The organism is Flavobacterium undicola (assembly GCF_009909155.2).
In the GTDB taxonomy this organism is placed as follows: Bacteria; Bacteroidota; Bacteroidia; order Flavobacteriales; family Flavobacteriaceae; genus Flavobacterium; species Flavobacterium undicola.
This window is the reverse complement of the sequence record NZ_JAAAPM020000020.1, coordinates 1-57,671: the sequence shown is the minus strand read 5'-3', so window position 1 is coordinate 57,671 and position 57,671 is coordinate 1. Positions and strand designations below refer to the sequence as shown.

The 57,671-nt window shown below is 32.9% G+C and carries 43 protein-coding genes (1 of these 43 running past the window's edge); 29 read left to right on the top strand and 14 right to left on the bottom strand.

The genetic code is table 11. The annotated features are described in order from the left end of the window. The 23 genes from GTZ96_RS12410 to GTZ96_RS12305 form a co-directional block, all read left to right on the top strand. Nucleotides 1-706: the 3' portion of a carbohydrate kinase family protein gene (locus GTZ96_RS12410; protein WP_161644236.1), read on the top strand. 191 nt of this gene lie to the left of the window's left edge; the window shows 706 of its 897 coding nt (coding positions 192-897); its start codon lies off the left edge, out of view; the stop codon is at nt 704-706. An 85-nt stretch (nt 707-791) separates the two neighbouring features. Continuing rightward, a complete protein-coding gene (locus tag GTZ96_RS12405; RefSeq protein ID WP_161644235.1) occupies nt 792-3,521 on the top strand; it encodes a hybrid sensor histidine kinase/response regulator transcription factor in 2,730 nt (909 codons plus the stop codon). Between the two features lie 184 nt (nt 3,522-3,705). After that, on the top strand, nt 3,706-6,240 hold the full coding sequence (locus GTZ96_RS12400) for a GH32 C-terminal domain-containing protein (RefSeq protein WP_161644234.1): 2,535 nt from the start codon (nt 3,706-3,708) through the stop codon (nt 6,238-6,240). 2 nt (nt 6,241-6,242) lie between these two features. After that, complete coding sequence (locus tag GTZ96_RS12395) at nt 6,243-7,781, top strand: glycoside hydrolase family 32 protein (RefSeq protein ID WP_161644233.1); 1,539 nt, start codon at nt 6,243-6,245, stop codon at nt 7,779-7,781. 301 nt (nt 7,782-8,082) lie between these two features. Continuing rightward, nucleotides 8,083-9,399, top strand: a complete 1,317-nt coding sequence (locus GTZ96_RS12390; protein WP_161644232.1) for a sugar porter family MFS transporter — start codon at nt 8,083-8,085, stop codon at nt 9,397-9,399. A gap of 36 nt (nt 9,400-9,435) precedes the next feature. Beyond that, the gene (locus GTZ96_RS12385; protein WP_161644231.1) at nt 9,436-12,534 is read left to right on the top strand and encodes a SusC/RagA family TonB-linked outer membrane protein; all 3,099 of its coding nucleotides are present in this window, start codon (nt 9,436-9,438) and stop codon (nt 12,532-12,534) included. A gap of 4 nt (nt 12,535-12,538) precedes the next feature. Then, nucleotides 12,539-14,239 carry a RagB/SusD family nutrient uptake outer membrane protein gene (locus GTZ96_RS12380; RefSeq protein WP_181033183.1) on the top strand — a complete coding sequence of 567 codons (1,701 nt, stop codon included), beginning with the start codon at nt 12,539-12,541 and terminating at the stop codon, nt 14,237-14,239. Nucleotides 14,240-14,294: 55 nt separating this feature from the next. Then, nucleotides 14,295-16,034, top strand: coding sequence for a DUF5018 domain-containing protein (locus tag GTZ96_RS12375; protein WP_161644229.1), 1,740 nt, complete (start codon nt 14,295-14,297; stop codon nt 16,032-16,034). A 10-nt stretch (nt 16,035-16,044) separates the two neighbouring features. Further along, nucleotides 16,045-17,148, top strand: coding sequence for a DUF4960 domain-containing protein (locus GTZ96_RS12370; RefSeq protein WP_161644228.1), 1,104 nt, complete (start codon nt 16,045-16,047; stop codon nt 17,146-17,148). A gap of 58 nt (nt 17,149-17,206) precedes the next feature. Continuing rightward, nucleotides 17,207-18,103: a carbohydrate kinase family protein gene (locus GTZ96_RS12365; protein WP_161644227.1), complete on the top strand. Its 897-nt coding sequence runs from the start codon at nt 17,207-17,209 to the stop codon at nt 18,101-18,103. Nucleotides 18,104-18,153: 50 nt separating this feature from the next. Next, on the top strand, nt 18,154-20,337 hold the full coding sequence (locus tag GTZ96_RS12360) for a GH32 C-terminal domain-containing protein (RefSeq protein ID WP_161644226.1): 2,184 nt from the start codon (nt 18,154-18,156) through the stop codon (nt 20,335-20,337). Between the two features lie 17 nt (nt 20,338-20,354). Continuing rightward, the gene (locus GTZ96_RS12355) at nt 20,355-21,827 is read left to right on the top strand and encodes a glycoside hydrolase family 32 protein (protein ID WP_161644225.1); all 1,473 of its coding nucleotides are present in this window, start codon (nt 20,355-20,357) and stop codon (nt 21,825-21,827) included. Between the two features lie 174 nt (nt 21,828-22,001). Continuing rightward, nucleotides 22,002-22,355: a carbohydrate kinase family protein gene (locus tag GTZ96_RS18335; protein WP_317168905.1), complete on the top strand. Its 354-nt coding sequence runs from the start codon at nt 22,002-22,004 to the stop codon at nt 22,353-22,355. After that, the gene (locus GTZ96_RS18330) at nt 22,342-22,725 is read left to right on the top strand and encodes a carbohydrate kinase family protein (protein ID WP_235972974.1); all 384 of its coding nucleotides are present in this window, start codon (nt 22,342-22,344) and stop codon (nt 22,723-22,725) included. Before GTZ96_RS18335 ends, GTZ96_RS18330 begins: the two co-directional genes overlap by 14 nt. A gap of 554 nt (nt 22,726-23,279) precedes the next feature. Next, nucleotides 23,280-26,006, top strand: coding sequence for a substrate-binding domain-containing protein (locus GTZ96_RS12345; RefSeq protein WP_161644224.1), 2,727 nt, complete (start codon nt 23,280-23,282; stop codon nt 26,004-26,006). Nucleotides 26,007-26,246: 240 nt separating this feature from the next. Beyond that, nucleotides 26,247-27,566, top strand: coding sequence for a sugar porter family MFS transporter (locus tag GTZ96_RS12340; RefSeq protein WP_161644223.1), 1,320 nt, complete (start codon nt 26,247-26,249; stop codon nt 27,564-27,566). A gap of 3 nt (nt 27,567-27,569) precedes the next feature. Beyond that, on the top strand, nt 27,570-27,713 hold the full coding sequence (locus GTZ96_RS12335) for a hypothetical protein (RefSeq protein ID WP_161644222.1): 144 nt from the start codon (nt 27,570-27,572) through the stop codon (nt 27,711-27,713). Between the two features lie 36 nt (nt 27,714-27,749). Next, nucleotides 27,750-30,854: a SusC/RagA family TonB-linked outer membrane protein gene (locus tag GTZ96_RS12330; protein ID WP_161644221.1), complete on the top strand. Its 3,105-nt coding sequence runs from the start codon at nt 27,750-27,752 to the stop codon at nt 30,852-30,854. Nucleotides 30,855-30,866: 12 nt separating this feature from the next. Continuing rightward, nucleotides 30,867-32,564, top strand: a complete 1,698-nt coding sequence (locus tag GTZ96_RS12325; RefSeq protein WP_161644220.1) for a RagB/SusD family nutrient uptake outer membrane protein — start codon at nt 30,867-30,869, stop codon at nt 32,562-32,564. Nucleotides 32,565-32,596: 32 nt separating this feature from the next. Further along, on the top strand, nt 32,597-33,991 hold the full coding sequence (locus tag GTZ96_RS12320; protein ID WP_161644219.1) for a DUF4960 domain-containing protein: 1,395 nt from the start codon (nt 32,597-32,599) through the stop codon (nt 33,989-33,991). A gap of 22 nt (nt 33,992-34,013) precedes the next feature. Continuing rightward, on the top strand, nt 34,014-35,564 hold the full coding sequence (locus GTZ96_RS12315) for a glycoside hydrolase family 32 protein (protein ID WP_161644218.1): 1,551 nt from the start codon (nt 34,014-34,016) through the stop codon (nt 35,562-35,564). Between the two features lie 121 nt (nt 35,565-35,685). Further along, nucleotides 35,686-36,582, top strand: a complete 897-nt coding sequence (locus GTZ96_RS12310; RefSeq protein ID WP_161644217.1) for a carbohydrate kinase family protein — start codon at nt 35,686-35,688, stop codon at nt 36,580-36,582. Nucleotides 36,583-36,807: 225 nt separating this feature from the next. Further along, nucleotides 36,808-38,244 carry a glycoside hydrolase family 32 protein gene (locus GTZ96_RS12305; protein WP_161644216.1) on the top strand — a complete coding sequence of 479 codons (1,437 nt, stop codon included), beginning with the start codon at nt 36,808-36,810 and terminating at the stop codon, nt 38,242-38,244. A gap of 258 nt (nt 38,245-38,502) precedes the next feature. Here the strand turns inward: GTZ96_RS12305 and rpe are convergent, their stop codons facing one another. Beyond that, nucleotides 38,503-39,165, bottom strand: a complete 663-nt coding sequence (gene rpe / locus GTZ96_RS12300; protein WP_161644215.1) for a ribulose-phosphate 3-epimerase — start codon at nt 39,163-39,165, stop codon at nt 38,503-38,505. A 157-nt stretch (nt 39,166-39,322) separates the two neighbouring features. After that, on the bottom strand, nt 39,323-40,186 hold the full coding sequence (locus GTZ96_RS12295) for a sigma-70 family RNA polymerase sigma factor (protein ID WP_007804760.1): 864 nt from the start codon (nt 40,184-40,186) through the stop codon (nt 39,323-39,325). A gap of 238 nt (nt 40,187-40,424) precedes the next feature. Here GTZ96_RS12295 and GTZ96_RS12290 point away from each other — a divergent pair, with 238 nt between their 5' ends. Beyond that, nucleotides 40,425-40,931, top strand: a complete 507-nt coding sequence (locus GTZ96_RS12290; RefSeq protein ID WP_161644214.1) for a hypothetical protein — start codon at nt 40,425-40,427, stop codon at nt 40,929-40,931. Between the two features lie 103 nt (nt 40,932-41,034). On the opposite strand, the gene GTZ96_RS12285 is transcribed toward GTZ96_RS12290, so the two are convergent. The 3 genes from GTZ96_RS12285 to GTZ96_RS12275 form a co-directional block, all read right to left on the bottom strand. Further along, nucleotides 41,035-43,170, bottom strand: a complete 2,136-nt coding sequence (locus tag GTZ96_RS12285) for a polyribonucleotide nucleotidyltransferase (protein WP_161644213.1) — start codon at nt 43,168-43,170, stop codon at nt 41,035-41,037. A 201-nt stretch (nt 43,171-43,371) separates the two neighbouring features. Next, nucleotides 43,372-43,641 carry a 30S ribosomal protein S15 gene (rpsO, locus tag GTZ96_RS12280; protein ID WP_161644212.1) on the bottom strand — a complete coding sequence of 90 codons (270 nt, stop codon included), beginning with the start codon at nt 43,639-43,641 and terminating at the stop codon, nt 43,372-43,374. Between the two features lie 110 nt (nt 43,642-43,751). Next, nucleotides 43,752-44,756, bottom strand: a complete 1,005-nt coding sequence (locus tag GTZ96_RS12275) for an energy transducer TonB (RefSeq protein WP_235972972.1) — start codon at nt 44,754-44,756, stop codon at nt 43,752-43,754. Nucleotides 44,757-44,877: 121 nt separating this feature from the next. Between GTZ96_RS12275 and xrtF the strand changes: the two genes are divergently transcribed. From xrtF to GTZ96_RS12250, 5 genes are all read left to right on the top strand, one after another. Further along, nucleotides 44,878-45,414: an exosortase family protein XrtF gene (gene xrtF, locus GTZ96_RS12270; protein ID WP_161644211.1), complete on the top strand. Its 537-nt coding sequence runs from the start codon at nt 44,878-44,880 to the stop codon at nt 45,412-45,414. Then, complete coding sequence (locus GTZ96_RS12265; RefSeq protein ID WP_161644210.1) at nt 45,404-45,835, top strand: exosortase F system-associated membrane protein; 432 nt, start codon at nt 45,404-45,406, stop codon at nt 45,833-45,835. Before xrtF ends, GTZ96_RS12265 begins: the two co-directional genes overlap by 11 nt. A 58-nt stretch (nt 45,836-45,893) precedes the next feature. Beyond that, nucleotides 45,894-46,724 (top strand): restriction endonuclease, encoded by an 831-nt coding sequence (locus GTZ96_RS12260; protein WP_161644209.1) that lies wholly within the window; start codon nt 45,894-45,896, stop codon nt 46,722-46,724. Nucleotides 46,725-46,740: 16 nt separating this feature from the next. Next, nucleotides 46,741-48,096, top strand: a complete 1,356-nt coding sequence (locus GTZ96_RS12255) for an MBL fold metallo-hydrolase RNA specificity domain-containing protein (protein WP_161644208.1) — start codon at nt 46,741-46,743, stop codon at nt 48,094-48,096. Between the two features lie 128 nt (nt 48,097-48,224). Then, the gene (locus GTZ96_RS12250; protein WP_161644207.1) at nt 48,225-48,908 is read left to right on the top strand and encodes a DedA family protein; all 684 of its coding nucleotides are present in this window, start codon (nt 48,225-48,227) and stop codon (nt 48,906-48,908) included. A gap of 129 nt (nt 48,909-49,037) precedes the next feature. Here the strand turns inward: GTZ96_RS12250 and groL are convergent, their stop codons facing one another. The 9 genes from groL to GTZ96_RS12205 all read right to left on the bottom strand — a co-directional run bounded on the left by groL (nt 49,038) and on the right by GTZ96_RS12205 (nt 56,719). After that, nucleotides 49,038-50,666 carry a chaperonin GroEL gene (gene groL / locus GTZ96_RS12245; RefSeq protein ID WP_161644206.1) on the bottom strand — a complete coding sequence of 543 codons (1,629 nt, stop codon included), beginning with the start codon at nt 50,664-50,666 and terminating at the stop codon, nt 49,038-49,040. 72 nt (nt 50,667-50,738) lie between these two features. Continuing rightward, nucleotides 50,739-51,014 (bottom strand): co-chaperone GroES, encoded by a 276-nt coding sequence (locus GTZ96_RS12240; RefSeq protein WP_035670228.1) that lies wholly within the window; start codon nt 51,012-51,014, stop codon nt 50,739-50,741. A 142-nt stretch (nt 51,015-51,156) separates the two neighbouring features. Continuing rightward, entirely contained in the window at nt 51,157-51,486 is a 330-nt protein-coding gene (gene secG, locus GTZ96_RS12235; RefSeq protein ID WP_161644205.1) for a preprotein translocase subunit SecG, read from the bottom strand. Between the two features lie 3 nt (nt 51,487-51,489). Continuing rightward, complete coding sequence (locus GTZ96_RS12230) at nt 51,490-52,353, bottom strand: tetratricopeptide repeat protein (protein ID WP_161644204.1); 864 nt, start codon at nt 52,351-52,353, stop codon at nt 51,490-51,492. Nucleotides 52,354-52,377: 24 nt separating this feature from the next. Further along, entirely contained in the window at nt 52,378-52,881 is a 504-nt protein-coding gene (locus tag GTZ96_RS12225; RefSeq protein WP_161644245.1) for an LptE family protein, read from the bottom strand. Nucleotides 52,882-52,981: 100 nt separating this feature from the next. Continuing rightward, nucleotides 52,982-54,238 carry a sigma 54-interacting transcriptional regulator gene (locus tag GTZ96_RS12220; protein WP_161644203.1) on the bottom strand — a complete coding sequence of 419 codons (1,257 nt, stop codon included), beginning with the start codon at nt 54,236-54,238 and terminating at the stop codon, nt 52,982-52,984. 76 nt (nt 54,239-54,314) lie between these two features. Continuing rightward, nucleotides 54,315-54,461 (bottom strand): hypothetical protein, encoded by a 147-nt coding sequence (locus GTZ96_RS12215; RefSeq protein ID WP_161644202.1) that lies wholly within the window; start codon nt 54,459-54,461, stop codon nt 54,315-54,317. Between the two features lie 125 nt (nt 54,462-54,586). Beyond that, a complete protein-coding gene (miaB, locus tag GTZ96_RS12210; protein ID WP_161644201.1) occupies nt 54,587-56,032 on the bottom strand; it encodes a tRNA (N6-isopentenyl adenosine(37)-C2)-methylthiotransferase MiaB in 1,446 nt (481 codons plus the stop codon). 300 nt (nt 56,033-56,332) lie between these two features. Beyond that, nucleotides 56,333-56,719, bottom strand: a complete 387-nt coding sequence (locus GTZ96_RS12205; protein ID WP_161644200.1) for a hypothetical protein — start codon at nt 56,717-56,719, stop codon at nt 56,333-56,335. Between the last annotated feature and the right edge of the window lie 952 nt (nt 56,720-57,671).

Here is a 57,671-nt window from a genome sequence, read left to right as displayed (position 1 = left end):
TGAACAAGGTGTCAGCTCCGATGCTATTCAAGTAGGTGCAGATTATAATACAGGAGTGGTTCATGTAATGGTTAATGATAAAGGAAATGCTTCTTATGACATTCACTATCCCTCTTCCTGGGATAAAATTGTGCCGACAAAAGAAATGGATAAAAAAGTTTCGGCAGCAGATGCCTTTGTTTTTGGAAGTTTGATTTGCCGTGATGAGGTTTCCAGATCGACGCTGTATGGTCTTTTGGACAAGGCAAAATATAAAGTTTTGGATGCCAATTTGAGAGCGCCATATTATACGGCAGAAGTGCTTCTTGAATTAATGTCTAAGGCTGATTTTATTAAGCTTAATGATGAAGAACTACATGAGATAAGCCAATTGTTAGAATCACCGTATCATTCTTTTGAACAGAACATTAAATTCATTGCTGAAAAAACAAATACAAAACATGTTTGTGTAACCAAAGGTGCTTTTGGGGCAGTTTTGTATTACAATGATAAGTTTTATTACAACAGTGGTTATTTTATAAAAGTGGTGGATACCGTTGGAGCTGGGGATTCTTTTCTGGCATCTTTGATTGTGAGATTGTTGAGAGGTAAATCGCCGCAAAAATCCTTGAACTATGCCTGTGCCATTGGTGCATTAGTGGCAGGTCACGAAGGAGCCAATCCTAAGATTTCCGACAAAGAAATCAAAAAGTTTATGATGGTTTAATTATCAATAGACTGCAATGGTAGATTATACCATTGCAGTCTATTGATAATTGCACACATTTATATAACCTACTCTTTAAAAAAAAATGTTAAGAAAAATATATTATAGCTGTCTGATAATTAGTCTTTTTATTTTGGGTTCTTGTAATCCATATACTAAAAATAAGGGTAAAATTTCTATTGGGTTTTCTCAAAGTATTTCTGAAGAAGATAGTTGGAGAAAATCTATGGATAATACAATGAAGGTAGAGGCTTCATTACATCCCGAAGTAGATTTGACCATTTATAATGCCAATAATAGTACCCAAAAGCAAATTAGTGATATTGAAAAAATGATTGATAATCATTTAGATGTTATTATTGTTGCTCCATATGGTTCGGATTCTATAGTTCCTGTTATAGAGAAAGCACATAAAAAAGGAATTCCAGTTATTATTGTAGATCGAAAAGTAAACACATCCAATTATACTGCTTTTTTAGGGGCTGATAATGTCGAAGTAGGTCGAATAGCGGGGAAATATATTGTTTATAAATCTAAGGCTCGTGAGAATATACTTGAAATCAAAGCAACAACAGATATTTCGCCAGGATTGGAGCGAAGTTTGGGGTTTAAGCAAATTATAGATCAATATCCTAATATTAAAAAAACAAGTATAACAGCAGAAAATTTGAGTTCGCTAAATGATAAATTTAGTAAGGCTTTAGATAGTTTGCCAAAAATAGATTATGTTTTTGCTTTTAATGATATTATTGCTCTTCAAGTATGGGAAGTTGCTAAACAAAAAGGAAAAGAAAAGAATATAAAATTTATTGGAATAGATGGACTTAATGGTCCAAATGGAGGTATTCAGGCGGTTAAAGACGGTAAGTTAACTGCAACTATCTTATATCCAACTGGTGGTAGTGAAGCTATAAAGCTGGCTCTTAAAATAGCAAACAAAGAAGTAGTCCCTAAAAATAATAAATTAGCCACGGTATTGATTGATTCATTAAATGCAGATATAATGAGCAATCAATTTGATAAAATATCCCAACAGCAATCAAATATTGAGACACAGCTAAATGTTATTGATAATCAGGAAAAAAAATATATAACACTATATAATTTAATGAAATTATTGGTTTTTTTTTCAGTAACTATTTTCTGTTTGGCTCTTTTTAGTGCGTACTCTATAATTTCCATTAGGAAAAAGAAAAGACAATTAGAAATAACAAATAAAAAAGTAACTAATCAACGCCAACAAATTGAAAAATTCGCTGAAAAACTTAAGATTAGTAACGAAGGGAAAATAAATTTTTTCACGGGGATATCACATGAATTTAAAACTCCATTGACTTTAATATTGAGTTGTGTAGAATCCTTGAATGATGAGTTGAAAAACAAAAGTCATTATGTTAAGAAGGATTTAGATATTATGTATAATAATTCGATGCGACTGCTGAGATTGATTAATCAACTTTTAGATTTTCGAAAAATCGAAAATGAGAAATTCAATATTAAAGTATCCAAAACGAACCTTTGGGGTTTTTCTAAAAATTTGTTTAAGGAGTTTGAACGTGAGGCAACAAAAAGAAATATCAAGTATACGATTACAACAAATGATGAAAATCTGGATGTTTATTTAGATAAAAATTTGATGGACAAAGTGTATTATAATTTATTGTCTAACAGTTTTAAATTTACTCCAAATGGTGGAACTATTGGAATAATTATAAACAAAAAAGCCAAAAAAAATCTAGTTGAAATTATCTTTAAAGATTCGGGAATTGGGATCCCTGAAAATGAAATAATCGAATTATTTAATCCTTTTTTTAAAGGCTCAAATAATTATAAAAATGGTTCAGGCATTGGGTTAAATCTATCAAAGACTTTTATCGATTTGCATAAAGGTTCTATCGAAGTTAAATCAGGTATAGGGACTGAATTTATAATATTGTTACAATTAGGTACGGATCATTTTAATAAGAAACAAATTATTAGTGATTCAGACTATAATGATGAAAATCAGGAGGAAAAATATAATATAGAATCAGTAGAAGTCACTAAGGAAATAGAAGAGGTATCCGATAAAAAACATTCAATTTTGATAATTGAAGATAATATAGAGCTCCTTGAGTTTATTGCTGCAAAATTGAATAGTGATTATAATGTATTTAAATCTGATGGTAAGAATTCTATTGAAACGGCTTTAGAGATAATGCCAGATATTATTTTGTGCGATTTGAATTTACCTGAAAAAAATGGTTTCGAAATATGTGACATATTGAAGAAGAATATATTAACATCTCATATTCCAACGATTATTTTGACAGCCTTAGATGATCAAGATACTTATATTAGATCATTAGAAGCAGGTGCTGATTTATTCTTAACAAAACCATTTAATCTTAAAGTATTAAAAGAATCTATAAAAGGTTTGTTGTATAACCGAGAGAAGTTAAGATATTATTATAATAATATTGATGAATCAGAAGTAAACTCTCTAAGTGTAATAGAAAAAGTATTTTTAAATAAAATAGACGTCTTATTAGAAAAAAACATTGATAATTCTTCTTTCTCTGTTGAAGAATTGGCTAGTTGTTTAAACATTTCAAGAGTTCAACTGTATAGAAAAGTAAAAGCCGTTTTAGGTATTGGAATTAGTGATTACATCAATAATTATAGATTAGAAAAAGCAAAAGAATTAATGAAAACTACCTCATTAAATATTTCTGAAATTGCTTATTCTTGTGGTTTTGCTTCACCAAATTATTTCTCTACAACTTTTAAAAATAAGTATTCCATCTCTCCAAAAGACTTTAGAAACAATATTTAATGTAAAAAGAATGTAACATTTTTATAGAAAGTATAATTTTAACCCTTTTTTATTGCTGTGTAATTAATGAAATAACAGCTTAAGTTCTTGTTTCATAAAGAAATATGTTTATTTTTTATTGATGTAACAATACTTAAATCCTTCTCAGGTATACTGTTCTAATTTTATATAAAACAAATATAAAATGAAAAAGTATACTACTATTATTCTGTTATCATTGTTGGTTTTAGGATGTGGTTCGAAAAAACACGCAGACGATACTACACCGCCACCAACAACAAATGAAACCGCTGAACTTATATCTTTTAAGTTTAATGAGTCATCTGGTCAAACAATTAACGAAACAAAAACCAATGCTACTTTTAGTATAAATGGACCTTCAGGTTCAGCTGAGCGTATTACTGGTGTTGAAGGCAAAGCGTTGAGAGTTAATGGTTTTTATGGATGGGCAACTGGCAAAATAAATGTTAGTTATCCAACCAATAAAGTTTGTGTGACTGCTTGGGTTGCTCCATCAGCTTTTCCTGTACAAAGAAAGGATTTAGATCAATTGTCTGAAAACACAAACGCTTCGTTGTTTTCAAATGTAAATACCACTACTAATGCCGGTGTTGCTTTAGGGATAGATCAATATGGTAGAATAATTGGGCAATTTAAAGTGGGTACAGCAATAGTTACTATTATTTCAGACCAACAAATTGAACTTAAAAAGTGGAGTTTTGTTTCTTTAAATATAAATGGGCTGTCAGGTTTAGCTTCGTTGTATTTAAATGGTGCTAAAGTTAAAGCCATTGCTTTTACATCAGGGAATATTGTCTGGGATAATAATGCAACTATTTATATAGGAAAAGAATCAAAAATTAAAACTATTGCAGGTTTTGATACTAATGGTTTAACAGGAGCTATTGATCAGGTTTCTTTATGGGGTAAAGATTTAACCGATGCAGAAATTCTAACTCAATATAATAAAGTAAGTCCTTCAATTCCAAATCTTAAAATTCCAATTGAAACTAGATTTGCAGATGATATTCACAGACCTAAATATCATTTACTTCCTTCATCAGCCTGGACAAATGAATCCCACGGACTGTTATATATTGATAATAAATACCATTTATTCAGTCAAAGAAATTACAATGGCCCTTACTTAGAACATATCAATTGGGGACATTATGTGAGTAGTGATTTAGTAAGCTGGGAAGAGAAAACACAGGTGTTGTGGCCACAGCCTGGATTTGATGAAGTAGGTATTTGGTCTGGTCATGCGGTAATTAAAAACGGACAACCTTATATTTTTTATACTGGTGTAAATAAAGCCAAAGCAGGAATTGGATTAGCGACTTCTTCTGCTCCTTATGATTCTTGGACAAAAAATGGCGCTCCAATTATTTCCAGTGTGCCTTCAAATATAGCGAATGCCGATTTTAGAGATCCATTTGTATTTCAACACAATTCAGATTGGTACATGATGGTTGGTACAGGATTAAGAACCGGAACAGCAAGAGGAGGATTGTTTTTATATAAGTCTATATCGACTGATTTTAAGCAATGGAGTCAACAGGGTACTATGTTAGAAGGAGATCCTTCGGCAGATGGAACAGGTGATTTTTGGGAAATGCCTGTCTATTATAATTTTGGTGCTAAGTCAATTGTTTTGATTAATAAATTACCAAATGCAAATGCATTGTATTGGACAGGTAGTTTTGATGGGGCAAAATTCATTAGAGATAATGTTGTGCCTGAACGTTTAGAGGTTATTAATCAGCTTTTGTCTCCATCAATACATCCTGATGCAAATGGAAATTTAACTGCAATTGGAATTGTTCCTGATGGAGTCAATTCTGCTAAACACAAACAGCAGGGTTGGGCGCATGTTTTTAGTTTACCTCGCGTTTGGACATTGGTTAATAATAAAATTAAGCAAGTACCTCATCCTAATTTACTACAACTTAGAGGTACTTCAAAAAACTTTACCAATGTTTCTTTTGATCAAAATAGTTCAAATGTTTTAAATGGAGCTAGTGGTACTCAATATGAAATTGTGGCAACTATAAATCCTGGTACTACAACTAAAGTAGGTTTTTCGTTAAATAAAAACTTAGCTATTGGAGAACAAACTCTTATTTACTATGATATGGTTTCTAAAAGTTTTGTTGTAGATAGGAGTAAATCTTCCATTTTACCAGATGTACCAACTTCAAATCAATCTTCAAATTATGAATTGCCAGCAGGAGATATTAGATGGAGAATTTTTGTAGATGCTTCTATCATTGAAGTCTTTGTTAATGAGGAATTGGCTTTTGCAACCCGATCTTTTCCTTCAGCAGGAAGCAATCAAATTGATTTGTATGCTCAAGGAGGAACCGCGATTGCGACAGACTTAAAAATTTATAATATTCAAGGTGGTGGTACTGCATCTGTTTCTAAAAATGTTGAATCAAAAGAGGATACAATCCATCCTGTTGTTTATCCAAATCCTTCCAGTGAGAATTTTAATTTCAAATTTTATAACATAGAGAAAACTACCGCAGTTGCTGCTTATGTTTTTGATATTAATGGATTTCCAGTTAAAAAAATTGAAAAACTAATAGACAGTGAAAATCCTATAGTTAACTGGAATGGTTATATGGATAATGGTATGAAAGCTAGAGAAGGGGTTTATATAATAAAAGGCTTTGTAGAGAATGATTTGTTTGACGCTAAAATAATTATAAAATAGATATGGAAAAATTTAGAAAAATATTCAAGATTGAATTAATGATGCTGTTTGTAGTTTTCTTGCTAAGTAACAGCCTACAATCTCAGACTGATGAGATAAAGGAAGAGTTTAGACCAAAATTACATTTCACCCCCGAAAAAAATTGGATCAATGATCCTAATGGAATGTTTTATTATGATGGAGAATACCATTTGTTTTATCAATACAATCCTTATGGTACTAAATGGGGACATATGAGTTGGGGACATGCGGTAAGTACTGATTTAATAAAATGGAATCATTTGCCAGTAGCTCTTGAAGAAGAAAATGGAGTGATGATTTTCTCCGGTTCAGCAGTAGTGGATTGGAATAACTCCAGTGGTTTTGGATCTGGATCAAAACCACCCATTGTGGCAATTTATACAAGTTATGATGCTAAAACAGGATTTCAACATCAAAGTATTGCCTATAGTAATGATAAGGGAAGAACATTTACGAAATATAAAGGGAATCCAGTTTTGAATATCAATAGTAAAGAGTTTAGAGATCCAAAAGTTTTTTGGTATGAGCCAGAACAAAAATGGATTATGACTCTTGCTTTATCCACTGAACATAAAATACAATTTTATAGTTCTAAAAATTTAAAAGACTGGAATTTAATGAGTGAATTTGGGCCTAAAGGAGTAATTACCGGAGTGTGGGAATGTCCGGACTTATTTACATTGAAATATAAAGGAAAAACAAAATGGGTTTTAGGAGTTAATTTAGGAAGCGGTAGTATCGCTGGTGGATCTGGATTACAATATTTCATTGGAGAATTTGATGGAAAAAACTTCGTTGCTGATCAATCCGTTTCAGGAAAAAGTAATGAGGTGAACTATATCGATTATGGAAAAGATTTCTATGCTGCTGTAACATGGAATGGAGCACCAGATAAAAAGGGAACTAAAACATGGTTAGGCTGGATGAATAATTGGCAATACGCTAATGAAATTCCAACGAATGGCTGGAGAGGTTCTATGTCTTTACCAAGAAAATTAATCTTAGATAAAGAACAGGGAAAGTATATTATCAGGCAAGAAGCTGTTCAATCAGTTGAAAATTATATTAAATCAAAAACTAATCTTAAAGGAGAAACTTTAGCCAGAGTCAATCAAAAAATTGAAGAACTAGATTTAAAAGAATTGACATTTGAAATGACTTATGAATTTGAACCTAGTAAAATAAATGGTCATTTAGAATTTGAAATACTAAATAATGACAAAAGTCTCTTTCAATTAACTTTTAATAAAAGCACAAATGAATTTGTTGTAAAAAGAGTAGACAACAAACTAAAAGATGAATTTCAATCCACCCAAAAAATTACACTTTCAAATAATGCGGATAAATGTATTAATGTCCGATTGTTTTTGGATAAAAATTCTGTTGAAGTTTTTATAAATGATGGAAGATATGTCTTTACGAATGTAATATTCCCTAAAGATTTTAATACTAAAATTCATTTCAGTTCAATTGATGATTCAATGTCTAAAATGAAGACAATTACAATATCAAAATATTAAAATTTTATCCAAAGCTAGTCAGTTGAATTTGAATCAGTCAATAAATTATTAGTTAAAAAACACTTTCTGCAATTTCTCTGCAATTAAATTAAGCGATTCATTTTTTTTATATAAAAGTTCAAGTTTAAAAACTGTAATTATAGGTTACGATTTTAAACTTTTTCTCTAAAAATAAAAATTAAGCAGCTGTAAATCAGGTGTTTTTGAGCGATGTAACTAATTTGTATGTATATGTAACAATACAGAATGATTGAATTTTAACTTGAATCTAACTTTGGATAGAAATAAAAAATTATAGGTTATGAATAAAAAAATAATGAGTTGGTCAATCGTTGCGTCATTCGCAGGATTCCTGTTTGGTTTTGATACCGTAGTAATTTCTGGTGCAGATAAAGCACTTCAAATATTATGGGATTCCAGTGATTTCTTTCACGGTTCGGTAGTTATGGCAATGGCATTATGGGGTACTGTTATAGGAGCCATATTTGGAGGAATTCCAACTAATAAAATAGGAAGAAAATCAACATTATTAATAATTGGGGTTTTGTTTTCAATATCAGCTTTAGGATCTTCTTTAGCAAATGGACCATGGGTATTTGCTTTTTTTAGATTCATAGGTGGTCTGGGTATTGGAGCATCAACTATTGCTGCACCTGCTTATATATCTGAAATTGCCCCTGCAAAAGATAGAGGACGATTAGTAGGTCTTTACCAATTTAATATCGTGTTTGGTATTCTTAGTGCTTTTTTATCAAATTATCTTTTGAGTGATATTGGAGAAAACGCATGGAGATGGATGCTTGGAATTCAGGTTTTTCCATCAATAGTTTATACCATATTGGTTTTTTATATACCTGAAAGTCCAAGATGGTTACTAACACAATCCAGAACGGATGAAGCAAGGGTAATTTTGGATAAGATAAATAGTAAAGAAGATGTTCAAAGTGTAATTGACAATGTGCATGAAGACAATAAAAATAATTCTTCAGATGAAAATATCTTTATGAAGAAATATCGTTTTCCATTAATCTTAGTTTTTTTAATTGCAGCATTCAATCAATTATCGGGTATAAATGCTTTCTTATATTATGCCCCAAGGATTTTTGGAGAAGCTGGTTTAGGAGCTAAAACAGCACTTTTGAGCAGTATCGGTATTGGCTTCATTAATTTAATATTCACGCTAATAGGTGTTTATTTAATAGACAGATTAGGAAGACGTAAATTAATGATTTTTGGATCATTAGGTTACATTTTTTCTTTAGCAATGGTAGCCGTTTCATTTTATTTAAGTTGGACAGGAATGGCAGTTCCAATGTTTTTATTCGTTTTTATAGCCTCTCATGCTATAGGACAGGGAGCTGTAATATGGGTTTTTATATCCGAAATTTTCCCAAACCATTTAAGAGCATCAGGACAGTCTTTTGGAAGTTCAGTTCATTGGGTGCTGGCAGCAATAATTCCATCAATGGTTCCAATCCTTTTTTCAAATTTTGGAGTTGGAAATGTGTTTAGCTTTTTTGCTGTTATGATGGTCTTTCAACTTGTTTTTGTATTGTTTATGATGCCTGAAACCAAAGGTATTTCTTTAGAAAACATGAATGCTAACCTTAATAAATAATAATATTAACTAACTAACTCTATAAACTAAAAATGTATGAAAATTAACTGTTTTAAAAACAAGAAAAACATTATCACAATGTGTTTGTTTTTCTTTGGGCTTGTTGCTCTCGGGCAGCAGACTCAAATAAATGGGACTGTTTTGTCTGAGGCCGATGGTCAGCCCTTACCCGGCGCAAGTATACTTGTGAAGGGAACTTCCTTAGGTACAACAACAGATTTCGATGGGAAGTTTCAAATTAAGGCTAAAGAAGGAGAAACTTTGATAGTGTCTTATATAGGTTTTTCAGATGCCCAAATTACGATTACATCAAAAAAAGCGTATACTATTATTTTAAAAGCCACATCAAATAATCTTGATGAGGTTGTTGTCACAGGTTATTCTAAAGAAAAAAAGAAAGATATAACCGGGGCAGTTTCTATTGTTTCTGTAGCCGATTTAGATCGTGTCGCTACACCCAATGTTATAAGTAAATTACAATCCAGAGTTCCCGGATTAAGTTTTACTTCTTCAGGAGTTCCAGGTGGTAATGATACCCAAATATCAATTAGAGGTTTAACATCTGTGTTTGGAGGCACAGGACCTTTATGGGTTATTGATGGTGTGCAAACCAATTCACCTGCTGGTTTAAATCCAAATGATATTGAAAGTATACAAGTATTAAAAGATGCTGCTTCGGCAGGTATTTATGGGACTGAAGCTGCTAAAGGAGTTATTATTGTAACTACTAAACAAGCAAAAGCAGGCACACAAAAAATCACTTTAGATAGTCGTGTATCCTTAAATACAATTCGTGATAAGTTTAATGTTTTAAATTCTCAGGAATGGTTAGATGTTAGGTATAGAGCACAGGGAAATTTACCTGTTGCAGCAGGAAATTTTGCTTATACTCCTGGGAATTCTTTGCCTGAGTTTTTAGATGATCAACAAAATTTAAGATTGTCAAATACAGATTGGATTGATGTTATTTCAAGAAATTCAATTTCTACAACCACTGATTTTGGATATTCTTTTGCAAATAAAAAATGGAAAGTTTTTACAGGTTTAGGATACGCTAAAGATCAGGGAGTATTGGAGTATACTTATTATCAAAGAGCAAATGTTAGATTGAATTCAAGTATTAAATTTTTTAAAGACAAATTGAATATTGGAGAAAATTTAACTGTTACTAATTTTCAGGAAGTAAAAGGAAATTCTATGGAAGATGCACTTTTACAAAATCCATTGATTCCAGTATATGCTGAAGATGGTACTTGGGGAGGACCTACAGGAAGTGGTTTACAAGACAAATGGAATCCGTTAGCTATTTTATATGTTAATAGAAACAATGTCGAAAAAACGTGGAGAACATTCGGTAATATTTATGCTGATTTGAATATTGTTGATGGACTAACTTTTAATTCTAAATTAAATTTTGACATCAATAGATTCAAGTTTGATGAACATTCAGAATCATTTAATCAAAATGGAAGTATTCTGGGAAATAGAATCATTTTGGGAGGTGAAGAATTTTCCAGATATAGAAGAAATAGAAATAATTCAGACACATTTATTATAACCAATTTAATTACTTATGCCCATCAATTTGGGAATCATAATTTAAATGTTTTTGGAGGACACGAGATTTATAAAAAAGATCAGCAAAATAAATTTGATCGTGTACAAGTTCCTTTTGGAACAGGCGTAGACTTTGAAAATATTGATCAATATGATAAAATTTCAGATTCCAGTGTACTTGATGCTTACGGTATTGGAGCTGATAGCAGAAGAGAATCTATGTTTGCCAAAGTGAATTATGATTATTCAAGCAAATATTATTTTTCTGCAAGTGTTCGTCGAGACGGGTCTTCCCGTTTTGGTAAAAACAATCGTTATGCCATTTTCCCTACTGCATCTGCCGGTTGGACTTTAAGTAATGAAAAGTTTTTAGAAAACTCTAATGTAATTGATAATTTAAAATTAAGAGCATCATGGGGTGGAAATGGAAATGCTGATATTTTAGAATATGCACAATATTCAATATTTAATATGGCATTAGAAAATAGTAATTACGATTTAAACGGAAGTGGAAGCGGTACTATAAGTACTGGAGTTTCAGCAAATCAAGTTGGAAATCCGGAATTAAAATGGGAGCAGTCATACCAAACAAATATTGGACTTGATCTGGATTTATTTAAAAAGCGTGTGAATTTTGTTGTTGATGTATACGAAAAGAAAACCTCCGATTTATTACTTCAAATTGTTCAGCCAAGTGTTTTAGGCGAAGCTGGAAAAACATTGTTTTTCAACGCTGGAGATATGACTAATAGAGGAATTGATGTTGTTTTAGGATATAATTCGAAATCACAAAATGACTTTAATTATGGTGTGAATTTCACTTTCTCTAAATATAAAAACAAGGTTACAAGATTAAATAATTCAGATAATTTTATTTTAAACGGAATCTCTTACACAGGTGCTGGTCATCCTATTGGTTCTTATTTTGGATATGTAGCTGATGGTCTTTTTAGAACTCCCGAAGAAGTAGCTGTACATGCTGAACAAACTGGAAAAGCATTAGGTAATATTAGATATAGAGATTTGAATGGTGATGGAGTTGTTAATCAAGATGACAGAACAATCATTGGTAATCCACATCCTGATTTTACTTATGGAATTAATCTTTCGGCCAGTTACAAACGATGGGATTTAAATGTGTTTTTTGATGGAAAACAAGGTGGAGACATGTATAACGCTCAAAGAGAAATGCTTGATTTTCCTTATTTTGGATTCAATCATGGTAAAAATACGTTAGATGCTTGGACACCTGAAAATGCAAACTCTCTAATACCGGCTCTAAGCACATCGGATACAAATGATCAAAAACGTGCTTCTACTTATTTTGTAGAAGATGGTTCTTTCTTCAGAATGAAAAGTGTAAATCTTTCATATAGTTTTAATCGCAATTCAATTAAAGGAATCGGATTGTCATCTGCTAAGTTATATGTTCAGGCAGAGAATCTATTTAGTATTACCTCTTTTACAGGTTTTGACTATGAAGTACCAGGTTTAAGTAGAACCGGTATTGGTATCGCAGGTATGGGCGTTTATCCTCATACTAAAACATTCAGCTGTGGATTCAATTTACAATTTTAAAAAGATGAGAAAAATAAAATTTTATATAGCAATAATAGGACTCACCTTAAGTGTTAGTTCTTGTCAGGAAGATTTTTTTACTGTAACTCCTGAAAACGTAATATCTGAAAATAATTTAGATTTAGAACAATTGGTTGTAAGTGCTTATAGTACTTTAGATTACAGATACAATACAGGTGAATTTAGAGACAATTGGCCTTTTGATCATGCTCCGTCTAACTGGTGTTTCTCAGATATCAGAAGTGGAGATGCATACAAAGGTGGTGGTGGTGTAGGAGATAATCCAGGTGGCGGAATGCATGGGTTAGAAATCCAACAAGTATTTGCCTCTTCTGAGAATGTCTATAATCTGTGGAGAGCTCTTTATTTTTCAATCAATAGAGTGAATAGTGCCATTATAGCTTTGAATAATAGTTCAGGATTTGAGAAAAAAGATTTACGAATTGCAGAACTTAAAGTTTTAAGAGCACATTTCTATTTTGAATTGATGAAAAACTTTGGGTCGTTTGCTTACATTGATGAAAATACTCCTATTGATAAAGTTACCAGTGTTCAGAATTCATTCGATACTGCTCTTTTGTGGGGAAAAATTGAAAAAGATTTAACGGATGCAATCGCAGTATTGCCTGATACACAACCTGAATTAGGAAGGATTAATAAATTAGTCGCTTATGCGTTTTTAGCCAAAGCAAATTTGTTCCAAAAGAAATGGGATCAGGTAATTATTAATGCAAACAAAGTTATTGCAGGGCCATATAAACTAGTAGACGACTTAGAAAAATTATATTCTTCTCCGGGTTATGGAAATCAAGAAAATGTATTTGCTATTCAATATTCAATAAATGATGGTTCTGAATTTGGGAATGTAAATTTTGGTGATTTAGTGAATTCTCCGGATTCTCCTTCTGATGATTCAAGTCATCCTTACTTAAACGGTGATGATTTTGATAAACCTAGCCAGAATATTGTAAATGCTTTTAAAGTAGATAATACGGGATTGCCATTACTTGATTCTTATAATAATTCGGATTTAGCAGCAACTGATGTAAGTACTCCTGTAGATCCAAGATTAGATCACTCAATAGGTCGCCCGGGGATTACCTGGAAAAAATGGCAAGGCATGCCTCAACAAGTAAATTGGAGTAGAGACCCTGCTACTTATGGCTTGTATGAAAGAAAGAAGAATCAAATTGACCCTTATTCGGACTTAAGATCTTCTGGTGGATTTCCTTGGGCAAAAGGAGCTTTGGATTGGGCAATTATAAAATTTAGCGATGTGTTACTATGGAAAGCTGAAGCTTCAATAGAATTAAACGACATAGGAACAGGAATGAGCATTATCAATCAAATTCGTACAAGAGCTAAAAACGCACCATACGTGTATAGTTACAATAATAATGCTGTAAATGCTGCAAATTATGTTATTGGTTTATACCCAACAGCCGGGGTTACAAAAGTATATGCAACAAAAGCATTACGTATGGAAAGAAGACTGGAATTACATAATGAAGGACATCATTTTTATGATCTTGTAAGATGGGGAATTGCTCCAAGCTGGATTAACGATTATATGTTAAAAGAAAGTTCAAAACGCAGTTATTATGGTGGAGCTTCATTCACTGAAGGAAGAGATGAATATTTACCAATTCCACAAATAGAAATTGACGCTTCGGGAGGTGTTTACAAACAAAGAACGGGCTATTAAATTAGTATTTGCAGAAAAAATCTTAACAAGTTTATTAAATTAAAATTTATTAAAAATGAAAAATATATCTAAAATTTTTAAAATGATTCCTTTCTTGTTTTTTGGAATCGTCATTACTTTATTGACAGTTGTTGGTTGCGAAGAGGATATTAAATTTAATGATAATGTACCTGATTATACCTATTCTATAATTAGAGACTTTAAAGTTAACGGGAAATCAGCAATTATTAGTCACACTAATGCTGTTATTACATTTACATTACCAGCAGGTTCCGATTTAACTAAGGTTCCAGTTACTATTACGTTACCGGAAGGAGCAACCGTTGAACCTGCTTCAGGAAGTGTAGTCGATTTTTCTGCTGGTCCCGTAATTTTTACAGTTACCAATAATGGGATTTCAAGAAAATATACGGCTACAGTGGCCGCTTATGGAGATCCTATGATTATGTCTTTTTCAATAGGTGAACATGTGGGAGTTATTGATGCCGTTGCAGGAACTATTGCAGTTACTGTTGGCAGTCAGGAGGACATTAAAAAACTAACTCCTCTGTATATAATTCCAGGTGGTACTACGGCAACACCGCAATCGGGTATAGCACAGGATTTTACAAGTCCGGTAAAATATACTGTAGTCTCAAATGATGGATTTACAGGAAAATCATATTATGTAAGTGTAACCCAGTTACCAAGCCCGTTTGTTACTAGCTTTAAAACAGGTACTGATATTTGTAGTGTAACAGGGATTGTAGATAATGCTGCTTCAACAATTGTTATGGATTTTCCTTCAGGATCAAATTTGGCTTCAATTACACCAATTATTTCTGTAACAGCTGGTTCTACAATATCTCCAGCAACTGGTGTTGCGAAAAACTTCTCGACTGGACCAGTAAATTATACGGTTACAAACGTTGAAGGTTTAACTAAAACTTATGCTGTAACAGCAAGAATTATTAATTCTACGAAAAAAATTGCTTTTGTAAGTGGAGCAAGTTGTGTGGAAAGCATTAGTGAGCCAGATACCAAAGCCGCTGCATTATGGTTAAAACAAAATTATGCGGAAGATTTTGTATACATCCAAGCGAGTAACTTAACTGCCCAGGCGTTAGCAAACACAAAAGTATTATTGCTTTATTGGGATAATGTAGGAACACAAAAAATGCCTGATACTGCATCAGGAATTACCACTGCTCAGGTTGATGTGATTACAAATTACTATAAAGCCGGAGGAGGTTTAATTGTTGAAGGTTTTGGAATTAATCTTTTAGATGAGATTGGACGCATAAAAATAGGAAGTACGGTTTTCGCAAATAATGGAGGAAATACAAATCCGGTAGGTGGACAAAATTTAGATGCATGGGGTTTGAGAGCTTCTTATTCTGCTCCTTCGCCAAGTGCTTCTGCAAATCATCCACTATTAGTTGGTTTAACCAAAGGCACAACAGATTATTATCCTATGAATAATGCAAAATACAAAGAAGATAGAAACTTCGGAATTGACTTTGGCCCTTATGATAGTTCTTTCACAAAAGGACAATGTTCAGAAGATAGAGCATTAGAATTTGAAGCCGCTACAAATAGTGTTTTAATTAGATGGTATGAGTGGTTAGATGCAAGAGGTTGTGGTATTGGTTTAGCTGAGTTCAAACCACAAGGAGCTTTCCAGGGAACTATGATTGTAAATACAGGAGGATGGTTAGAATGGAGTATGGCAGATAATAACGGAGCAGTCAATGATTTCCAAAATAATATCTACCGTTTACACAAAAATGCAATTGATCTTTTATTAAGTAAATAATTTAATGATTATGAAAAAAATATTTATAAAATCATTGATGATTGTAACCCTGATTATAGGGTTACAATCATGTGATGAACGTGAAAATTATACAGATGGGGCTAAGGTCTTAGATATTGTTTCGAGTGTACAACTAAATGGTAAAGAAGCCGTAATAAATCATCTAAACGGTAATATTTCTGTTAGTCTTTCGGGAGACACAAACTTGAGTAATGTGGCTTTCGAAGCAGTTTTTCCAGATGGAGTTACAGTTACACCTAATAGCGGAACTTCATTAGATTTATCAAGTCCTGTTGAATTATCTGTTTCTAATGGGGTTACAACCAGACATTACATTATTTCTGCAAAACTATTACCATCTAAAATAGCTTTCTTAGGTGATGGAGCTACTTTAAACGATATCTCTGATGATGATGTAAAAGCAGCTGGGCTTTGGGCTCAACAAGTATATGGAGATAAGTTTGTTTACATTCCATATAGCCAATTAACTGATGGAGCTTTAGACGGAGTAAATGTTTTGTTTTATATGTATGATAAGGTAGGTTCAACTGCGCAACCGGCTGCGCTTTTAGAACATCTTAATGTAGTTTCTAAATTCTTCGTACAAGGTGGTAAAATTGTAGCAGGAGGTCATGGTACAGGAATTGTTGAAGAACTTGGAAGAGACACTTCTGGTCTGCGTAATATCCTTGGCTCTGGTACCGGAGGCGCTAATCCTGATACATGGGGAGTTGGTTTTGCAGGCACTGCTTTAGGTAGTACAATTTCACAAGGTTGTCAATTTTATAGTGACCGCAAGGTGTATGTTATTAATGGAGGTTATAAAGAAGATCATAATTCACTTTGGAACTTAGCTCCATTAGATGATCCTAAGTTTGTAAGTTTTTCTAATGGTTATGATGCCGAAGTTGTAGCAGCTTGGGACTGGGCTATTGACGGTCAGGGTTTTGGAGGGATTGTTCTTTGGAAACCAAGTGGTCGTTTTCAAGGGTATATCATGGCATTAGGAATTGGTGGAATGGAATGGAATATGAATGATGGTCGTGTTAACCCGTATGCGGCTAATGTAAGAACCATTTATAAAAATTCAATAGATTATTTAGGAAGTAAATAGGTTTTAATTGGTTGTAGTTTTATCGGGCAGATTTTTTCTGCCCTTTAATTTTTTAATTATGGAAAAGAAAGATAAGTTAAATATAGTTTGTTTTGGAGAGATTCTTTGGGATGTTTTTCCAACACATAAAAAAATTGGGGGAGCTCCCTTAAATGTAGCACTAAGAATGAACTCTGTTGGAGTTTCCTCAAGCATTATTAGTAAAATAGGAAATGATGAAAACGGAAAGGAAATAATCGAATATATTGAAAATCATAATATGAGTTCAGAATTGATTCAAGTTGATTCGGATTATAAAACCGGTGTGGTTCATGTCATGATTAATGAAAAAGGGAATGCTTCTTATGATATTCATTATCCTTCTGCTTGGGATAAAATTTCGATTAATAATACAATAGAACAACAAGTTAGTGAAGCTGATGCATTTGTTCTAGGGAGTTTAATTTGTAGAGATGAAATTTCAAGAGCGAGTTTGTTTTCTCTTTTAGATAAAGCAAAATATAAAATTTTAGACGCTAATTTAAGATCTCCTTATTATACAACAGATGTCTTGATAGAATTAATGAACAAGGCTGATTTTATTAAGCTAAATGATGAAGAGTTAGTAGAGATTAGTAAGAAAATGGATTCCCCATATAATTCATTTGAACAAAATATTAAATTCATTGCAGAACAAACAAATACAAAACAAATTTGTGTGACCAAAGGCGCTTTTGGAGCTGTTTTATTTAGTAATGGAAAATTTTATTACAATAGCGGTTATTTTGTAAATGTTGTTGATACTGTTGGAGCTGGAGATTCTTTTTTAGCAACATTGATTGTTCGCTTACTAAGAGGAAAATCACCTCAAAAATCACTGAATTATGCTTGTGCTATTGGCGCTTTAGTGGCAGCAAGTGAAGGTGCCAATCCCCAAATTTCTGAAAAAGAAATTAAAAAATTTATGATGATTTAGTTTCTCTGGTATAATTCAAAGTGCTTCTTCCAAAACTTAACTTGACAAAAATGAAAAGAATATTCCCTGTTTTAGTAATTCTAATTTTATGTATTTCTTTTACAAAAGAATCAAAACCTTTATACCAATGGTCTTTTAATTCAAATAAGATAAAATCAACAATTGAAGAAAATACAAAAACGATTTATCAAATCAATAGTAATTTTGAAACTCCGGAATTTGTAAATGGTATTGAAAATACAGGCTTACGCTTTGACGGCTATTCTACATACATTGAGGGTTCGTTGCCATCGCCATTAAAGTTACCTGTAACAATAAGTGCATGGGTAGCTCTGGAAACTTTCCCAACGGATACAGCAAGCTTTTTTTCGCTAATTGAAGAAAACAGCAATCCTGAGAATTGGATTTCAGCTAGTATAAATAAATTTGGAAAACCCGCAATTGCGATAGGGACAAATGGTGAGGAAAAATATTATTTTGCTGAACATAGATTGTCAAAATCTAAATGGTTTAATGTGTGTCTTATTATTAGTGAGGGGAATGTTAATTTATTAATTAACGGAGAAGCAATTTTAAAAATACCTTTAAATAAAGTGACAAGTCAAACTACATTTAATAGTTTGACTATTGGGAAAAACGCAAAAGAAAAATACTTAGAAAATCTGTTTCCGCTGACTCATATCAATGGAATAATTGATGAACTTAAAATTTGGAATGAGCCATTAGAATCAAATTATTTAATAGAAAATGAGATAGGTGATAAATTAAACAAGAGAACTGATTTAGCTATACCTTTCAGTAGATTCAAAAAGGATTTTAATAGACCCAAATACCATTTACTCCCAGCAGCAAATTGGACAAATGAAACTCATGGCTTAATTTATTACAAGGGGAAATATCATATTTTCAATCAAAAAAACGGTACTAATTTATTCTTAGGTCAGATTAATTGGGGGCATTTTAGTAGTCCGGATTTAGTACAATGGACAGAGCATAAACCAGTATTGACCCCGGAAGAAGGTTATGATGAAATAGGAATATGGTCGGGACATGTAGTATTAGATAATAAAGGTATGCCATTAATTATGTACACAGGAGGCAATGAAAAAGAGGTTGGAATGTGCCTTGCTTTTCCTAAAGATGATAATTTAATAGATTGGAAAAAATTCAGTAATAATCCAGTTGTAAAAGGACCTCCAAAACAGTATAAACGTAGAGATTTTCGCGACCCCTATATTTGGAAAGAAAAGGATGTTTGGTATATGATTGTAGGCTATGGCTTGATTGAAAATGATGTTCAAAAAGGGGCTTTATTATTATATAAATCAAATGATTTAAAAAAGTGGACTTATTTACATCCTTTATTTAAAGGGAATCCAGAGACAGACCATTCAGGAATATTTTGGGAAATGCCCGTTTTTTGGAAGATGAACAATAAATACATCTTAGCAGTAAATCCTATACCGTATGACGGTAAACCTGCAATAAATTTATATTGGGTAGGTAGTTTTATCAATGAAAAATTTGTCCCGGATCATAAATTGCCTAAAAAATTAGAAGTAATTAATAGAATGCTTTCTCCGTCAGTTTCCTTAGATAAGAATGGTATTACAACTGCAATTGCGATAATTCCAGATTTAATCCCTAGGGAGTTACAATTGAAACACGGTTGGACACATTTATTTAGTATGCCGAGAGTGTGGAATTTAAAAAATGGTGAAATTTATCAAACACCACATCCGTCATTAATTAAACTTAGGGATTCCTCAAAAGTTTTTGAAAACGTAAATGTGAATTCATCATCCAATTTAAAACTTGGTAGTGGTCATCAAATAGAAATAATTGCAGAAATCTTCCCTTTACAATCTGATAAATTTGGTTTCTATATTGGAAAAAATCTAAAAAATGATGAATCAACTAAATTGTGTTTTGATCTAAAAAAGAACCAATTGGTAATTGATCAAACCAATTCCAGTAGAACAGAGTCAATAGAGAAACGGATTGAAATTGGAGAAATTAATTTAAAAAACAGGAAAACGATTAAGATTCATCTGTTTATTGATGGTTCTGTAGTTGAGGGATTTATAAATGATAAAGAAGCTTTTACAACACGAATTTTTCCAAAATTCTATGATAGTGATCAAGTTGAGGTGTTTTCTGAAAATGGCTCTATTTTAATTAACAAACTTGATTTTTGGTATTTAAAAAGCAGTAATAATCTAAGCGATTTTTAAAAATAAATAGTATTGATATGAAGTGGAAAAATTTAATAGCTATACTAGTTTTTACACTGTTAGCAACACCAATAACAGCACAAGAAGTATTCAAAACAAATCGCCAGGAACCGTATCGGCCACAATACCATTACAGTCCAATTGAAGGCTGGATTGGGGATCCTTGTGGTTTGATATATTATCAGAATCAGTATCACTTGTACACATTTGGTCACGGAAAAGCGGTTTCAAATGACCTGGTACATTATCAGCAAACAGCAAATGATGTATTAAAAGGAGATGATGGCACCATTCGTTATTTTACAGGATCTGTAGCCATTGACAAAAATAACACATCGGGTTTTGGTAAAAATGCCTGGATAGCAGCATATACAATTTTTACGAAGGCGTCAGAAAATCAAGCGCAAGGGATATCATTCAGTAATGATGGAAATTCATTTCAATATTATAAACAAAACCCAGTTATTGATCTCCAAAGCAAAGAGTTTCGTGATCCAACAATATTTTGGTATGAGCCTACATCAAGATGGATTATGGTTGTTGCAAAAGCAAAAGAGAAAAAGGTGAAAATTTATGAATCCACCGATCTAAAAGAATGGGTTTGGTTGAGTGATTTTGGTCCAGCAGGCACTCAGGATAAAGTGTGGGAATGTCCGGATTTATTTCAATTAAATGTAGATAACAATCCCAATAATAAAAAATGGGTAATGGTTGTTTCAATAGATTGGGCAAGGGAACAATATTTTATCGGTGATTTTGATGGTAAAAACTTTAAGCTTGATAATGAGAAATATCCCTTATATGTTGACAAAGGATTAGATTATTATGCTTCAAGAGTGTTTCGCGATTATGATAATACATTAAAAAAAACGACAACAATAGGGTGGATAGCAACTTGGGATTATGCCCTATTGGTTCCATCAAGCTGGGGTAAAGGGTTTTGGTCCATACCTCGTGATTTAGAATTGAAAACTTTTTCAGAAGGGCTACGAATGATTCAAAAACCAGAGGAGAATTTAAAAACCCTTAGAGAATCTCCTGTAATTTTTAATCAAAAATTAAAAAAGGGAACGTATAAATTACCTCAATTTATACCGACTGAAAACATATATGAACTAGATGTAGTATTTTCTACTACCAAACCAAATGTGTTTGGCTTTAATCTTTGTGTGGGAGATGGAAGAAAAGTTTCAATTAGTTACAATACACAAAATGACTCGTTAACTATAGATCGCACAAATTGTTCTAATGTTCCTATTGAGAAATTTGCTCGTAAAACAAGTGCAAAAGTAACTCCTGAAAACGGTAAATTGAGAATGCATATTTATGTAGACAAATCGAGTATAGAATTGTTTACAAATCAAGGAAAAGATGTCTTTTCATTGATGACTTTTCCTGGCGAAACACAAACAGGAATTGAGGTGTTTTCAAAAGAAAATGGAACAAAAATGAATTTTTCAGCTTGGAAGTTAAAATCCGTTTGGAATTAAATCTATTGTAGAATTCTGAATGGTTCAATTTTTTCAAACTTTTTTTCAAGATAGAAATTGGAAGTGTGATTGGAGAAAAGTAGTTTTTGGGTTTATTAGACCAGCTCTGCAAAGTGTTTCTTAAAAACGAACGTTCTTAAAAGTCGTGTTGGTGCTGATGAAGACGGAAATGGAATTCTGTCTTTTGTAAATGAACAGGGAGTCAGTTCTGATTATATTCAAGTAGGGGCAGATTATAAAACAGGAGTAGTTCATGTAATGGTTAATGATAAAGGAAATGCATCCTATGATATTCACTATCCTTCTTCCTGGGATAAAATTTTGCAGACAAAAGAGATGGATGAAAAAGTTTCAGAAGCCGATGCCTTTGTTTTTGGGAGTTTAATTTGCCGTGATGAGGTTTCCAGAGCGACGCTGTATGGTCTTTTAGATAAGGCAGAATATAAAGTTTTGGATGCCAATTTGAGAGCGCCATATTATACGGCAGAAGTACTTCTGGAATTAATGTCTAAGACTGATTTTTATTAAGCTCAATGATGAAGAACTACATGAGATAAGCCAGTTATTAGAATCGCCGTATCATTCTTTCGAACAAAACATTAAATTTATTGCTAAAAAAACAAATACAAAGCATGTTTGTGTGACCAAGGGTGCCTTTGGTGCTGTTTTGTATTACAATGATAAGTTTTATTACAATAGTGGTTATTTCATAAAAGTAGTGGATACCGTTGGGGCAGGAGATTCTTTTCTGGCATCTTTAATTATAAGATTGTTGAGAGGCAAATCGCCACAAAAATCATTGAATTATGCCTGTGCTATTGGTGCATTAGTGGCAGGTCAAGAAGGAGCCAACCCTGATATTTCCCAAAAAGAAATAAAAAAGTTCATGATGGTTTAATCAGATGATTTATGGTATAAAAAAAGTCCCAAATTTTTTGGGGCTTTTTTGCTTTTTACATATTTCTAAACGAATAAATTTTGGGCTTTCAAATTTTATATTATTAAAGGTGAACTCAAAAGAATTCTAAATGATTCTGACAAATGTTTCTAACGATTAGAAAAATGCAGAATAAAAACTAAGATAATGAAATCAAGAACGTAAATAATCACAGGCAAATTTATTTATTGTATCTGCTTAACAGTAAATCTTTGTTCTTCTTTAATAACAAATAGATAAATTGTCATAATTTCTTGGTCTGTTAAATCGGATTTGTTATTATCTCTAAATCGACTGCAAGGGTATTTTAAATCTTTTTCAAATTCCTCACAGATTGATGGGTATATTTTTACTAATTTTAGAGCCTTAGTCTGAATTATCATATGTTTAAAAGTATGTAAGGTACATTTAAAATGTGCTGATAATCAGTGTTTAAAACGAATAGTTTGAAAGATGTTTCTTTCTTGTGTTTATTCGACTCTTAATTCACATTATAATCAATTAATTAAATTTCTATGTTAAGAAAATCCCGCTTGATAGTATTGTCAATTTTCCTATTTATACTTAATTCATGTAAATTATCCGAAGAAGAAAAAGCCACAGTTAATATTGGATTTTCGCAATGCATTGACAATGATATTTGGAGAAAATCAATGGAACATGAAATGGGAATAGAGGCATCACTCCATTCAGAGATAAATCTAAAGGTTTATAATGCTAATCGGAAAGCAAAAAATCAAATTAGAGATATAGAAAGAATGATTGAAGATAAAATGGATGTTATCATTATTTCACCTTTTGAGTCGGATTCTATTGTCCCTGTAATTGAAAAGGCAAAGGCAGAAGGAATTCCTGTGATTCTAGTTGATAGAAAAGTAAATACTTCAAATTACAAGGCATATTTGGGGGCTGATAATATAGAAGTAGGTCGCATAGCAGGAAGAAATATTGTTTCCTTGTCAAAAGGCAATGCGAATGTATTAGAGATAAGAGGTGAAGCAACAACAACTCCAGGTTCTGAACGAAGTTTAGGATTTAGACAAATAATAAAACAATATCCAGGTATTAAGTTAATCAGTATTGTTGCGGATAATTATGGAAGGCCTAAAGATGATTATATAAAAATTTTAGATAGTCTAAATAAAATAGATTATGTTTTTGCTTTTAATGATATTGTCGCCTATAATGCCTGGAAGATTGCTAAAGGGAAAGGATTAGACAAAAAAATCAAATTTGTTGGTGTAGATGGATTGAATGGCCCTAATGGGGGAATTCAGTTGGTTAAAGATGGAATTCTAGAAGCTACGGTTTTATACCCAACAGGAGGAAGTGATGCTATTAAATTAGCTTTAAAGTTAGCTAGTAATGAGATTGTTCCTAAAAATAATAAGTTGAATACGATATTGATAGACACTCTTAATGCAGATATTATGAGTAATCAATTTGATAAGATATCAATCCAGCAATCAGATATAGAAGAACAGCAGAATGTTATAAAAGATCAGGTAAATAAATATTCAACTCAACGTAATCTGCTGAAAATAGTATTGTTCCTATCAATATTGCTCCTTGGTTTAGCCATATACAGTATCTATTCAAGGATAATAATTAGTCGTAAAAAGAAAGAATTAGAATTGATGGTTGAAAAAATAATCAGCCAAAGAAATGAAATAGAAAAATATGCAGAAGAATTAAAGGAAAGCAATGAAGCTAGACTGAGCCTTCTCACGGGCTTATCCCATGAGTTTAAAACGCCATTAACATTAATATTAAGTTCCATTGAATCTCTAGGAAATGAATTAAAAAATAAAGGTGTTTTAGTCAATAAAGAAATTAATTTAATGTATAACAATTCTAGGAGATTATTAAGGTTGATTAATCAGCTATTAGATTATAGAAAAACAGAAGAGAGGAAATTTAAACTTAGAGCATCAATAACCAATATATTAGATTTTTCTAAAAATATAGTTGATGATTTTGATAAAGTGGCGAAGAAAAAAAATATAGATTTTACTTTGATAATAAATAATCCAGAATTAGAAATTTATATTGATCAAAATTTAATGGATAAAGTATATTTTAATTTATTATCAAATGCCTTTAAATTTACCCCTGATAAAGGTAAAATTTCGATTACAATCAAAGAAGATAAAACCAATAATGTTGTTGAAATAAGTTTTAAGGATTCCGGAATGGGAATTCCTGAAAATGAATTGAAAGAGGTTTTTAATGCTTTTTATCAAGGTTCAAATAATTATAAAATTAGCTCAGGTATTGGACTACATTTATCAAAAAAATTTATAGAACTTCATAAAGGAACCATTGATGTTAAATCAAAAAAAGGGACTGAATTCATTATTTTGTTACCATTAGGCAAAGCACATCTTGACAAAAAATCAATCATTAAGGAACCGGTTTTAAATTTGGTTCATCAATCGGATTATTTAGATTTAGATGTAATTGAGATTTCAGAACCTAATAAAAATGAAGATAAATATTCTGTACTTTATATTGAGGATAATAAAGAGTTATTGGATTTTGTTTCCTATAAATTTTCTTCAGAATATACTTTTTATACCTCTGACGGAACTAATGCAATAGAAAGAGCACTAGAATTAATTCCGGATATAATTATTTGTGATTTGAATTTACCAGATAAAAATGGTTATCAAATTTGTGAATTTTTAAAGAAAGATTTACTAACCTCTCATATACCCATACTAATCTTGACCGCTTCAGATGAACAAGATTCCTATTTAAAAGCCTTAGAAAGTGGAGCAGATATTTTCCTAACTAAACCTTTTGATTTAAAAGTTTTATCGCAATCAATAAAGGGATTACTTTTTAATAGAGAGAAATTACGTTTTTATTATTCCAATACTATTTCAAGCGTTCAGTCAGATAGTTTTGGCATGTCAGAACAGGGTTTTTTAAAAAAAATGAATCAATTTATTGAAATGAACTTGAGCAATTCTGCTTATACTGTAGATAATCTTGGTGCCAATCTAAATATTTCAAGAATACAATTGTACCGTAAAGTAAAAGCAATTTTGGGAATTGGAGTTAATGATCATATCAATAATGTTAGATTAGAAATATCAAAAGAAATGCTCAAAAAAACTAATAAAACAATTTCTGAAATTGCTTACGCAGTTGGTTTTTCAACTCCAAGTTATTTTTCAACTTCCTTCAAAAATAAATTTGGAATCACACCTAAGGAATATAAAACGGATATAAAGTAGGTTTAATTTTTATATCATCTTTTTTTCGAATTTTAATTTGTTATAGGATTGAAATTCATGATACAGAATTGAAATAATTATAAGTTTAATAAAAAGCAACTTTAGCGTAACCTATTGATTGTTAGTATTTTGTGTGTTAAAAAATAGAGGGTGATAATATTGTATGAAATCGTAACATACTCAAAATACAAGCATAATTTTTACAGATATCTTAGCAATTGAATTTAATGTTTTAAGATAATGAAAAAAATTATTGTTTGGTCTTTAATAGCATCATTGGCCGGATTTCTTTTTGGGTTTGATACCGTTGTAATTTCAGGAGCGGATAAAAAATTACAATTATTATGGCATTCTTCAGATACCTTTCATGGGACGGTGGTTATGGGAATGGCACTTTGGGGTACTGTTATTGGAGCTGTTTTCGGAGGAATACCAACCAATAAAATAGGAAGAAAAAATACCTTATTATGGATAGGGATTTTATTCTTTATTTCGGCGATAGGTTCTGCCTTCTCCAATAATCCATTTGTTTTTGCTGCTTTTAGACTAATAGGAGGTTTGGGTGTAGGAGCCTCTACGATTGCAGCTCCAGCATATATTTCTGAAATTGCACCAGCTAAAGACAGAGGTAAATTGGTGGCATTTTATCAATTTAATATTGTTTTAGGTATTTTGGTTGCCTTCCTTTCCAATTATTTGTTAAGAAATACAGGAGAGAATTCTTGGAGATGGATGATGGGGGTACAAGCCTTTCCTTCTTTTATTTATACCCTGTTTATTTTTAGTATACCCAAAAGTCCAAGATGGTTATTGTCTAAATCCAGAAATGAGGAAGCCCGAAAAGTGTTGGTTTTAATGGGACAAGAAGCCGACTACGAACAATTGAAAAAGGAAATAGAACTCGACAATAAAAATGCAGCGACTACAAATGATAATATCTTTCTAAAAAAATATCGTACTCCTTTAATCTTGGCTTTTTTAATGGCTTTTTTTAATCAGTTATCCGGTATTAATGCTTTTCTATATTATTCCCCTAGAATTTTTCAAGAAGCTGGATTAGGTGAAAGTACAGCTTTACTAAGCAGCATAGGTATTGGTGTTGTTAATTTGATGTTTACTTTATTGGGAGTCTTTTTAATTGACCGATTAGGAAGGAAAATATTAATGTATATCGGTTCTATAGGTTACATTATCTCACTTAGTCTTGTTTCTATAGCTTTCTTTTTAAAATGGGAAGGAATGGCTGTGCCAACATTTTTGTTTTTGTTTATTGCCTCACATGCAATTGGACAAGGAGCAGTTATATGGGTTTTTATTTCAGAGATTTTTCCAAATCACCTCCGCGCTTCAGGACAATCTTTTGGAAGTACAACCCATTGGGTTTTGGCAGCTGTAATCCCATCACTAATTCCATTTTTATTTTCCTCAATTGGACCAGGTGTAGTGTTTTTATTTTTTGCGGCAATGATGGTTTTTCAACTTTTGTTTGTGGCCTTTTTAATGCCGGAAACTAAAGGGATTTCTCTTGAAGAATTAAGTGAAAAATTAATAAAAAGATAAATTATGCCAGGAACAAGTAAAAAAATATTATTTAGACTATTCCATTGTCCTAATGGAGAAAAAGTAATTGCGGAAATTTTCTTATCTACTCAGCCTTTTACTGATTTTAAGGCATCATCGATAGCGAAAACAGAAATAAAAATCTAATTATTAACCAGTTATAATTTAAAAACCACATTAATTATGAAAAACAAAATTTTTCTTTTTCTCTTTTTTCTTTGCCCGATATTGGTAATGAATGCACAGAATTTTGGGGTAAAAGGGACAATTGTCTCTTTAGATGACGGCTTGCCTATGCCTGGCGTAACAGTTCAAGTTTCTGGAACGAATAAAAGTACAACCACAGACTTTGATGGGAAATATAGCATAGAAGGCCTAAAAGGTTCTGATACTCTTGAATTTAGTTTTATAGGCTATGTTTCTCAATCGATTGCAATTAAAAATACCAGTATCATTAATGTTAAATTGGTGTCTGGCAATCAACAATTAAATGAAGTAGTTGTGGTGGGATATACATCACAAAAGAAAGCTGACATAACAGGAGCTGTTGCAGTTGTTGATATGGGACAACTTAATAAGCAAGTGGAACCCAATCCTCTTAAAGCATTACAAGGAAGACTCGCTGGAGTAAAAATATCTTCAGATGGTTCCCCAAGTGGTTCTAATACTTCAGTACTTATTCGAGGAGTAGGGACTCTTGGAAATACGACACCATTACTTGTTATTGATGGTGTTCCGACAAAATCAGGGATGCATGAGCTTAATCCTAATGATATAGAAACGATACAAGTTCTAAAAGATGCTTCATCAGCAAGTATTTATGGATCTCGAGCTTCAAATGGGGTTATTATAATTACAACCAAAAAAGGTAAATCGGGAATAATGCGTATAAATTTTAATAAATACACTTCATTTTCTACTTACGCTAATCGTTTAAAGGTACTTAATTCAGAACAATATGGACAAGCACTTTGGCAAGCTAATATTAATGATGGCCTTAATCCCAACAATAATAATTTAAGTTACCAATTTGATTGGGGAGTCGTTGATGGAACTCCAAAACTGAATAAAGTATTGGTGCCGGAATACTTGGATAACGCTCAGACCCTAAAGTCTTCAAATACGGATTGGTATAATGAAATTTCCCAAACAGGAATAGCTGATTCATATGATTTAGCAGTGTCCAATGGTACTGAAAAAGGGAATTATCTTTTTTCTGTTGATTATTATGACAATAAGGGCATAGTGAAAACCAGTGAATTTAAACGTGTGTCTGGACGTATGAACAGTTCTTATAAACTTTTGAATAATAATTTAACTATCGGTGAAAATTTCACAATCAATAGAACGAATGAAGTTACAGAGCCAGGGGTGTTAGATCCGGCATTACGCGCACTTCCATTAATTCCTGTTCATACTGTTGATGGATTAGGTTGGGGTGGTCCGGTAGGAGGAATGAATGATAGACAAAATCCAGTAAGATTATTAGAATACAACAAAGACAATGGATATAAATATTTGCGTCTTTTTGGAAATGCTTATGCCGATTTGCAAATAATAAAAGGGTTAAATGTTAAAACAAATTTTGGGATTGATTACGGTAGTTTTTATAAAAAATCATTACAGCGCAGCTATGTTTCGGGTTATTTGAAAAACGATCAAAATTCCGTAAGTATTGATCAATCTACTAGCGATAAATTTACGTGGTCTAATACGGTAACTTATAAATTTTCATTGGGAAGAAATAATTTCAATGTTTTGGCAGGTACAGAGATGTATAAAGATGACTTTGCAAATACCTGGCTTAGAAAAGATGACTTCATAATCGAATCGCCTGATTATATGTATCCAGATGCCGGAACAGGGAAATCCTATACTGGAGGAGGAGCTACAAGTTACAGTCTATTATCTTATTTTGGGAAAATAGAATATGATTTTGATAAAAAATATCTTTTCTCAGCAACTTTGCGTCATGATGGTTCCTCGCGTTTTGGTAAAAATAATCAATTTGGTACGTTCCCTGCATTTTCAGCAGGATGGAGAATTGCTCAAGAAGATTTTATAAAAAATAATGCAAAATTTGTTTCAGATCTTAAATTACGTGCAGGATGGGGACAGACTGGTAATCAAGAAATCAGCAATACAGCAATATACTCTCTTTATTTAGCAAATTATGCTGGAGGAGATCCAACCTGGGGAACTTCTTTTGGAACTGCTTATGACATCTCTGGAGCGGGAAGCGGTATATTGAATTCAGGTTTTATTGCTATTCAAACCGGAAATAATGACTTAAAATGGGAAACAACCACACAAACTAATGTAGGGTTAGATTATGGTTTGTTCAACCAAAAATTATCAGGTTCTATCGATTATTATTTTAAAAGCACCAAAGATATTCTTGTGATGCCACCGTATCTTGGAGTTATTGGAGAAGGTGGAAACCGATGGATAAACGGGGCATCCATGGAAAATAAAGGATGGGAATTTTCTTTGGGCTATAATGATGCAACTTCATGGGGATTAAAATATGAGATTAATGCTAATCTTTCGATGAATAAGAATAGAATTACCTATTTGCCACCCTCAGTACAAAATAATTATGGAGGTAATGGAACTACTGACAATATACTTGGTCGACCATTAAACTCAATGTATGGTTATGTAGCAGATGGTTTATTCCGTACTGAAGATGAAGTTTTCAATTCCGCTATTCAAGAAGGAAAAGGTCTTGGTCGTATCCGTTATAAGGATTTGAATAATGATAATGTTATCAATGACAAAGACAGAACTTGGATTGGAAATCCAAATCCGGATTATGCCTATGGACTTAATATCAGTCTTAATTATAAAAATTTTGATGTTTCTACATTTTTTGAGGGTATTGGAAATGTTGATGTAGTTAATCAAAAAAAATATCAAACGGATTTCTGGAGTGTAGATGATGTCGGTTCAAATAAAGGAATAAGATTGTTAAATGCTTGGTCTCCTTCTAATCCAAATTCAACGATACCGGCTATTTCAACTACTGATAAAAATGCTGAGTCCAGGTTTTCAACATATTTTGTTGAAAACGGACGCTACTTAAAGTTACGTGTAGTTCAGTTTGGTTATACTTTACCAAAAGAAACAGCATCGAAATTTAAAATGGATAGTTTTAGAGTTTATTTAAGCGGACAAAATCTTTGGACACTTAAAGCATCAGATTTTACAGGTGTAGACCCTGAAAATGCTGGATTTGGTTATCCACAACCAAGAACTTTCACAGTTGGATTAAATGTATCTCTATAAAAATTAAATATTATGAAAAAAATATATTCTGTTTTAGGACTTATAATCCTGATAACTATATCTTCCTGTTCTGCTGATTATTTAGTAGAGAATCCAAAAGGGGTGCTTTCACAAGATGTGCTGGTGACTCCTGAAAATGTAGATGGATTTATGAATGCCGCTTATTCATCGTTAGGGAATGATCATTACGATACTCCTTTTAGTCTATGGCCTTATGGGAATGTCCGTTCAGATGATGCATATAAGGGAGGAAGTGGGCCAAATGATATTCAGGCCTTTCATTTTTTTGAAGTATCTAATAATATTCGTTCTGATTTTGGCGAATTGGATCGTTTTTGGTACATAAGTTATGTAGGGATTTCAAGAGCAAATAAAGCACTGGCGGCTTTGAATCTATTAACAAAAGAGCAATATCCTCTTAAAGAAACCAGAGAAGCTGAGATGCGTTTTTTGAGAGGTCATTTTTACTTTATGCTTAAAATAATGTATAGAAATGTTCCGTATGTAACAGAAGAGACCCCTATTGCCGATTATGCTAAAATTTCAAATCGTGAATTGACTAATGACCAATTATGGGATGCAATTGCAGCAGATTTTCAAGCAGCGGCAGATAAACTTCCACAAACACAGCCTGAGGTTGGTCGTGCAACAAAGTTAGCAGCTTATTCTTATTTGGCAAAAGTACGTTTATATCAGGCTTATCAACAAGATGATAATTATAATGTAGTTAGCATAAACCACGAAAGACTTCAACAAGTTATTGATGCAACCGATCAAGTAATCGGAAAAGCACAACTTGAATCTGATTTTGGTAATAATTTTATGCCTGGTGAATACGAAAATGGTAAGGAATCAATTTTTGCTATTCAATATTCTGCTAATGATGGAACACTTCATGGTCGAATTAATTATTCGGATGTATTGGCTACACCTCAAGGTATAGGTTGTTGTGATTTCCATAAACCGAGCCAAAATTTGGTTAATGCATTTAAGACTTCGGCTGATGGATTACCAATGTTTGATACGTATAACAATGCAGATTTAAATTATAAACAAATTAGCAATTATGATGTAGATCCAAGATTATATCATACAGTGGCAATTCCCGGATTACCTTGGAAATATAGTGCTGATTTAACATTTCAGGAGAACTGGAACCGTTCGCCAGATGCCTATGGGAATTATGCTTCACTAAAAGAGAATGTGGATCCTGCTTGCGGTTGTTTGATTAACGTAGATCCTTTTTATGGGAATACAAAAAATAGAATCCAAATTAGATATGCCGATGTTATATTAATGAGAGCTGAGGCATACATTGAATTAGGACAACATAATGAAGCATTACCACTAATAAATCAGATTCGCCATCGTGCATCACAAAGCAACAAATTTACTTCAGCTTATGACAGTAATGTTAAAATTGCCGAATACATAAATGGTACAAATTGTACTTGGACACAAGGATATGCACGTCAGGCATTACGATGGGAACGCCGTTTAGAATTTGCAATGGAAGGAAATCGTTTTTTCGACTTAGTACGTTGGGGTATTGCGGATCAAACTTTAAACAATTATTATAATATCGAGAAAACAAAGCGTTCGTTTTTTAATGAGGCCCATTTTGATAAAAATAAAGAAGAATATTGTCCGATACCACTTTCTCAAATTAATTTCAGCCAGGGGTTGTATCAACAAAACACAGGTTATTAACTAAATACGAATCAATATCTAAAAAATAAATTATGAAAAGAATTATAATAAATTGCTTGACAGCAATCGCAATGCTTTTTTGTATGCTGACCATTTCATGCAGCAGTGACAATTTTGATAAAAACGGTTTAGAGACTAACGTAGACGTTAGTATAACATCATTCAAGGTAAATGGTATAGATGCTACAATTAATCAAAAAACTAAACAGATTACCTTGACACTCCCTTACGGTTCAACTGTTACAACAGCGGTTCCTGAAATTGTCATTCCGGCAGGGGCATCAATTAATCCTGGATTGGGAACGGCTATCGATTTTACAAATCCAGTATATATTCGTGTAATAAATGGAAATCTATATAAGGACTATGTGGTAAACGTAGTGGTTTTGAATCCAATATTAAGTTTTAAAATTAATAACGTTGAAGCAACAATCAATAATGCAAATAAAACCATTATGATGACTCTGCCTGGAGGGACTAATTTGACTTCATTAACTCCAGTGATAGAATTGTCAACAGGAGTTTCTATTAGTCCTACATCTGGAGTGGCAATCAATTTTTCTTCTCCAGTAATTTATACAATAACTTCAGGTTCAATTTCTGTAAAGTACACAGCAACAGTATCGACTCCGGTAACAGGGATTTCGGTTGCTTTTCTAGGGACTGCAGCTACACGTCAAGGAATTACTAATCTTGATGAGAAAGCAGCATCTGACTGGTTGTTTAATAATTTTTCAAATGTAACTTACATCTCTTTTGATGAAATTAGCGGAGGGGCTAATTTAGCTAATTTTAATGTTATCTGGTGGCATCATGATGCAGCCATAAACTTACCTACTATTGCTTTAAGTAACAATGTGATAACGGCACTAAAAAATTACCGTACTTCTGGGGGGAATTTATTATTGACTTCTTTCGCTTCTCAATATGTAGATGCCCTTGGAATTGTTCCTGCAGGAAAAGGACCAAATAATGTTTGGGGGGATTTTCCTCCTGGTGGATGGGTTGATGCAAATTCATGGGGAATGTCTTTCAAAGGACATGAAAATCACCCTATTTTTCAAAATCTTCAAACTTTTGAAACGGGTAAAGCTAAATTACTCCAAAGCGGTACTTTTAGATTAAATCATACTGCATGGTGGTTTATACCGGAATGGGGAGGATATGTAAATGGTGCAGGTTGGAGATCACAAACTGGAGGTAATAACCTTGCCAGTGAAGACTGGGATGATACTCTTGACGGACGAGTAACTATTTCAGAATTTCCTGGGGGAGCTTCTAATATAAATGTTGTAGAAATCTCGATGGGAGCTTATGACTGGTATAATGAAGCAGATGCCAGCGGGAATCCGAGTCAGGCAAATAGTTTCTTAGGAAACATTCAGCAACTGACTAAAAATAGTATCAATTATTTAGCCGATCATTAAAATAATTTTTAATAAATAAACGATGAAAAAAATATATTGTATAGCTGCTATTTTTTCAATGATGTTTATATCCTGTGCCCAGGATGATATCACTAAAATAAATACAGCAGATATTTACGGAACAGCTAACGTTTTTCCCCAGCCGCCTGTCGGTTGGATGGGAGAAACAGATTCCTATAATACCACGGGTTGGGTAGGTGATGTGATGCCTTATTTTGATAATGGAAAATTTCATCTGTTTTTCCTGCATGATGCCTTGAATAAACCAGCCGGTAAAGGATATCACGATATTCAAGAGTTTGAAACTTCTGATCTTGTGAATTTTGATTATAATGGACGAATGATTCCTTATGGTACGACTAATGAAGCGGATTTTGGTGTTGGTACAGGCTCAGTTGTAAAAGTTGGAAATCTTTATTATTTCTATTATACCGGAAATAATGGTATCGCTTCTTTTCTTCAAAATAATCCGAGGGAAAGTGTTCTTTGCGCTACAAGTCCAGATTTAAAGAATTGGACAAAAATCAAATCATTTAAACTTACCGCTCCTGTGGGCTATAATGATTATGATTTTCGTGATCCACATGTGTTTTACAATAGTGAAGACAGTAAATATCACATGATAGTTAGTACGATGACTAATTCAGGACATAAAGCAGTGTTATTGCATTTTATAACAACAGATCCTTCGGTAAACAATTGGGTAGTTCAGAATCCTATTTATACAACAACAGTTGCAGAGAACTATCTGATGATGGAATGTGCTGATATCTTTAAGATGGGAGCTTATTGGTATTTGTTCTTCTCTGAAAATTGGAGTAACACTAAAGGGACACATTACCGTATGGCCACATCATTAAATGGTCCTTGGGTTACTCCTAAAAATGAAATGTTAGACGGAGAATTTCTATATGCTGCTAAAACGGCTTCAGATGGTAATAAGCGATACCTTTTTGGATGGACAGCACGTCGTTCCTCTGAGACCGATTTGGGAAACAAGGATTGGGCTGGAAATTTGGTAACCTATGAACTTACACAGAATAGTGACAGTACTTTAGGCCTGAAAATTCCCGAATCGGTTTCAAATCATTTTACAACACCTATCAAGTTAGAAATTCAAGATAATTTAGGGGATGTTACTGAGAATACAGGCAGTTTTTCTTTAGACGGAAGTAATTCCCCTGCAGTGTTACTATTTTCTAAACTTGAGAAATCGAGTAAAATCCATACCCAGATGTCCTATACTGGCAACACTGGCAATACTGGATTTGTATTTGCGTCAGATAATATGTCTAACAGTTATTATAAAATAGTTTTCGAACCATCTAATAACAGAATTGCCGGATATTTTGTCAAAGGAACTAATTCAGTTGAGGTTACTCGTGTTCCGATAACAATAGAAGCTGGGAAAACCTATGATTTAGACTTGGTTTGTGATGGTAGTGTTTGTATTTTATATGTTAATGGAAAAGGGGCATTAAGTAATCGAATTTATGGAATGAGAGGGCAAAAATGGGGATTGATTACTCAGACTTTAAATGCGACTTATAGTATTCCATTACTGACAAAATAAATTAAATAGCGATAAAGTCTATTTAGTTTTCAATATGAGTTTTAATGTAGTTTAATAATTTTTTTGGTTAATGTTTAAAGGCAAGTAAATAAACTTGCCTTTAATTTTTGGTTTTTTAATTATGGATAAAAAGTATATTTTAAATGTCGTTTGCTTTGGCGAGGTTTTATGGGATCTTTTTCCGACGCATAAAAAAATAGGCGGTGCTCCGTTGAATGTTGCCCTTCGAATGAATTCTTTAGGGGTGAAAACAACGATGATAAGTCGAGTTGGAGCTGATGAAGATGGAGATGGAATTTTATCTTTTGTAAACGAGCAGGGTGTCAGTTCTGATTCTATTCAAGTTGGGGCAGATTATAAAACAGGAGTAGTCCATGTAATGGTTAATGATAAAGGAAATGCTTCTTATGACATTCACTATCCTTCTTCCTGGGATAAAATTGTACCGACAAAAGAAATGGATGAAAAAGTTTCAGAAGCCGATGCCTTTGTTTTTGGGAGTTTGATATGCCGTGATGAGGTTTCCAGATCTACACTGTATGGTCTTTTAGATAAGGCTGAATATAAAGTTTTGGATGCCAATTTGAGAGCGCCGTATTATACAGCAGAAGTACTTCTCGAATTAATGTCTAAAGCTGATTTCATCAAGCTCAATGATGAAGAACTGCATGAGATAAGTCAATTATTAGAATCGCCGTATCATTCTTTCGAACAAAACATTAAATTCATCGCTAAAAAAACAAATACAAAACATGTTTGTGTGACCAAAGGGGCTTTTGGTGCTGTTTTGTATTACAATGATAAGTTTTATTACAACAGCGGTTATTTCATAAAAGTAGTGGATACCGTTGGGGCAGGAGATTCTTTTCTGGCATCTTTAATTATAAGATTGTTGAGAGGCAAATCGCCACAAAAATCGTTGAATTATGCTTGTGCCATTGGTGCATTGGTGGCAGGCCACGAAGGAGCCAATCCTAAAATTTCGGATAAAGAGATTAAAAAGTTTATGATGGTTTAATTTTTTTTTTTTTTTTTTTCAATAATACTTTATTTCTTCCTTTTGCATATAACAAAGTAGAATAAAGTGTTAAGCTACTTTTTGAGTAGTAGAAAACAAAGAATGATATTGAAAACATTTGCTGTCAACAGAAGATTAAAAAGGAATTCAAGGTTAGTCAACTTAGCTACATCTTGAAATAGTTTTAGTAATTAAAGTTCAATTTTTTTAATAATAAATAATACGATGAATAAAATAAACAATTTTGGTTTTTACATCTTATGTATTCTTTTTATTGGAATGCAGGTGACTGTTTATGGGCAGTTTAAACCGCAAGGTAAAGTGGATTACAATGAAAATTTTCGAGGGCAGTATCATTTTAGCCCTAAAACAGGCTGGATGAATGATATTAATGGATTGGTTTATCAGGGAGGCAAATATCATATGATTTACCAATGGGGAGAACAGGTGAGACATGGGGGGTATGCAACTTCGACTGATTTATTACATTGGAAAGATGAAGGTATTGCGTTGATTCCCCTCAAATCAGATTTACCAGATGCTGCAATAAGAAATGCAGCCTGTAATGAAGTTTTTTCAGGAAGTGCAGTTGTTGTTTCAGGTAAAGCTTCCCAAAAAATTACCGGAACAGAAAAAGAGGCAATTGTTGCCATTTATACAGGTACGGGAGTTGGAACATGTCTTTCATGGTCTATAGATTCAGGGAACACATGGCACGATTATAAAAAAAATCCGGTAGCGAATGTTACTAAAGGTGCCGATCCAAGAGATCCGCGTGTTTTCTTTCATAAACCAAGCAATAAATGGGTAATGGCAATATATGAAAAGGGTACCACTTTTTATGGGTCAACCGATTTGATCAACTGGACCTTTTTGAGTAATATTGGTTTTGGCTTTGAGTGTCCGGACATATTTGAATTACTACTGGATGGGGATAAAAACAATATGAAATGGATTTTAATGGATGCAAATGGCTCTTATCTGGTAGGTAATTTTGATGGGACTAGTTTTAAACCGGATGCAGGACAAAAAACACAAATAATGACGTTAGGAAACGATTTTTATGCTGCTCAAACCTTTACTTTGGGAAGTCTTCCTAATAATGACAATAGAATTATTCAACTTGCATGGATGGATCATTGGAACGGAGGTCTTGGCGAAAGTATATGGAAAAGAAATGCCACTTTCCCTGTTTCGGTTGGACTGGTAACTTATGCCGGACAAATGCGAATAACACGAAATCCTATAAATGAAATTGCTTCTTTGTATTCAAATGAAAACAAATGGGATAGTCAAATTGTTAGTCCTGATAGTAATCTTTTATCTTCTATAAAATCTAAACAATTTGAAATTGTTGCAGAATTTGATTTAACAAATACAACTGCTTCAAAGTTTGGATTCAAAATAGCCAATAAAACGGTTGCTTATCATGTTAAGAGTAATGTTTTACTTGATGAAGAGCTCAAACCAAATGCGTTAAATAGGATTAAAATAAGGATGCTTGTTGACTGGGGGCAACTTGAGGTTTTTGCTAACGAAGGGATTTATTCTTATTCTGAACAATTTGCTTTTTCACCAGAAAATAATGATATCTCATTGTTTTCAGATGGGAGTATTAAATTGGTCTCTATGGAGTTTCATGAAATTTCAAAAATATGGTAATTGTATTAATATAGTATCAACTTGATTGTCATTACAAAAAGCTATAATTATTAAACTATTGCGACCGTTGTGCCGGACGTCAATCTAAGAGGTCCCCTATTGTATTAGGAAGTATTTAATGAATGGTACATTGGTCGCAGGTCACGAAGGAGCCAATCCTAAGATTTCCGACAAAGAAATTAAAAAGTTCATGATGGTTTAATCTGATTATTTATGATATAAAAAAAGTCCCAAAAAATTTTGGGACTTTTTTACTTTTTATAATGAAGTGATTTTTTTCAAATCAGCGACTGTAGCAATTGGGTCGGCAGCGCTAAAAACATAGCTTCCAGCTACCAGAACGTCAGCTCCGGCTTCTACTAATTGAGCAGCATTTTTATTGGTTACTCCACCGTCAATTTCGATAATGGTTGAAGCTCCTTTTTTGTTGATTAAAGCTTTTAGTTTTCTGATTTTATCGTAGGTGTTTTCAATGAAAGATTGTCCTCCAAAACCAGGATTCACACTCATGATACAAACTAAGTCTATATCGTTGATAACGTCTTCCAGTAAATCAACATTAGTATGTGGATTTAAAGCTACACCCGCTTTCATCCCTTCTGCTTTGATGGCTTGTAGGGTTCTGTGTAAGTGAGTACATGCTTCAAGGTGAACTGTAAGTACATTAGCACCTAATTTTTTGAAAGTAGAAATATATCTATCTGGATCAACAATCATCAAATGTACGTCGATAGTTTTTGTAGCATGTCTTTTGATGGCTTCTAAAACTGGCATTCCGAAAGAAATATTAGGAACAAAAACACCGTCCATGATGTCGATGTGAAACCAGTCTGCTTCACTAGTATTAATCATTTTGATGTCGCGTTCCAGATTAGCAAAATCAGCAGCTAATACTGATGGAGCAATAAGTGTGTTTTTCATTATGGTTGTGTTGTGTGTTGAATTTTTTGCAAAGGTACAAAATCAAATGTTTTTTCATTCGTTTTTTGATTAATCAACTGCTGTGGTTTGTAATAGGAATTGATTAAATAAAAAAACTCCAGTTTTGAGCTGGAGTTTTAAGAGATTAATGCGAGGATTAACCTAAATATGTTTTTAAGATTTTACTTCTAGAAGTATGTTTTAATCTGCGGATGGCTTTTTCTTTAATTTGGCGCACGCGTTCACGAGTTAAGTCAAAAGTTTCTCCAATTTCTTCTAGAGTCATTGGGTGTTGATCACCAAGACCAAAATACAAACGAACTACATCAGCCTCACGTGGAGTTAATGTTTCTAATGAACGTTCGATTTCAGTACGTAACGATTCGTGGATTAATTCTCTGTCAGGATTTGGAGACTCACCAGAACGTAAAACGTCATAAAGGTTAGAATCTTCTCCTTCAACAAGAGGAGCATCCATGGATAAGTGACGACCAGAGTTTTTCATAGACTCTTTTACGTCATTTACAGTCATGTCTAGTTCTTTTGCAATTTCCTCAGCAGATGGTGGACGCTCATTAGATTGTTCTAATAAAGCATACATTTTGTTGATTTTATTGATAGAACCAATTTTGTTTAAAGGCAAACGTACAATACGAGATTGTTCAGCTAAAGCTTGTAAAATAGATTGACGAATCCACCATACAGCGTAAGAGATGAATTTGAAACCACGAGTTTCATCAAAACGTTGTGCAGCTTTAATCAAACCTAAGTTTCCTTCGTTAATTAAATCAGGAAGTGTTAATCCTTGATTTTGGTATTGTTTTGCTACCGAAACAACGAAACGTAAATTGGCTTTTGTCAATTTCTCAAGAGCTCTTTGATCTCCAGCTTTGATGCGTTGTGCTAATTCTACTTCTTCGTCAGCAGTGATAAGGTCAACTTTTCCAATTTCTTGTAAATATTTGTCTAATGAAGCAGTTTCACGATTGGTAACCTGCTTGGTGATTTTAAGTTGTCTCATGATTTTGTTGTCCCAATTTTTAAAGTGTACAATTGGTTATACGTATGAGATTTGAAAAAGTTACAATATTTTGGAAATAATTTATTTAATTTCAATATTGGGTTTTTAATTTGGTGTTTTGTTGTTCAGTTATAGTAGTTTAACTTCTGTTCTTATTACTTGTTAATTTTTTGTAAAGACTGTGTTTTGTGTTTTAAAGTTGAGTAAATTTATTATCTAATCTTAAAATTATAGTATCATGAAAAATGTGATTTTATTTTGTTTCCTTTTGGTTTGCTCTAGTTCATTTTATGCTCAAGATGCTGCTGGTAGTAAAGTTTTAAAAGAGAAAAAGGAAAAAGTAGCTATCGAAAAGAAAAAAGTCGATCAAGAAGCTAAAGAAAAAGTAGCAACTGCTGCAGATAAGAAAAAGAAACTAACCGAAGCAGCTAAGACCAAAAAAGAAGCTGCTGAAAAGAAAAAAAAGGATGTAACTAGCGATGTTAAAAAAGAGGTGAAAGCCAAGAAAGAAGCGGCAACTACTATGGCTGCTGAAAAAGCGAAAACAGCTAAAGAAAAAGCTACTGCAACGAAAGAGAAAACCACAGTGACAAAAGAGAAAGCTACATCAGTTAAAGAAAAAGCTACGGCAGCAAAAGATAAGGTTTCAGGAACTTATAACGGGAAAAAGGTATATACTGGTCCAAAAGGAGGGAAGTATTACATTAACAAAAACGGAAATAAAACCTATATTGATAAAGAATAATTTCTGGTTCTAATTTAGAAATTGAAATAAAACAAAAATCCCATCTCGTTCTAAAAACGAGATAGGATTTTTTATAATAAACCTTCAGTAAACTAAGATCTGATTACTCTTGTTTAGCCTCGCGTGGAGGGCGTGCGATAAGTGCTTTTCTTGACACTTTCTCTTTTTTAGTTTTAGGGTCAACTCCTAAGTATTTCACTTGGAATACATCGCCCATATTCACTACATCAGTTACGTTTTCAGTACGTTCCCAAGCTAACTCAGATACGTGTAATAAAACTTCGTTTCCTGGTGCTTCAGCATATTCTACTACTGCACCAAAATCTAGCATTTTAATTACTTTTACTTCATAAGCTTCTCCCATTTGTGGTTTGAAAGTGATTGACTTAATTTTAGCCAATACTGCTTCAATTCCAGCAGGATCTGTTCCTAAGATTTCGATAACTCCTTGTTCGTCTACTTCGTTGATTACGATAGTTGTTCCAGTAGCTTTTTGTAATTCCTGAATTACTTTTCCACCAGGTCCAATTAAGGCTCCAATAAAGTTTCCAGGAATAGTTCTGGTGATAATTTTAGGAGCATACGTCTTAACATCTGCTTTTGGAGCTGCTAAAGTTTCGATTAATTTTCCAAGGATATGCAAACGACCGTCACGAGCTTGTGCTAATGCCGCTTCCATAATTTCGTATTTCAATCCGTCAATTTTGATGTCCATTTGACAAGCTGTAATTCCTTCAGAAGTTCCCGTTACCTTGAAATCCATATCTCCTAAGTGATCTTCGTCACCTAAAATATCAGACAATACAGCAAAACGCTCTCCGTCAGTAATCAATCCCATTGCAATTCCAGAAACTGGACGAATCATTTGAATACCAGCATCCATTAATGATAATGTTCCAGCACAAACTGTTGCCATAGAAGATGAACCGTTTGATTCTAATACTTCAGATACTACACGAATAGTATAAGGACAATCAGCAGGAATCATGTTTTTCAAAGCTCTTTGAGCTAAGTTTCCGTGACCTACTTCTCTTCTTGAAGTTCCTCTTAATGGACGTGCTTCACCAGTTGAGAAAGGAGGGAAGTTGTAATGTAAGTAGAATTTTTCTTCTCCTTGTTCAGATGGAGAGTCAATTTGGTTAGCTTCTCTAGATGTTCCTAAAGTTGCAGTTGCCAAAGCTTGAGTTTCTCCACGTGTAAATAATGCAGATCCGTGTACCGATGGTAAGTAATCTACTTCACACCAGATAGGTCTGATTTCAGTAGTTTTTCTTCCGTCTAAACGTGTTCCTAAATCTAGGGTTACGTTACGAACCGCTTCTTTGTTTGTTTTGTAAAAGTATTTAGAAACTAAATCGCCATTTTCTGCCAATTCTTCTTCTGTAAATAAGGCTTTTACTTCTTCTTTTACTTCTGCAAATGCAGCAGTACGTTCTTGTTTAGAAGAACCTTTACTTGCAATAGCATAAATTTTATCATAAGCTGCTGCTTTTACTTTAGCGTAAATAGCTTCATCTTCTTTTTCTCCTTCGTAAGTGCGAACTTCTTTTTTTCCAAAAGCAGCTTGCAAACGAAGTTGAGCAGCAATTTGATTTTTGATATGTTCGTGAGCAAATTTAATTGCTTCAAGCATTTCTGCTTCTGAAATCTCTTTCATTTCACCCTCTACCATTGCGATAGAATCCATAGAAGCTCCAATCATCATATCAATATCTGATAATGCTAATTGTGCACGACTTGGATTGATGATGAATTTTCCGTCAACACGACCAACTCTAGCTTCAGAGATTAATGTTTCAAAAGGAATATCAGACAAAGCTAAAGCTGCTGATGCTGCTAAACCTGCTAATGCATCTGGCATTACGTCTTCGTCATAAGACATTAATTGAATCATTACCTGAACTTCAGCATGATAATCATCTGGGAAAAGCGGACGTAAAACACGGTCAACTAAACGCATTGTTAACACTTCGTTGTCGCTTGGACGTGCTTCTCTTTTAAAGAAACCTCCAGGAAAACGACCTGCTGCAGCAAATTTTTCACGATAATCTACCGTTAACGGTAAAAAGTCGATACCTGGACTTGCTTTTCTTGCGGAAACCACTGTACCTAAAATTACAGTTTTTCCAATTCTTACTACTACAGAACCATCAGCTTGTTTAGCTAAACGTCCTGTCTCGATTGTGATGCTTCTGCCATCACTTAAATCGATACTTTCTACAAATAATTGTGGAATCATAAATTTAATTATATAAGTTAAACATGGGAGTTAGTTGTGTGTTGTTGTTGCGTAGTTAATGCCTAAAACCCAATGAAAAACCAAACTTTTTTATTTAAATGATAAAGATTGAAAGTTTAAAAACTAAAAGAAATTTTAATTTTTAAATTTTTCAATCTAAAATTAAAAAAGAGGTACTTGCGCACCTCTTTTTTATATTGACTATTTTCTGATACCCAATACTTTGATAATTTCACGATATCTGTTGATTTCGGTCTTTTTCAAGTAGTCAAGTAAAGATCTTCTTTTACCTACTAATTTCACAAGTGAACGCTCTGTGTTGTAATCGTGACGATTTTTTTTCAAGTGTTCAGTCAAGTGGTTGATTCTGAATGAGAACAAAGCGATTTGTCCTTCTGCAGATCCAGTGTTTTCTGCTTTTCCTCCGTGTTGAGCGAAAATTTCCGCTTTTCCTTCTTTAGTTAAATACATGCTAATATTTTTTTAAATGATTTTTATGTATGTCAAACAGTTATTGTAAGACGGCAGCAAAAGTAATACATTATTTTGAATTGACAATAGAAATCAATTATTTTGAGTGGTTACCAATTTGGATTTGTGTTTTTTATAGTATTTGCTCCTGTTTGAAATGGTTGTGTTTGATTGTTTACTTCTGCTGTTTGTATGGATATTGGTATAGAATACAATACTTTGACAGGAACTCCTCTCATCTTTCCGGGTGTCCATTTGCCATAACTGCTTACGGCTTTAATACCTTCTTGACCTGTACCGTAGCCAAGATCTCTCAGTACTCTAAAATTGGTAAGACTTCCATCTTTGTCTACCACAAAAGTTAAGTATATTTTTCCTCTAAGTCCTTGTACATTGGGTGTTCTGTAATTTCGGCCTATATGTCGGTAAAAATCATCCATTCCTTTTGAAGGATTAGCTTTTTCAATTAGTTCTTTGTATGGATATTTATTGTTGTTTTCATCGGCGCTAATACCTGAAACAAATACTCCGTTTTTATAAATCTCTGTAAAACTATATTTTTCTTTAAGGTGTTTTCCTTCCCAAATTCCTTCTTTTTTTGCGTTTTTAATTTCTCCTTTTTCATAGATTTCATCATCAGTTTCTTCAACTTGTCCGTTACCGTCTATTACTGTTTGTTTTCCTTCGGAATTCCAAAATGCAATCACATTTGTTTCGGTAGTTTTATTTTTGGCGTCCCATACCATCTCTTTTTCAGACTTTTTTACATTGTTTTCGTACCACGAAATTTGTTTTCCACTTAATTGATTGTCGACATAGTTTGATTCTTGTTTTTTGTTCCCGTTTTCGTAATAATCAATACGAGTCCCTTCTAATCGTAAAACGTCTTTGTTTTTGGAAGTAGCACTCATGTTTATTTTACCTGATGGATGATAATAATCAGTCACAACATATAAAACTTTTTTAGTGTTGTAATCTTCTACAACTCTAGTATAGAAGATTTTTTTTTCACTTGTAATGTTGTGCAATGAATCTAAATAAAATACTTTGTTTTCTTGTGCAAATAAAGCTGTTGTAGCTAATAATAAAGCTGTGGTTAATAGTTTGGTTTTCATTTTTTTTAGTATAATATTTTTCAAATATAGTAAAATTTGTTGCAGTATTGTATTACAAATGTTAATTTAGTTTTGATGAAAATGATTGACAAAATTTGTATAAATTTGAAAAAATCAAAATTTGAAAAAATATCTTATTCTATATCGCCCTTTTTTGATTTTCCTGGCTAAATTTTTCCTGACTTATTTAGTTTTGAGTTTAATTTATCAAGGATATTTATCGCGTTTTGACGATAATTCGGTTGATTCCTTAACTAAGTTTGTAGCTAAAAATACCGAGCAGCTTTTTAGCTTATTCAATATTGATTTTTTTACCAAAGAGGTTTCTGGAGTTTCTTACATGATGCTGTTTTATAAAAGTAGATACATTGCCCGAATGATTGAAGGTTGTAATGCTATTAGTGTTATTATTTTGTTTATTTCATTTGTGGTTTCTTTTTCGGGTAAATTGAAATCAACATTGTTTTTTATATTTTGGGGTAGCTTTATTGTTTACATTTTAAATGTAATACGTATTGGCTTGTTGTGTATGGCTTTATATTGGTTTCCGGAACAAGGATCGGTATTGCATGAGGTTGTTTTTCCGTTGTTTATATATGGTGTGGTATTTATTTTATGGATAGTTTGGGTTAACAAATATTCGTTGTATGCTAAATAAAATTCTTAAACTGGTATTTGCTTTAGGTCTAGTTTTTTGCCTTGTTTTAGTTCGCTATTACGAGAATGTTTTGTTTTATGATCCTTTTCTGGACTATTTTAAAGGTGATTTTAATCAAATGCCACTGCCTGAATTTGATGTTTTCCGACTGATTTTGAATTTGTTGTTTCGATATGGGTTGAATATGATCATTTCTTTGGGATTAATTTATGTAATTTTCAAAGATTATATGATGATTCAATTTTCCTTTTTTCTCTATCTCGTTGCTTTTTTCGTTTTGTTGATTTTATTTTTTTTAGTCATAAATTATTATGGTTCTGATAATAATTTTTTACTGTTTTATGTTCGAAGATTTTTGATCCAACCTATTTTTGTTTTGCTTTTTATTCCAGCATTTTATTTTCAAAAGCGGCATTCCTGATATTTTTTGTGTAACTTTAAGTAAGTTATTACAGATGATAATTAGTAATTAAAGCGATATGAAAATTGTAAAACATTCTGGTGCAGTTGTTAATTTTAATCCAGAGAAACTTACTAAATCCCTTTTAAAATCTGGAGCTGATGCATTTACGGCCGAATCTATTATGAAAGAAATTACCGACGGAATTTATGAGGGGATTTCGACTAAAAACATCTACAAGAAAGCTTTTTCCTTATTGAAAAAACATACTAATTCTAATGCTGCCCGTTACAATCTTAGAGCAGCTATCGAAATGTTAGGTCCCGAAGGGTTTTATTTTGAAAAATATATTGCCAGACTTTTTGAAGCTGAAAGGTATGAGACTAAGACTAATGTCATCTTGCAAGGTAATTGTGTGATGCATGAAGTGGATATTTTGATAAAAAAAAACAATGTGATTTCTATGGTGGAATGTAAGTTTCATGGCGGGAGAGAGGCTGCTTCCGATGTGAAAGTTCCTCTGTATGTTTTTTCCAGATTCAATGATTTGCACGCTAATGAATATATGCTTTTTTCAAATAAAGAAAGAATAGCTAATTGTTGGATTGTAACTAATACTCGATTTACCGCTGATGCAATAGCTTTTGCAGAATGTTCAGGGATTAATTTGTTAAGTTGGGATTACCCGGAAAAGAGAAGTTTGAAATCAAGAAATAATCATGATTGTTTGTATCCTGTAACTTGTTTGACAACTTTAACTAAGGCTGAAAAAGAAAAACTATTATTGTTAGATGTTATTTTGGTTAAAGAGTTGTTGGGTAATGGGTTAGATTTAAAAGAAATTGGGATTAGTCCAAATAGAATTAAAAACGTTTTAAAAGAAGTGTCTGAATTGTGTAAGTGTTATTAATTTAAGAGAGAACTTTATGAAAATTAAATTTATAGGAGCTGCAGGAACTGTGACCGGATCAAAAACTTTAATTGAAAGTAATGGTATTCGTCTTTTAATTGATTGTGGATTATTTCAAGGTATAAAACCGTTACGGGAACTCAATTGGGAGGATTTACCCGTTTTAGCCTCTACAATTGATTTTGTATTATTGACACATGGACATTTAGATCATTGTGGTTGGTTACCAAGATTAGTGAATCAGGGTTTTAGAGGCAAAATATTTTGTACAAGTCCTACGGTTGAAATTACTAAATTGATTTTGGTAGATAGTGCTAAAATTCAGGAAGAAGATGCTCAAAAAGCAAATGAGGAGAATTGTTCCAAACATGAAATTGCTGAACCCTTGTATACTGTAGAACAAGCAAAAAAGGTCTTTCCGCTTTTTAGTGCTGTTCAGCCCGAAACAACGGTTGCTTTAGAAACAGGAATCGAAGCTGTATTTACTACCTCTGGACATATCATCGGGGCTTGTAGTATCAGTTTGTCTTTAGAAGGGAAAACACTGGTTTTTTCGGGAGATCTAGGTAGAGATAATGATGTGTTGATGTATCCTCCAACCAAACCTAAAGTTGCTGATTTAGTGTTTTTAGAAAGTACCTATGGCGACCGATTGCATCCCGATACCGATCCTAAATTAGAATTAGAAGATTATATCAATACGGCATTTAGAAAAGGAGGAACTGTTATTATTCCGAGTTTTGCAGTTGAAAGAGCTCAGGCTATAATGTATTTATTGTGGGAATTAAAAAAAGAAGGAAGAATTCCTGGCATTCCCTATATCGTTGATTCTCCAATGGGTGTTGGTGCTTTTGAAGTTTTTTTTAATAATGTACAATGGCATAAATTAAGTTTAGCCGATTGTCAGGCAATGAGTAAGATGTTTGTGATCAATTCAGATTATGAAGAGACTCTAGCTGCAATAAATAATAAAGGAGCTAAGGTTGTAATTGCTGCAAGTGGAATGATTACTGGTGGTCGTGTTTTGAGTTATTTGGAAAATTATATCGGAATTCCTGAAACTACAATTATTATAGTAGGTTTTCAAGCAGAAGGAACTAGAGGAAGGAAATTAATCGAGGGGGCTAAGTCCATTAAAATTTTTGGTACTTATTATAATGTACGCGCTAAAATAGTAGAGATAAATGGTCTTTCGGCTCATGGTGATCAAGCTGATTTACTGGATTGGTTGTCAGAATTAGAAAAGAAACCCCAGAGAATATTTTTAGTTCATGGTGAGCCTGCTGCTGCTGACGAATTGCGAATTAAAATCCAAGAACGTTATGGAGTAAATTGCTCTATTCCTTTGATGGGGCAGGAATTTGAATTTTAATAAAAATATACTTCGAAAAGAATACTGTTTTTATCGTTAATAAAACTTTAAAACAAATGAATAAATTGTGGTTGATATAAATTATTCTTACTTTCACCGTCGAAATATTTTGAATAAAATAAGGAAGAATGAATAGTTTTGATTGGAAGAATTTAATTGACCCACTTTTTTATATTCATTTTGATGTGAATGGAATAAAATTAGGTATTTATATAGTATTGTTTATTGTTTTTGCTGAGACAGGATTGTTTGCCGGTTTCTTTTTGCCGGGGGATAGTTTGCTTTTTCTTGCGGGAATTTATAATAGAGACCTGATAGAAAACATATTGTCTATTGAAAGTGATTTTGTGAATGTAACTTTGTTGTCAACACTGGTTGCTTTTGCAGGTATTTTTGGAAATATTGTAGGCTATTGGTTCGGGGCTAAAAGTGGTTATTATCTGTATAATAAAGAGGATAGTTTTTGGTTTAAGAAAAACTACCTTATCCAGTCTAAAGATTTCTTTGAAAGACACGGAGGAAGAGCTATCATTTTTGCTCGATTTTTACCTATTTTCAGAACTTTTGCTCCTATTGTAGCTGGAATAGTTACTATGGAGAGAAAAAAATTCATGTTTTTTAATGTTGTGAGTTCTTTTCTTTGGTCTTTCACATTAATCTTTGCAGGACATTATTTGTATGGTTTCTTGCTAAAAAATTATGATATAGATTTGAAAAAACACATTGAGATTATTGTTATTGCTTTGGTTCTGGTAACACTATTACCAGTAATTCTTAAATTGGCAAAAAAAATACCAGCTTCTAAAGAATAAATTAGCTGAATTTCTATAAACAAAAAATCCGTCTCGTTAAAAATAACGAGACGGATTTTTTTGTTTCAATTCCAATTTTTAGATTTGGAATTTTGGTGTTGTATTTTGTTTTTCTTTTTAGAAAAATTATTACATCATTCCTGGCATTCCGCCACCCATTGGGTTTCCACCGCCATTTTCTTCTTTAATATCAATTAATGCACATTCAGTAGTTAAAATCATTCCTGAAACTGATGCTGCATTTTCTAATGCTACACGAGTTACTTTTTTAGGATCGATAATACCTGCTTTTAGCATATCAACATATTCGTTAGTTTTAGCATTGTATCCAAAATCTCCTTTTCCTTCAGCTACTTTTGCTACAACTACTGAACCTTCAAGACCTGCATTTTCAACAATAGTTCTTAATGGAGATTCAATTGCACGAGAAACAATCTGGATTCCGGTAGCTTCATCAGCGTTTTCAGCTTTAAGGTTAGCTAAAGAAGCTTTTGCTCTTAATAATGCTACACCACCACCAGCAACGATTCCTTCTTCAACAGCAGCACGAGTTGCATGTAAAGCATCGTCAACGCGGTCTTTTTTCTCTTTCATTTCTACTTCAGAAGCAGCACCAACATAAAGTACAGCAACACCTCCAGCTAATTTAGCCAAACGTTCTTGCAATTTTTCTTTGTCGTAATCAGAAGTACTCGCTTCCATTTGACCTTTAATTTGGTTCACACGATTTTTGATCATGTCAGCTTCACCAGCACCGCTTACAATTGTAGTATTGTCTTTGTCGATAGAAACTCTTTTTGCAGTTCCTAGCATTTCGATAGTTGTATTTTCAAGAGTATAACCTCTTTCTTCAGAGATTACAGTTCCACCAGTTAAGATAGCGATATCTTCTAACATTGCTTTTCTTCTGTCTCCAAAACCAGGTGCTTTTACAGCAGCGATTTTAAGGGCTCCACGTAATTTGTTTACCACCAATGTAGATAAAGCTTCTCCGTCAACATCTTCAGCAATAATCAATAATGGCTTTCCTGATTGCGCTACTGGCTCAAGAACTGGTAATAATTCTTTTAAAGAAGAAACTTTTTTGTCGTATAATAAGATGTATGGAGAGTCTAATTCTACTTCCATTTTTTCAGAATTAGTAACGAAATATGGAGAAAGGTATCCTCTGTCAAATTGCATTCCTTCAACTACATCAACAAAAGTATCAGTCCCTTTTGCTTCTTCAACAGTAATAACACCTTCTTTTCCCACTTTTGCGAAAGCAGTAGCGATTAATTCGCCAATAACTTCGTCATTGTTTGCAGAGATAGAAGCAATTTGTTTGATTTTGTCTGAATCACTTCCTACAACCTGAGATTGTTTTGCAAGGTCAGCAACAATAGCTTCAACAGCTTTGTCAATTCCTCTTTTTAAGTCCATTGGGTTAGCTCCGGCAGCAACGTTTTTCAAACCTTCTTTTACGATTGCTTGTGCTAAAACAGTTGCAGTTGTAGTTCCGTCTCCTGCTAAATCATTTGTTTTAGAAGCTACTTCTTTTACCATTTGAGCTCCCATGTTCTCTAATGGGTCTTTTAATTCAATTTCTTTTGCAACAGAAACACCATCTTTAGTAACAACTGGTCCACCAAAAGATCTTCCAATGATTACATTACGACCTTTTGGTCCTAGAGTTACTTTTACTGCATTTGCTAATGCGTCAACACCACGTTTTAATCCGTCACGTGCTTCGATATCAAATTTTATGTCTTTTGCCATTTTTTGTTTTTACTTTATATTTTTGTTTTAAAAATCTTAATACTTTGTACTCAGTTCTTAATACTTGTTTTTTTAGATTATTGCAAGAATATCATCTTCTCTCATAATCAAATAATCTTTTCCTTCTAATTTTAGTTCGGTTCCAGCATATTTACCGTAAAGCACTGAATCACCTATTTTCACTGTCATTGTGTGGTCTTTTGTTCCATTTCCTACAGCAACAACAGTTCCTTTTTGTGGTTTTTCTTTTGCAGTGTCTGGGATGAAAATTCCTGAAGCAGTTTTAGTTTCGGCTGCAACGGGTTCAATAAGAACTCTGTCTGAAAGCGGTTTAATGTTTAATGCCATGTTTTTATATTTTAAATTATGATTTTTATTGTTGCTTTTTTGTTTTCAGAAATTGTGCCATCGCAAATAAGACTGACATATTTTCTTATGAAAAATGCCAGCTTTGACAGGCTGGCATTTTTTAATCTATTTAGAATAGTAATTATTTTGCAGGAGTTGCTGGTGTAACTGGCACAGCTGGTTGAGCAGCAGGAGCAGCAGCTTCAGTGTTGTCAATAATTTTAGAATCAGAGTCGCTTAATGTTCCTGTAAAACTTAAACTTGATAGTAAAATCAAAGCGATTAAAACGATGGCTAAAGTCCAGGTACTTTTATCTAAAAAGTCTGTTGTTTTTTGTACACCACCTAACATTTGTGATCCACCAACTGAAGAAGATAATCCACCACCTTTAGGGTTTTGAACCATAATTACTACGATCAATAGAAAACAAACTATTGTTATTAAAACTAAAAAAATTGAAAATGTGCTCATTACTTAATTATTATTGTTTTGTTGTAAAATCTTAATATCTAATATGCGGTCTGCAAAGAAACTACTTTTTTCTGGATATTTCAAAATTAATATTTCATAAGCTTGAATCGCTTTTTGATATTTTTTTTGTTCCAAATATACTTTGGCTAAAGTCTCGGTCATTAACGAGCTAGTGTCCTCTTTATTGATGTCAATAGTAATGTTTGGGGTACTTCCAGATTTTACAGCCGGGATCCTTGGATTACTTTCGATGAATTTATTGATGATAGATTCTTTTTTCTTTTTAAGTTCATCTTCCTCTTTCGTGCTATTTGAACGGCTTTTAGTTTCCAATTTTCTGTCTATAGGCTGTATTCTTGAAAGTTGAAGCCATTCCTGAAAAGAATGGGTTTCGTTTTTGGAGAAATTTAGAGGTTTGCCTAATTCTAGATTTTCTTCGGGAGTACTTGCTGTTTTTTCAGATTCGATAGGTTGATCTTCTTCAATATCGATTGAAGTAGTAGTTTCGAATTCTACTTTGTTTTCGTTGATTTCTGCTTTTTCTTTCTGAATAATTTCGATACTATCTATTACTTTGATAGCAAGTAGTTCATTTGTTTTCTTTTCGAATAAATCTTTTTGAATGGCATTAAAACTTTCCGAACTGATGAAATCAAATAAAATAGCTCTGTCAGTGGTATGTGCTGCTGTAACTTTTAATGCCGAATTATACTTAAAACTATTTTCATTGTAAAGTCCTTTCAATCGCAAGGCTCTGGCGCTTTGAAAATAAGGAAATTCATCCAATACTTTCTCTAAAGCAAGAGTTTGCTTTTCGGTAATTGTGTTGGGTTTGTTGATTAAATAAGTATAATCGGTTACGTTCATTTTTTTAATATTCAGTTTGCGATGTTACCATTTAGCTAATGATTCATTGAAAATATCTTGGGTAATTCTTTCAAATATCTCTTTTAAAGCGGTGTTTAAAGTAGCTCCCTGCAGTTGTGTTGTTGCAGGATAATCATAATAGAATTCGAAAGTTTTTTCAAAATCGTCAGTCTCTTTCTTCTTGTTCATAAATCTGACATTTACTCGAATTTTTAATCTGTTTTGAGAAGCTTGCTGATCGGCTGTAGCCGTCATTGGGCTTATTCTATAATCGACAATTTCTCCTTCATAAGTTAAATCGGCACCATTTTTTACCAAGTTTAAATTGGTTTGATTTTGAAGAATATCTTGAAGCGCAAGTGTAAATGTTCTATCTATTCCAGGTTCGATTAAATCGGCATTATTTTGAAAGAAATTAACTTGGAAGGTTTTGGCATCAATTTTTCCAGTTCCCGTGAAGTTGTAAATAGAACAACTATTTACGCTTAATGCAATTATTGAAAGTAGAATAAGTTTTATGTATTTCATTTTTTGTTTTAAAAATTGCTTCAACAGTTTGTTAATGATTGGGTCAAAGATATTCATTTTTCAAAGAAACTATTTGTGGCTTTGCATCTTTGTGGCTAAATTACAAATCAAATTGTTTTATTTTTCGATACAATGTTCGCTCCGAAATACCTAATTCATCCGCAGCCGCTTTTCTTTTTCCTTTGTTTTTTTCTAATGACTTTTTAATCATTTCGATTTCTTTTTGCTCTAATCGTAAAACTTCCTCTTCTTCAATGGTTTCTGCAAAAAGATAGTTGTCTTCAGTTTCTCTGTAGTTTTCGTTGTGTGAAGGCGTCATTACAGCTGTTACCGGTTGTTCTTCAAACTCGATTTCGCTATCTTCTTCTTTAGAGCCGTATATTTTCTGAATTAAATTTGGATTAATATCCTGAGCTTTTGCAGTGCCGCTTTTCATTAGTTCCAAAGTCAATTTTTTTAAATCGTTCAAATCACTTTTCATATCAAAAAGTACTTTGTATAAAATATCTCTTTCGGTACTAAAATCACTGTCTGATTTATTGTTTTTAATTACCGATGGGAGGTTGCTACCTTCGGTTGGTGGCAAATAAGCTTGCAAAGTCGCAGCCGAAATATCACGATTGGTTTCCAAGACCGAAATTTGTTCAGCAACGTTTCTAAGTTGACGAATATTTCCGCTCCATCTGTATTTTTGCAATAAATGCACTGCATTTTCAGCTAACTTTAATGGAGGCATTTTGTATTTATGGGCAAAATCGGCAGCAAATTTTCGAAACAATAAATGGATATCCTCTTCACGATCTCGCAAAGCTGGCAAGGCAATGTCTACGGTGCTTAAACGATAATATAAATCTTCACGAAACTTCCCTTTTTCGATAGCATTAAATAGATTAACGTTGGTTGCAGCTACAATTCTTACGTCGGTTTTTTGAACCTGTGAAGAACCTACTTTTAAGAATTCGCCGTTTTCAAGAATACGTAGCAAACGCACTTGGGTAGTTAGCGGTAATTCGCCTACTTCATCAAGGAAAATAGTTCCGCCGTTGGCTACTTCAAAATAACCTTCACGAGTGCTTGTTGCGCCTGTAAAAGCACCTTTTTCGTGACCAAAAAGCTCACTGTCAATGGTTCCTTCGGGAATAGCACCACAGTTTACGGCAATGTATTTACCGTGTTTTCTATGCGATAGCGAATGGATTATTCTCGGAATATTTTCTTTACCAACACCACTTTCTCCGGTAACCAACACCGAAATGTCAGTAGGAGCTACTTGAATGGCTTTTTCTATTGCACGATTGAGCTTTGGGTCATTTCCAATAATCTCAAATCGTTGTTTTATGTTTTGAACTGATTCCATCGTTATTTTATTTAAAGGCTTCGAGAGAACTTTGATATCATTTAAAATGAGAAAAATATATTGATTTTAAAATATCTTATTCATCAGTTTTTGTCAGTGTGTCTTTTACTTGGGCTGTTTTTTCTACTTTATGTTTTGGGAAATAAGTTCTAATAATATAGAAAGTAGCTCCAAATCCAATTATAAAAGTAGCTATAACGATAAGTATTTGTTTCTTTGTCATTTTGTTTTTTTATTTGTCATTGCGAGGAACAAAGCAATCACATCTAGTATATCGATTCCAATTGTTTCGGACTTGTATTAGAGTGATTGCTTCGTTCCTCGCAATGACTCAAAGTGACTAACAACCTAATTCATTTCAGAATATCCTACCGCTTCTCCTTTCAAAGTTCCGCTGGTACAAGAATTGATTTTTACATTCACAAAGTCACCAATTTTATAATCCTCTTTAGGGAAAACTACCGTAATACTTTGAGAGTTTCTTCCTGAGAATTCTTCCTTAGATTTTTTAGAAACTTTTTCGACCAAAACTTCTACTGTTTGTCCAATGAATTCTTCTGAGCGTAACCAGGCGTGTTTTTGTTGTAAATCGACAATTTCTTGTAATCTTCGAGCTTTGGTTTCTTCAGTTACGTCATCTTCCATTTTTCTTCCAGCCAAAGTTCCCGGACGTTCGGAATACGAATACATATAACCAAAATTATATTTTACATATTCCATTAAACTCAAGGTGTCTTGATGATCTTCTTCGGTTTCTGTTGGGAATCCGGCAATCATATCTTGCGAAATCGAACTGTTCGGAATAATACTTCTGATTTTGTCAATCAAAGTCATGTATTCTTCACGGCTATGCAAACGATTCATTTCTTTCAGGATTCTATTGCTTCCTGATTGTACAGGCAAGTGAATGTGTTTACAAATATTAGGATACTTTGCAATAATATGTAAAACACTTTCGTGCATATCTTGCGGGTTAGAAGTCGAAAATCGAATGCGCATTTTAGGAAAAGTAACGGCAACCATTTCTAACAATTGGTCAAAATTTACAGCAGTTGCTTTTTGCATTTCAGTTGCGTTCTCAAAATCTTTTTTCAATCCGCCACCATACCATAAATAGCTATCTACGTTTTGACCTAAGAGCGTGATTTCTTTAAAGCCTTTATCCCATAAATCCTGAATTTCTGCCATGATACTTTGTGGTTCGCGGCTGCGTTCACGACCGCGAGTAAAAGGAACCACGCAAAAAGTACACATGTTATCGCAACCACGGGTGATAGAAACTAAAGCGGTAATTCCGTTGCTCATCAATCGCACTGGCGAAATATCACCGTAAGTTTCTTCTTTTGATAAAATAACATTAATGGCATCACGACCTTCTTCCACTTCGCTCAAAAGATTCGGTAAATCTTTATAAGCGTCAGGACCCACTACTAAGTCTACAATTTTTTCTTCTTCTAAAAACTGACTTTTCAAACGTTCTGCCATACAGCCAAGAACGCCCACTTTCATTTTTGAATTGATGCGTTTTACCGCATTGTATTTTTCTAAACGTTTGCGAATGGTTTGTTCCGCTTTGTCGCGAATCGAACAAGTATTTACTAAAACCAAATCGGCTTCTTCTAAAATCGTTGTTGTGTTGTATCCGTTACCAGACAATATAGAGGCAACTATTTCGCTATCCGAAAAGTTCATTGCGCAGCCATAACTTTCAATATATAATTTTTTAGTATTCTCTGGTTTATTTTCCAGTACAAGGCTTTCACCTTGTTTGCTCTCTTCAATAATCTTTTCCATTCTAGTTGTTTCAAAGCACAAAGATAAGAGAAATCAAACGGATATGACAAGATGTCAGATGAAGAATTAACAAAATTTAAAGGATTGTAGGATTGAAGATTACTAATTTGAATATCTAAACAAATAGAGGTACACTTCAATTTAATATTATTTGAAGCTATTTCCCGCTTTCCATTTCAAGTCCTCGTCTTGTTGTTTGTTTTTTATAAAGTGTTACAAGAGCTTCCTTTGGTCGCTTTGTGACACTAAAAAAAACAGCACAAAAAGACTCCGGGCTTTTCACTTCAATCGGGGCTAAAATCAGGAAATGATATAATCAAAATTGATTCTTCTTGCTCTGTCGAAATATAGTCCTTGATGATTAAGTATTTTAAGTAAGGTTATTTCAATTAACCAAAGACAAAGTTGCCATGCTTCGTGTTTCGTTTCCACGGTAATCTTAACATTTTCAATTGGGTGTACAATATTGTTTCTAATTGTGGTTATAATTCCAGAAATGTCTCTATAATTAGGGTTTTTAATATGGTTTTCAGCGAAAAATTCTAGACTTTTATAATTAGAAAGAATTTCAGAATCAACTAAATTTAAGTATTTAATTAGTTCTCGGAATTTATTAGGAGTCTTGTCAGGATGTTTTTTATTTGTTGAAGTCCAATAATATAATTCTTCTAATCCAGCTTGTGCCATAATTATAGAGCCTTCAATCAAACCAGCTTGATTCTATATACCAATGGATTATTGATGTTAAAAAATCTTTCCCTGAAGCAGATTGCCAAATAGTGCTAAATTCTTTCCACATTAAATTTAGACTATCTATATTTCTATAAAAAAGAAAGGTTTTTACATCTTTATATGTTTCTACTCGTTTTGAATTATAATCAGTCCAAATTTTGCAATCTTCATTGAATCCCATTGTAAATAAACAAGAAAGCTTCCGTCCATTAATAAAACTTATAAAAACATCTAAACAGCTAATAATTTCATTGGTTTCTAGATAACTAAATTTTGTTTTATCTGTTTTTATGATATTTCCAGAATACAAAATATTATATCCTCCAATACTTTTTAGTTCTTGTTCTAGTCTATTATAGTCAAGGTCTTTATCAATTGTGATTGTCCATTCGTTATTTTCAAGTTTAATTCTAGAACAACTTGTTCTTTTATTTGATATAGTTATTTTTTTTACAACTTCCCCAGATATTGATTTTAAATTTGGAATAGAAAACGAAACTAAATCAATTGATTGCTCTATTTCTCCAATTGTAATTTTGTTGAGAAATTTTCCTTTTATTTGTGAACTGTCTGAGCCAATTGATGTTGTTGTGTTTATTATTAAAGCATTTCCTATTTCAGCTTTATTAATTATTGTTTTGTATGTTTTACCTAAATTTTGTAAATAGTTATCAAAATCATAATTATGTATTGTACCTGAAAAAAAACAACCATAATTAGGAAACCAATCGAAATAAATTTCACCACTAACATCTATTTTTTCTGTCTCGTTTTCTATATTAATTAATTGAGTTAGTCATTTAGTTTCTGTATTTTTATGTCTTTAAAAACAGTCGTTATGGAAGTATTTGAAGGACAAAGCATACTAAACTTTATAAAAGAATTGCCAAATGATGAAGCTTGCAAA

Bases quoted from the DNA above. Each gene is read 5' to 3' on its own strand.
- GTZ96_RS12205 (WP_161644200.1), bottom strand. From the start codon at position 56,719: ATGGCACAAGCTGGATTAGAAGAATTATATTATTGGACTTCAACAAAT.
- GTZ96_RS12240 (WP_035670228.1), bottom strand. From the start codon at position 51,014: ATGGCATTAAACATTAAACCGCTTTCAGACAGAGTTCTTATTGAACCC.
- GTZ96_RS12290 (WP_161644214.1), top strand. From the start codon at position 40,425: ATGAAAAATGTGATTTTATTTTGTTTCCTTTTGGTTTGCTCTAGTTCA.
- GTZ96_RS12330 (WP_161644221.1), top strand. From the start codon at position 27,750: ATGAAAAACAAAATTTTTCTTTTTCTCTTTTTTCTTTGCCCGATATTG.
- GTZ96_RS12325 (WP_161644220.1), top strand. From the start codon at position 30,867: ATGAAAAAAATATATTCTGTTTTAGGACTTATAATCCTGATAACTATA.
- GTZ96_RS12405 (WP_161644235.1), top strand. From the start codon at position 792: ATGTTAAGAAAAATATATTATAGCTGTCTGATAATTAGTCTTTTTATT.
- GTZ96_RS12370 (WP_161644228.1), top strand. From the start codon at position 16,045: ATGAAAAAAATATTTATAAAATCATTGATGATTGTAACCCTGATTATA.
- GTZ96_RS12295 (WP_007804760.1), bottom strand. From the start codon at position 40,186: ATGAGACAACTTAAAATCACCAAGCAGGTTACCAATCGTGAAACTGCT.
- GTZ96_RS12365 (WP_161644227.1), top strand. From the start codon at position 17,207: ATGGAAAAGAAAGATAAGTTAAATATAGTTTGTTTTGGAGAGATTCTT.
- GTZ96_RS12220 (WP_161644203.1), bottom strand. From the start codon at position 54,238: ATGGAATCAGTTCAAAACATAAAACAACGATTTGAGATTATTGGAAAT.
- GTZ96_RS12265 (WP_161644210.1), top strand. From the start codon at position 45,404: ATGCTAAATAAAATTCTTAAACTGGTATTTGCTTTAGGTCTAGTTTTT.
- GTZ96_RS12255 (WP_161644208.1), top strand. From the start codon at position 46,741: ATGAAAATTAAATTTATAGGAGCTGCAGGAACTGTGACCGGATCAAAA.
- secG (WP_161644205.1), bottom strand. From the start codon at position 51,486: ATGAGCACATTTTCAATTTTTTTAGTTTTAATAACAATAGTTTGTTTT.
- GTZ96_RS12260 (WP_161644209.1), top strand. From the start codon at position 45,894: ATGAAAATTGTAAAACATTCTGGTGCAGTTGTTAATTTTAATCCAGAG.
- GTZ96_RS12345 (WP_161644224.1), top strand. From the start codon at position 23,280: ATGTTAAGAAAATCCCGCTTGATAGTATTGTCAATTTTCCTATTTATA.
- GTZ96_RS12310 (WP_161644217.1), top strand. From the start codon at position 35,686: ATGGATAAAAAGTATATTTTAAATGTCGTTTGCTTTGGCGAGGTTTTA.
- GTZ96_RS12400 (WP_161644234.1), top strand. From the start codon at position 3,706: ATGAAAAAGTATACTACTATTATTCTGTTATCATTGTTGGTTTTAGGA.
- GTZ96_RS12285 (WP_161644213.1), bottom strand. From the start codon at position 43,170: ATGATTCCACAATTATTTGTAGAAAGTATCGATTTAAGTGATGGCAGA.
- GTZ96_RS12320 (WP_161644219.1), top strand. From the start codon at position 32,597: ATGAAAAGAATTATAATAAATTGCTTGACAGCAATCGCAATGCTTTTT.
- GTZ96_RS12315 (WP_161644218.1), top strand. From the start codon at position 34,014: ATGAAAAAAATATATTGTATAGCTGCTATTTTTTCAATGATGTTTATA.
- GTZ96_RS12390 (WP_161644232.1), top strand. From the start codon at position 8,083: ATGAATAAAAAAATAATGAGTTGGTCAATCGTTGCGTCATTCGCAGGA.
- GTZ96_RS12335 (WP_161644222.1), top strand. From the start codon at position 27,570: ATGCCAGGAACAAGTAAAAAAATATTATTTAGACTATTCCATTGTCCT.
- GTZ96_RS12375 (WP_161644229.1), top strand. From the start codon at position 14,295: ATGAAAAATATATCTAAAATTTTTAAAATGATTCCTTTCTTGTTTTTT.
- GTZ96_RS12215 (WP_161644202.1), bottom strand. From the start codon at position 54,461: ATGACAAAGAAACAAATACTTATCGTTATAGCTACTTTTATAATTGGA.
- GTZ96_RS12305 (WP_161644216.1), top strand. From the start codon at position 36,808: ATGAATAAAATAAACAATTTTGGTTTTTACATCTTATGTATTCTTTTT.
- rpe (WP_161644215.1), bottom strand. From the start codon at position 39,165: ATGAAAAACACACTTATTGCTCCATCAGTATTAGCTGCTGATTTTGCT.
- GTZ96_RS12250 (WP_161644207.1), top strand. From the start codon at position 48,225: ATGAATAGTTTTGATTGGAAGAATTTAATTGACCCACTTTTTTATATT.
- rpsO (WP_161644212.1), bottom strand. From the start codon at position 43,641: ATGTATTTAACTAAAGAAGGAAAAGCGGAAATTTTCGCTCAACACGGA.
- groL (WP_161644206.1), bottom strand. From the start codon at position 50,666: ATGGCAAAAGACATAAAATTTGATATCGAAGCACGTGACGGATTAAAA.
- GTZ96_RS12275 (WP_235972972.1), bottom strand. From the start codon at position 44,756: ATGAAAACCAAACTATTAACCACAGCTTTATTATTAGCTACAACAGCT.
- GTZ96_RS12355 (WP_161644225.1), top strand. From the start codon at position 20,355: ATGAAGTGGAAAAATTTAATAGCTATACTAGTTTTTACACTGTTAGCA.
- GTZ96_RS12230 (WP_161644204.1), bottom strand. From the start codon at position 52,353: ATGAACGTAACCGATTATACTTATTTAATCAACAAACCCAACACAATT.
- GTZ96_RS12360 (WP_161644226.1), top strand. From the start codon at position 18,154: ATGAAAAGAATATTCCCTGTTTTAGTAATTCTAATTTTATGTATTTCT.
- GTZ96_RS12395 (WP_161644233.1), top strand. From the start codon at position 6,243: ATGGAAAAATTTAGAAAAATATTCAAGATTGAATTAATGATGCTGTTT.
- miaB (WP_161644201.1), bottom strand. From the start codon at position 56,032: ATGGAAAAGATTATTGAAGAGAGCAAACAAGGTGAAAGCCTTGTACTG.
- GTZ96_RS12380 (WP_181033183.1), top strand. From the start codon at position 12,539: ATGAGAAAAATAAAATTTTATATAGCAATAATAGGACTCACCTTAAGT.
- GTZ96_RS12225 (WP_161644245.1), bottom strand. From the start codon at position 52,881: ATGAAATACATAAAACTTATTCTACTTTCAATAATTGCATTAAGCGTA.
- GTZ96_RS12340 (WP_161644223.1), top strand. From the start codon at position 26,247: ATGAAAAAAATTATTGTTTGGTCTTTAATAGCATCATTGGCCGGATTT.
- GTZ96_RS12385 (WP_161644231.1), top strand. From the start codon at position 9,436: ATGAAAATTAACTGTTTTAAAAACAAGAAAAACATTATCACAATGTGT.